The organism is Pseudomonas mosselii, assembly GCF_003205295.1.
Taxonomy (GTDB): Bacteria; Pseudomonadota; Gammaproteobacteria; order Pseudomonadales; family Pseudomonadaceae; genus Aquipseudomonas; species Aquipseudomonas mosselii_B.
Genome location: NZ_QJRP01000010.1, coordinates 115,344 through 159,979, shown reverse-complemented (window position 1 = coordinate 159,979; position 44,636 = coordinate 115,344). Strand labels below are relative to the sequence as shown.

Sequence of the window (44,636 nt, the reverse complement as noted above, 5' to 3'; positions counted from 1 at the left end):
CCGTTCTTGCTCCCGGGAGGACCGCGCTGAACGCCCCATCCTGGGGCGCAGCGCTTGACGGGCATCCATGCCCGTCACCTCCCTTCGCAAGAACTCCGCTCGGCCTCCTGAAGTCGCAATTGGTGTTACCTGATCTACCGCGCACCTAGAAGCAAGAGCGAAGAGCGAAGAGCGAAGAGCGAAGAAATTGGAGTTTAGGTTTTAGCCAGCAATTATAATTTATGGCCTCTGCCGACAAGCCGGTCCCGCAGGGTTAGTAAGTTCTGAAAACACTAACACCCCGCGGGAACTCACTTAGGCAATCCCGACTTGATTACGCCCGCTGTTCTTGGCCAGATACAACCCCTTGTCCGCCGCCGAGATCAGTTGCCGACAATGACTGCCGACACTCGGCGTCAAGGTCGCCAGACCGATACTTACAGTAAGGTGCGAGGCCGCCTCGGGCACGGTGTGGGCGATTTTCAGGCCCATGATGGTCTGGCGCAACTTCTCCGCTACCAGCCGCGCACCACCAGGGGAGGTGTTGGGCAGCACCAGGGCGAACTCCTCGCCGCCATAGCGCGCCGGCAGGTCGGTCGGCCGCGAGCAGCAGCCGCGAATGGCCTCGGCCACCTGACGCAGGGCCTCGTCGCCGGCCAGGTGGCCGAAGCTGTCGTTGAACGCCTTGAAGTAGTCGACGTCAACCATCAGCAGCGATAACTGCTGCTGTTCACGGATAGCCCGACGCCACTCCAATTCCAGGTATTCGTCGAAATGACGACGGTTGGACAGCCCGGTGAGACCGTCCGAGTTCATCAACCGCTGCAACATCAGGTTGGTGTCGAGCAACTGCTGCTGGCTCACCCGCAGTGCGCGATAGGCCTCGTCGCGCTGCAACAGCGTGAGGTACGAGCGCGAGTGATAGCGGATACGCGCCACCAGCTCGATGGTGTCCGGCAGCTTCACCAGGTAGTCGTTGGCCCCGGCAGCGAAGGCCGCGCTCTTGACCAGCGGGTCCTCCTTGGTCGACAGGACGATGATCGGGATGTCCTGGGTGGCCGGGTTGTTGCGGTACTCGCGCACCAGGGTCAGGCCATCGAGACCCGGCATGATCAGGTCCTGGAGGATCACCGTGGGCTTGATGCGCATGGCTTGGGCCACCGCCTGGTGCGGGTCGGCGCAGAAATGGAAGTCAATGTTCTCTTCGTGGGCCAGACCACGGCGCACCGCTTCGCCGATCATCGCCTGATCGTCGACCAGCAGGACCATCGCCGCGCTTTCATTGATGGTCGTGAAACCTTCGATCGGTAGATCATTCATCCGTAGTCACCCGTTGACCGCCGGCCACGCGGCGCGCCTCAATACATATCGTCATTTCGAAAAGATTTCCATCAGTCGCCCGGCGATTCGCTCCAGCGGACGGATTTCCACTGCCGCGTCGATCGCCGCGGCGGCCTTGGGCATGCCGTATACCGCACTGCTCTGCTGGTCCTGGGCGATGGTCAGGAAGCCCTGCTGGCGCATCAGCTTCAAGCCCTGAGCACCGTCGCGCCCCATGCCGGTAAGCAGCACGCCCACCGCATCGCCTGACCAGTAGCGCGCCACGCTCTCGAAGAACACATCGATCGAGGGCCGGTAGATTTCGTTGACAGGCTCGGCAGTGTAGGCCAGCTCGCCATTCTTCAGCAGGCGGATATGGTGGTTGGTGCCGGCCAGCAGCACCTGCCCAGGCTGCGGAGGCTCACCCTCGCGGGCCAGGCGCACCGGCAGACCGGAAGCGGTGCTGAGCCATTCGGCCATGCCGGCGGCGAACACCTGATCCACATGCTGGACCAGCACGATGGCCGCCGGGAAACTGCGCGGCAGGCCCTTGAGCAGCACTTCCAGCGCCGCCGGCCCACCGGCCGACGATCCGATGGCCACCAAGGCGCGGCGCTGCGAGGTCTCGCGCAGCGGCGCGGCCACCGTACGAGCGGCGCTGGGACGTTGCTGACCGATCAGCCAGCCAATATTCAGGATCTTGCGTAACAGCGGCGCGGCCGCCTCCCGGGCGTCACCCGCACCCAGCGCCGGGGTGTCGACCACATCCAGGGCGCCATGCCCCATGGCCTCGAACACCCGGTGCACGTTCTGCTTGCGGTCCACCGTGACGATGACGATAGCGCACGGAGTCTCGGCCATGATCCGCCGGGTAGCCTCGACACCATCCATCACCGGCATGATCAGGTCCATGAGGATCAGGTCCGGGGTCTGCTCGGCGCAAAGGCGCACCGCCTCGGCACCATTGCCCGCCACCCAGATCACCTGGTGCGCGGGCTCGAAGGCCAACGCACGGCGCAGGGCCTCCACGGCCATGGGCATGTCGTTGACGATGGCGATTCTCATCCCTGGGCACCTCCGATCAGCTCCACGACCGCCTCCAGCAACGCATCGTCATGGAAGCTGGCCTTGGCCAAATAATAGTCGGCGCCGGCATCCAGTCCACGACGCCGGTCTTCTTCGCGGTCCTTGTAGGACACCACCATCACCGGCAGCGATTGCAGGCGATTGTCGCGCCTTACCAAGGTGACCAGCTCGATACCGTCCATGCGCGGCATGTCGATGTCGGTGATCAGCAGGTCGAAATCATCACTGCGCAGGGCATTCCAGCCGTCCATGCCATCGACAGCCACCGCCACGTCATAGCCGCGGTTGCCCAGCAGCTTGCGCTGCAGCTCGCGTACGGTAAGCGAGTCGTCGACCACAAGGATGCGCTTGCGTGCCACGCCCTTGCCGCCCCGTCCGCCCCGTTCGATACGCTCCAGGCGGCCGGTGCTGAGCAGTTTGTCCACCGAGCGCAGCAGGTCCTCGACATCGACGATCAGCACCACCGAGCCATCATCGAGCAGGGCACCGGCGGAAATGTCCTGGACCTTGCCCAGGCGCGCGTCCAGCGGCATCACCACCAGCACCCGTTCGCCGATCAGCCGCTCGACCGCCACCCCATAGAGCTGATCGCGCTCGCGGATCACCACTACCCGAAGGCTCTGTTCATCCCCCTGGGCCGCCGGCCGGTTGAGCAACTGGCTGGCGGCCACCAGGCCGACATGTCGGCCCTCGTGCCAGAAGTGCTGACGGCCTTCGATCTGCACGATGGCCTCGGCCGGCACTTCGACGGTGCGCTCGATATGCGCCAGCGGGAAGGCATAAGCCTCGCCGCCCACCTCGACCACCAGGCTGCGCACCACCGACAGGGTCAACGGCACTTCCAGGTGGAAGCAGCAGCCCTGCCCGGCCACCTGGGTCAGCTCGATGGACCCGCGCAGTTCACGAACCATGTGCTGCACCGCGTCCAGCCCGACACCGCGACCAGACACCTCGGTAACCGTGTCGCGCAGGCTGAAGCCCGGCAGGAACAGGAACGTCAGCAGCTCGGCCTCGCTCATCTGCGCCACGGTCTCGGCCGGCGACAGGGCACGCTCGACAATGCTGTGACGCAGACGCTGCAGATCAATACCGGCACCATCATCGGACAATTCGAGGATCAGCAATCCTGCCTGGTGCGAGGCGCGCAGGCGTACCGTGCCCTCGCTTGGCTTGCCGGCCAGCAGGCGCTGCTCGGGCAGCTCGATTCCATGATCGACCGCGTTGCGCAGCAGGTGCGTCAGCGGAGCCTCGAGTTTCTCCAGCACATCGCGGTCGACCTGGGTCTTCTCGCCCTCGACCAGCAGGCGTACGGGCTTGTCCAGCGAGCGGCCAAGGTCGCGGACCATCCGGCTCTGCCCGGTCAGCACATCGGCGAATGGGCGCATGCGACAGGCCAAAGCCGTGTCGTAGAGCAACTGCGCGCGCTGGCTGGCCTGCCAGCCGAACTCGTCCAGGTCAGCCGCCTGTTGCAACAGGATTTGCTGGGTTTCGGCCAGCAACTGCTGGGTCTGGGCCAGGGCTTCGAGCACCTCCGGCCCCTGGCCGCTCTCCTCCAGCTGGGCCTTCAGTCCGTCGAGCCCCCGCATGCCCTGGCCATGCATGCGTTTCAGACGCTGCAGCGTGGCCAGGTAGGGCTTCAGGCGTTGGGTCTCGACCAATGACTTGCTCGACAAGTCCAGCAGGCTGTTCAGTCGGTCGGCAGTGACCCGCAATACCCGCTCGCCGCCCTCGCCACCACGTTTGCCGGCCTTGCGGGCAGGCACCAGCTCCGGGTCGGCTTCAGGCTCCGGCGGAGCTGTCGGCAAAGGCTCGGGCTCAGGCTGTACGGTCGGGACAACCGGCGGCAGGCTCGGTGTGCTCGGCTGCGCGTTGGCCAGCATTGGCGTCGAGGGGTCGAGCAAGGCCGCCAACTGCGCCAGGAACACCGCCACGGCGGCTTCGCCATCCTGGTCGCCCGGCGTGGCGATGCGCATCAGCAGGTCGGTGCCCTGCAACAGCGCATCGATATGCTCGGGGCGCAGCAACAGGCGGCCTTCCTGGGCTGCTACCAGACAGTCTTCCATGACGTGGGCGACACTGACCCCGGCGTCGATACCGACGATCCGTGCCGCCCCCTTGAGCGAATGGGCCGCACGCATGCAGGCCTCGAGCTGATCGGGTTGCGCAGGGTTGCGCTCCAGCGCCATCAGGCCCGCGCTGAGCACCTGGGTCTGGGCCTCGGCCTCCAGGCTGAACAGCTCGAGCAGCGACGCGTCGCGCATTTGCTCCGGGGTCATGACAGGCTCCGCTTCACGGCTGACATCAGGTGTTGTTCATCCAGTACTCGCACGCTGCGCCCGCGCCACTGCAGCACCGCCGCGGTGAAGTGCGCCGCATCGCGGCCATTGTCCAGGCTTGCCGGGTCGAGGCGATGAATACCGTCGATCTCGTCCACCGGCATCACCACCGGCCCGCCTTCGGCCGCCAGGATCAGCATGCGCGGCATGCTCCGCCCGCCGCGCTCGCCGCCCGCCTCGACCGGCACGCCCAGCAGGTCGGCCAGCGACAGGCAAGGCACCAGCGCGCCACGCACATTGGCGACCCCCTGCAGCACCCGCGAACGCTGATGAGGCAACGAGTGAACCGGTTGCAAAGGGGCAATCTCGGCCAAGCAGGCGGTGGCCAGAGCCAGCCATTCCTCGCCCAGGCGGAACAGCAGCATCGAGCGACCGACCGCCTCCTCCTGCTGGGCTGGCGTCTCGACCTGTTCATCCTGGATCAGCGCATAACGGTCGAGCAGGCGCGTGGCCGCCTCGGCATAGACCTCGCAATTGCGGCAGTGCACATGCCGTGGCAGCAAGGGACACTGCTTGTCGCCATGCACGCCGATGCGGTTCCAGCAGTCATCGATCTGCTCGTCATCGTGAGCGATCAATTGCAGATGATATCCACCGCTCATCGTTCAGACTCCCTGCCCGCCCGAGCGGCACGTTCCTGCAGGCGTCGCGCGCCCGCCTCGTCTCCTTGTGCGGCCAGCAGCATGGCCAGGTGCATCAGTGCTTCCGGGTGCTGCGGCTCAAGGTACAACGCCTTGCGGTAGTGGGTGATGGCCTGCGCGACATCGCCCTCGGTGTCGCTGAGCAGCCCCAGCCAGTAATAAACCTGCGCCTTGGGCGCGAACTTGCGCAGATAGCGTTCACATCCTTCCCTGGCCAGGGCGCTGTCGCCGGCATTGGCATGCTGGGCAATGCTGGCCAGCAGTTGCGCCTCGCCCTCGATCGACATCGCCTTGTCCGCTGGCGCGGCGTTCGGCCTGCCGACGCGCGGCGCCAGCGCCACAACCCGCGCAGGCACCGGTGGCGCGACTGGCGGGCGGACGACCGGGGCAGGCTTGGCGATGACGACCGGTGGTGCTTCCTCCTGACGCACATAGGCGAACGACTGGGCGATCCCCAGCGGCCGCATGCCCAGGCGCGCCAGCAGACTGCCCTCGGCCGGGCCGATGAACAGGACGCCCTGGGTATGGGTCAGGTGCTTGAGCACCTCGAACACCCGCTGCTGGGTCGGGACGTCGAAATAGATCAACAGGTTGCGGCAGAACACAAAATCGTAGAAACCCTCTCGCGCCCGCAGCACCGGATCGAGCACGTTGCCCACCTGCAGGCTGACCTGCTGGCGCACCCGCTCATCCAGGCGATGGGCCTCGCCGAGGGAGGTGAAATGCCGCTCGCGAAAGGCCAGCTCGCTGCCACGGAACGAGTTGCGTCCATAGACACCTTGCTCGCCCTTGGCCACCGAGCTGGGGCTGATGTCGATACCATCGATACGGAATGCCCCAGGGCTCAGCCCGCCGTCGAGCAATGCCATGGCGATCGAGTACGGCTCCTCGCCGGTGGAGCACGGCAGGCTGAGGATCCGCAGCGGCCGGGCGCCGGCCAGCTCCGCCACACGCTTGTGGGCCAGGCCCGCCAGCGCGGTGAAAGATTCAGGGTAGCGGAAGAACCAGGTCTCCGGAACGATGACTGCCTCGATCAGAGCCTGCTGCTCATCGGGCGACTGCTGCAGGCGCACCCAGTAGTCGTCCAGGTTCACCGCCTGCACGAGTGTGCAGCGCTGGCGCAAGGCACGCTCGACCATTGCCGCGCCGACCGACTCGACGTCCAGACCGATGCGCTCCTGCAGGAAGCGGAAGAAACGTTGCTCACTCATGCCTGCACCTGCCCTGGCTCCAGCGGATAGAGCAACTCACGCACCGTGTCCGACAGCAGGTCGTCCACTTCGATACGTTGCAGCAAGCCCCGGGCGTCCTGGCGTACAGGCCCGAGGTAACGTGCCTCGGCATTGTCCAGGCCGTAGGGTTGGAAGTCGTCGGGCGCACAGCGCAGGGTATCGGTGGCCTGCTCCAGGATCAGCCCCAGTTGCAGCAGCGGACGCTGTGGATCGGCGCGGTAATGCACCAGCACCAGGCGCGTGCTGCTGCGCGATTGAGCGGGCGAACCGAAACCGAGCGCCGACACATCGATCACTGGCACCAGCGCACCACGATGGGCAAGTACACCAGCCACCCAGGTCGGGGCCTGGGCGATGGGCTTGAGCGCACGATGCGGCAAGACCTCGATCACCTCACGCACATCCAGGGCGAAACGCTGGTCGGCGATGCGAAACTGCAGGTACAGCACGCCCTTGTCGGTGGTGGTGCGCGCCTCACGGGGGGACAAGTCGTTCATCGTCGTCAGACTTTGAACCGCGACACACCACCCCGCAGCCCGGCGGCCACCTGGCTCAGTTCGTCGATGGCGAAGCTGGCCTGGCGCAGCGACTCGACGGTCTGGGTGCTGGCATCGCTGAGCTGGGCCAGCGCCTGGTTGATCTGTTCGGCGCCGGTGGCCTGGGCCTGCATGCCTTCGTTGACCATCAGCACCCGCGGCGCCAGCGCCTGCACCTGGTGGATGATCTGGCTCAGTTGCTCGCCGACCTGCTGCACTTCGAACATGCCGCGACGCACTTCCTCGGAAAACTTGTCCATGCCCATCACCCCGGCCGACACCGCCGACTGGATCTCGCGCACCATCTGCTCGATGTCGTAGGTAGCTACGGCGGTCTGGTCAGCCAGGCGCCGCACCTCGGTGGCGACCACGGCGAAGCCACGGCCGTATTCGCCGGCCTTCTCCGCCTCGATGGCGGCGTTGAGCGACAGCAGGTTGGTCTGGTCGGCGACCTTGACGATGGTCACCACCATCTGCGTGATGTTGCTGGCCTTCTCGTTGAGGATCGCCAGCTTGGCGTTGACCAGGTCGGCGGCGCCCATCACCTGGTGCATGGTTTCTTCCATGCGCGCCAGGCCCTGCTGACCGGAGCCGGCGAGGCTCGAAGCCTGGTCGGCGGCGCTGGTAACTTCGGTCATGGTGCGCACCAGGTCCCGGGAGGTGGCGGCAATTTCCCGCGAGGTGGCACCGATCTCGGTGGTGGTGGCGGCAGTTTCGGTGGCAGTGGCCTGTTGCTGCTTGGAGGTGGCGGCAATCTCGGTGACCGAGGTGGTCACCTGCACCGACGAGCGCTGGGCCTGGGCCACCAGGTTGGCCAGCGACTCGGCCATCTCGTTGAAGCCCCCCTCGATCGCCCCGAACTCATCCTTGCGGTCCAGGTTCAGGCGCATGCTCAGGTCGCCGGAGCGCAGGCCGTCCAGACCATGGACGATACGCAGCATGGGTGCGGTGATGGTGCGCATGAGTAACAGACCGCAGACACCGGCGGCGATGATGGCCAGCAGCAACGAGACGATCATGCTGCCTTTGGCGGTGTTGACCGCGCTGACAATGTCGTTGGTGGCCTTGTCGGCGGACTCGCGGTTACGCTCGATCACTTCGTTCAGGTGCTGGCGCCCTTCCTTCCAGGCCGGCGTGAGCACATCCATGATCAGCCGCTGGGCTTCGGGATAGTTCTTCTGCCGATAAGTCTCCAGGACCTGGTCGACGATCTTGACGTACTCCTCCTCCAGACGGGTGAAGTCGTCGAACGCCGCCTGGTCGGACGCCTCGCGAATGGTGGCCTGGTAGCTGGCCATGTGTTTCTTGAGGCGATCGTCGAAGCTCTTGAACAGCTCAAGATCGGCCGTGGTGATCTCGCGGTGATTGGACAGCCCCACCAGTTGCTGGCTGGTGACGTAGCTGTCGACCCAGGCACTGCGGATCATCGAGCTGTAGTAGACGCCCGGGATGCTGTCGGACCCCACGGCTTCCTCGCTGGACTCGATCGCCACCAGCCGCGAGTAGGCGGCCACGATCATCAGCAGCATGATGGCGATGATCACGGCGAAACTTGCCAGGATCCGTTGGCGCAAGGTCCAGTTCTTCACATTCAGCCCTCAGGAATTCGATACGAGCGGGAAAAATCGCCGAAGTATAGCCCAGGCTTCCTGTTCAATTGCGGCTGAATGCAGCGGTATTCAGGCGTCCGTGCCCGTTCAGGTGGCCAAATGCCGGTTCATTGACCCCCGGCAAGCCTGACCTGGTTCTCCAGTTCCTGGCGCAGGTTCGGGTCGAGGCGCAGCTGACGGGCCAGCTCATCGAGATAGGCGCGCTCCATGAAGTTCTCCTGATCGACCATCATCACGCTGGCCAGGTACATCTCGGCGGCCATTTCCGGGGTCTGCGCGGCGCGGGCGACCTCGGCAGGGTCCAACGGCTTGTTCAGCTCGGCATGCAGCCAGTGCTGCAATTCGCGGTCGCTGTCCAGGCGGGTGAATTCACCTTCGATCAACGCCCGCTCGCGTTCGTCGATATGGCCGTCGGACTTGGCCGCTGCCACCAACGCCCGAAGCACGGCCTGGCTATGCTGCTCGGCCTGGGCCGGCGGCAGGCGGTCGAGGGTCTGCGGCTCGTGATTGCCCGCGCCCTGGCGCGCCTGCCAGTTGCCATAGGCCTTGTAGGCCAGCACGCCAAGCGCGGCCAATCCGCCGTAGGTGAGCGCCTTGCCGCCGTACTTGCGCGCCTTCTTGTTCCCCAGCAGCAGGCCCATGGCTCCCGCCGCCAATGCGCCGCCACCGGCACCGGACAGTAGGCTGCCGAGGCCTTCGGAGGCCTTGTGACTGGTGCCCTTGCCCTGTTGGTTCTGCAGCATGGATTGACCGGTTTTCAATAGCTGATCGAGCAGACCACGGGTGTTCATCTGGCAGACCTCGCAAGCATCCAAAGTAGGTAGGGCTCCAGAGTAGGCCGGCAAGCTGAAGCCACGCTTAACGCATTTGCATCCGGATGTTGCCCAGCTTGGTTTGTTGGCTTCGCCAGTTGCTTCCAGTCGGGAGCGTTACCATGGAGCAGGGGCGCTACCATGGAGCAGCGGTTTTTCCGCACAACCGCGCGACATTTCCCACGAATTGCCCCTGCGACGCCCTACCGTTGATCTATTGAGCTTTGTGGAGCTGGTATCACAGACTGATACCATGAATAATCATCAACGTGCGTTACTCGAACTCGTCTTCAAGAAGCCCGTTCCACGAACGCTGGACTGGTCGCGCCTGGAGTCCCTGCTGGTTTCGCTCGGTGCCCGGGTGATCGAAGGCAGGGGTTCACGCGTGCGGTTCGAGCTCAACGGCGAGGTCGCGACCTTCCATCGCCCTCACCCCGACCGGCACGCCAAGCCCTATCAGGTGCGCGATGCCCGCCAGTTCCTGGAGCAGGCAGGAGTTACCCCATGAATGTGATGAATTACCGCGGCTACTCGGCCCGCATCGAATACAGCGACGAAGACCAACTGCTGGTTGGTCATGTCGCCGGCATCCGCGATGTGATCGGCTTCCATGGCGAATCGATCAGCGAACTGCGCCAGGCGTTCGAGGAAGCCGTCGATGACTACCTCGAAACCTGCCAGCGCCTGGGGCGCGAACCGCAGAAGACCTACTCCGGAAAACTCAGCCTGCGCCTGGAGCCCACCCTCCACGCCAGCGTGGCGGCCAAGGCCGAGCTGGCGCAGAAGAGCATCAACCAGTGGGTCAGCGACATTCTCAGCCAGGCGGCCTGTCGCTGAATCAGTCGCGCAGGTCCGACTCGTGGATGGGATTGGCCCGGCTGGTGGCCCGCTGATACTGCGCCGGCCAGGTCGCCTTGTTGCCGCCCAGGTCGTCGTCGGCATGCAACGGCCAGTACGGGTCGCGTAGCAGCTCGCGGGCGAGGAAGATCACATCGGCCTGGCCGGTGCGCAGGATATGCTCGGCCTGGGCCGGTTCGGTGATCATGCCAACGGTGCCGGTGGCGATCTCCGACTCCTTGCGTACCCGTTCGGCGAAGCGGGTCTGATAACCGGGGCCGGTGGGGATCTCGGCATTGACCGAGGTGCCCCCTGACGACACATCGATCAGGTCGACACCAAGTTCACGCAGGCGACGGGCCAGCTCGACGGTCTCGTCCGGGTTCCAGCCGTCCTCGACCCAGTCGGTGGCCGAAACCCGTACGAACAGCGGCAGCTCCTGCGGCCAGGCCTTGCGTACCGCCTCGACAACCTGCAGGGTCAAACGGATGCGGTTCTCGAAACAGCTGCCGTATTCATCGCGACGCTGGTTGCTCAACGGCGAAAGGAACTGGTGCAGCAGGTAGCCGTGGGCGGCGTGGATCTCGACCACCTTGAAGCCGGCCTGCAATGCTCGTTCGGTCGCGGCGACGAACGCGGCGACCACGTCCTGTATCTCGTCCCTGGTCAATTCACGTGGCGCGGTGTGCTGCGGGTCGAAGGCGATCCTGGACGGCCCGACCGGTTGCCAGCCGCCCTCCTCGATCCTGACGCTGCCCTGCTTGCCGAGCCATGGCCTGTGGGTGCTGGCCTTGCGCCCGGCATGGGCCAGCTGGATACCAGGCACGGCGCCCTGGGCGGTGATGAAACGGGTGATACGTTGCAGGGGTTTGATCTGGTCGTCAGTCCACAAGCCGAGGTCCTCGGCGGTGATGCGTCCATCAGCGGTGACCGCGACGGCCTCGCTGATCACAAGACCTGCGCCACCGACCGCGCGGCTGCCCAGATGGACCAGGTGCCAGTCGTTGGCCAGGCCATCGACGGCGGAGTACTGGCACATGGGGGAAACGGCGATGCGATTGGGCAGGGTCAGCTGACGCAGGGTATATGGTTCGAGCAGCAGGCTCATGGGGCACCTCCCAGGGACTCCAATGGTTTCCGGGCCGGCGGTTGTAGTCGAGCGTGGCCGGTACCGGTAGTTTCAGACTAGACCATGGAGATGGGAGGCGAGCCTGGAGCCATGTTCCGATGACAGGTTGCACGAGGATCCGGACACACTTGCCTATGAACCCGTTACAGCCTCCCGCTCTTCCTCACGCAAGGTCAGCACCTCGAAGCCGCTCTCGGTCACGGCCACCGTATGCTCCCACTGCGCCGACAGCGCGTGATCGCGAGTGATCACCGTCCAGCCATCGCGCAACCCACGCGTGCCGCGCCCGCCCTGGTTGATCATCGGCTCGATGGTGAACACCATCCCTGGTTGCAGCTTCATGCCCATGCCACGCTGGCCGTAGTGCAGTACCTCCGGCGCCTCGTGCATCTGCCTGCCGATGCCATGCCCGCAGTATTCGCGCACCACGCTGTAGCCGGCGGCCTCGGCGTGGACCTGGATGGCATGACCGATATCGCCGAGCGTCGCGCCGGGGCGCACCTGCTCGATGCCCTTCCACAACGCGGCATAGGTGGTGTCGACCAGGCGCCGGGCCTCGTCGCCGATCTGGCCGATGCAGTACATCTTCGACGAGTCGGCAATGTAGCCACCCTGCTCCAGGGTGATGTCGACGTTGACGATCGAACCTTCCTTCAGCACCTCGTCTGCCTTGGGCATGCCATGGCAGACCACATGGTCCACCGAGGTGTTCAGCGAATAGGGGAAACCGTACTGGCCCTTGCTCGCCGGTCGGGCCTTGAGGGTTTCGACGATGAAGGCCTCGGCACGGTCGTTGATCTGCATCGTGGTCACCCCGGGGCGGATGAAACCGTCGAGGTGGGCAAACACCTGGGCCAGCAGTTGGCCAGCGCGACGCATCAGCTCGAGCTCGGCGGCGTCCTTGAGGATGACCTTGCTCATTGCAGAAGCTCCTTGAGGTTGGCCTGCTCCTGGCGCAGCAACTGGCGCAGCAGTTCCTGATAGGTGGCTTGCGGGTGCAGTTCGGCCAGCATGCCGATGCGGATCCAGTGCTCGGCCTGGGCGTTGATCGAACGCGACAGCGCGGCGCTGGCCACGCGCAGGTCTTCGTGGAGGTCGTCGGAGATCTTGACGATGCCCATGGTGCAGTTACTCGCATATATGAAACGTATGTGAATCATATATACATCCGTTTGCATGTGCCATCCGCTGGTGCGTGACTCCCCGTATCGGTGCACGCCCATCGCGGGGCAAGCCCACTCCCACGCGTGCTCACCTGCGGGGCGTGGGAGCGGGCTTGCCCCGCGATGAACTGGCCCGGGATTTGCTGCCCATTCGGCATCGAGACCATCAACGCCGATGGTCCCCTCCCATCACGACGAAGGCGCCGTGTTGCCCCGCTTGCCATTTGCAAGCCGGGCAGCCGGCGCCTTTGTCGTTTCGTCAGCAGGAGATCGCCGATGAGCGACAGCCAAGTGCGCAGTGTGTGCCCGTATTGCGGGGTCGGCTGCGGCATCGTCATGCACGTGAGCGAGGGCAAGGTGGTCAAGGTCAGTGGCGACAAGCAGCACCCAAGCAACTTCGGTCGCCTGTGCACCAAGGGCCAGAGCGCCCATGTACCGCTGCAGGCCGGGCGCATGGCCCATGCCTTCGTGCGCGACCAGCGCAGCCAGCAGCCGGCGCGCCGCAGCCTGGACACGGCCATCAGCGAAACCGCCGCACGGTTGCGTGCGATCATCGACACTTATGGCGCGGATGCCGTGGCCATGTACGTGTCCGGGCAGATGTCTTTGGAAGCCCAGTACCTGGCCAACAAACTGGCCAAGGGCTTCATCCGCACCCGCCATATCGAGTCCAATTCGCGGCTGTGCATGGCCAGTGCCGGCAGCGGCTACAAGCAGTCACTGGGGGCCGACGGACCGCCGGGCAGCTACCAGGACTTCGAACGCGCCGAGGTGTTCCTGGTGATCGGCGCGAACATGGCCGACTGCCACCCGATCCTGTTCCTGCGCCTGCTCGACCGGCTCAAGGCCGGGGCCAGGTTGATCGTCGTCGATCCCCGGCGCAGCGCCACCGCCGACAAGGCCGACCTGTTCCTGCAACTGCGCCCGGGCACCGACCTGGCGTTGCTCAATGGCCTTCTCTATCTGCTGCATGCCAACGGCCATACCGACACGGACTTCATCACCCGCCATACCGAGGGCTGGGAGGACCTGCCGGCGTTTCTTGCGCACTACACACCGGAGCGGGTCGCGGCCATCACCGGGTTGGACGAGGCCGACATCCGCGCAGCCGCCCGCCTGATCGGCGAGGCCGACGAATGGATGAGCTGCTGGACCATGGGCCTGAACCAGAGCATCCACGGCACCTGGCACAGCAATGCCCTATGCAACCTGCACCTGGCCACTGGCGCCATCTGTCGCCCTGGCAGCGGGCCGTTCTCGCTGACCGGCCAACCCAACGCCATGGGCGGTCGCGAGATGGGCTACATGGGGCCGGGCCTGCCGGGCCAGCGTTCGGCACAGGTGGCGGCGGACCGCGCCTTCGTCGAGCGACAATGGCAGCTGGCGCCCGGCACATTGCGCAGCGAGGGCGGCGAAGGCACGGTGGCGCTGTTCGAACAGCTAAAGAGCGGCGAGGTGAAGGCCTGCTGGATCATCTGCAGCAACCCGGTGGCCAGCGTCGCCAACCGCCAGCAGGTGATCGACGGCCTGAACCAGGCGCAACTGGTGATCAGCCAGGACGCCTTCCTCGACACCGAGACCAACCGCTACGCCGATATCCTCCTGCCGGCGGCGCTGTGGGCCGAGGGTGAAGGAGTGATGATCAACAGCGAGCGCAATCTGACCCTGATGCCCCGCGCCGTCGAGCCACCCGGCGAGAGCCTGGAGGACTGGCGCCTGATCGCACGTATCGCCTGTGCCCTGGGCTACGCGCATGCCTTCGACTACCCCGACGCCGAGGCGGTGTTCGATGAGATCCGCCGCTTCCATAACCCGGACACCGGCTACGACCTGCGTGGCATCAACTACGCCGGGCTACGCGCCAGCCCCCGGCAGTGGCCTTGCGCGCCAGGGCGCGAGGACGACCGCAGCCCGCTGCGCTATCGCAACGACGAACACGGCCAGCCAGCGGCGCTGGCCTTTCCGACCGCCAGCGGCAAGGCGCGTTTTCATGCGCGGCCCTGGCTGGCCCCCGCCGAGTTGCCGGACGACGCCTACCCCTTCGTCCTCAACACCGGCCGCGTGCAACACCAGTGGCACACCCTGACCAAGACCGGCAAGGTCCCGAGCCTGAACCGGCTCGAGCCCGGCCCCTTCGTCGAGATCCACCCCGACGATGCCCGGCGCCTGGGCATCCGCGACAAGGACCAGGTGGCGATCCGCTCGCGCCGTGGCCAGGCGCTGCTGCCGGCCCGCCTCAGCGACCGGGTGCTGCCCGGTGGCTGCTTCGCGCCGTTTCACTGGAACGACCTGTACGGCGAGCAACTGGCAATCAACGCACTGACCAGCGACGCCGTCGACCCCACCTCGCTGCAACCGGCCTTCAAGTACTGCGCCGTGACCCTCGAACGGGTCGCGAGCGAACGCATCGAGGCCCTCGAACTGAACGTCGCCACTCCTTCGGAGCCCGTCACCATGCCGACCGCCACCCTCGCCCGTCTGCTGGGCCTGGAGACACAGCCTGCCCCGGTGCTTGCCGAGGAGGAGCGGCATTATTTGCAAGGCTTCCTGCTTGGCCTGCAACAGACACGGACCGAGGGTGTGCCAAGCCTGCCGGCCACCGCACCATTGGCGCCGGCCCGGCGCCTGTTCGTCGATGGCCTGCTGGCAGGGCTGTTCGCCCAGCCCCAAGCACAGGCGGCAGTACCTTGCCATCGCGTGTTGTGGGCCTCGCAGACCGGCAACGGCGAGGCGCTGGCCGAGCGCTGCGCCAAACGACTGCGCGAAGCGGGGCTGACGGTGGAGCTCAGCAGCATGGAAAGTGTCAACCCGACACAACTGCGCGGCTGCGCCAGCGTACTGCTGATTGCCAGTACCTTCGGCGACGGCGACGCCCCGGACAGTGGCGCCGCGTTCTGGCAGGCCCTGCAGGGCGCGGGCGACGCCGACTGCGCCAAGCTGCCCTATGCCGTGCTGGCCCTGGGCGATTCCAGCTACGACCAGTTCTGCGGCTTCGGCCGCAAGCTCGACCAGCGCCTGACGGAACTGGGCGGCCAGCGCCTGCTGGAACGGGTCGATTGCGAGCCGGATTTCAATGCTGCATTCAGTAAGTGGCTTGAGGCCCTGCTGGCGGCCCTCGGCGCAAACAGCCCCGCTACATCGGCACCAGCCACCACCGAATCTCACGGCAGACACCGGCCTTGGCCTACGCGCCTGGTGCAGAACCGCCTGCTCAATGGCCCCGGCTCGACCAAGGAGACCCGCCAACTGGTGTTCGACCTCGCGGGTAGCGGCCTGGACTACCAGCCCGGCGACGCGCTGGGCGTATGGCCGCGCAACTGCCCGACACTGGTCGAGGAACTGCTGGGCCTGATGCAGCTCGATGGCCAGGCCGTGGTCGAGCTCGAAGGCCAGGCACCAATGCCCCTGAGACTGGCGCTGGAACGGCAGCTGGACATTACCCGTGTCACGCCACGACAGCTCGAGGCGTTCAGCGAAAACGCGCCCTCTCTGCAACAGCTGCTGCAGCCTGAATGCAAGACCGCGCTCAAGGACTGGCTGTGGGGCCGGCAACTGGCCGATGTACTGCGCGAATTTCCCCGGCAATGGCCACTGGCCCGCTGGCTGGAACTGCTCAAGCCTCTTCAGCCCCGACTGTACTCGATCAGCTCAAGCCCCAAGGCACACCCGGGCCAGGTACACCTGACGGTGTCCACGGTGCGCTACGGCGAACGCAAGGGGGTCTGCTCGGCCTTTCTCGCCGACCGTGCTACGGACGTTGAAGTGGCCATCTTTGCCCAACCGTCGAAACACTTCCGCCTGCCCGACGACGACGGCACGCCCATCGTCATGATCGGCCCCGGCACCGGCATCGCGCCCTTCCGGGCCTTCCTCGAAGAGCGCCGGGCACGTGCTGCGCGTGGCCGCAACTGGCTGTTCTTCGGCGAGCAGCACGCGGAGCACGATTTCTACTATCGCGAACAGTTGCTGGCCTGGGAGGCGGAGGGCCATGTGCGCCTGAGCACCGCATTCTCCCGTGACCAGCCGCAGAAGATCTATGTGCAGCAACGCTTGCTGGAGCAAGGGGCCGAGCTGTGGCGCTGGCTGCAGGACGGCGCGCATGTGTATGTCTGCGGCGATGCCCAGCGCATGGCCCGGGATGTGGATTCGGCCTTGCGTCAGGTGGTGGCACAGCACGGCGGCCTCGACGAGGCAGCGGCAGCGACCTATGTCGAGGGGCTGGGACGCGACAAACGCTATCGGCGGGATGTGTATTGATGCACCACGGTGGTGAGGGCTGCACCCTGCTTGTGCGACCGCACCACCTGGCCAGCTCATGCCCAAAGACACCGTGACACGCTGCAACCCTCGTGGGAGCGGGCTTGCCCCGCGATGACCGGGGGCCTGGCACAGTCCCTGCTTCAAGCAATGCACAACAGCCCCAACGACCAATGGCGGTCGACAGGGGCCTCACACTGATGAGTACAGGCAAAGGCGCCTGGAGCTTCGGCTCCAGGCGCCTTTTTCGTTTTCCGTGATCGAGGATCGGCTATGCAGGCAACAGCGAACGGGGCACAACGAGCACGACTGGTCATCGTCGGCAATGGCATGGTCGGCCATCACTGCGTCGAGCAGCTGATCGAACGGGGCGCCACGGCACACTTCGAGCTACATGTGTTCGGCGAGGAGCGCCAGCGCGCCTACGACCGGGTACACCTGTCGGAGTATTTCACCGGCAGCTGCGCCGAGACCCTGGCTCTGTGTGGCCCGGACTACTATGCCCACCACGGCGTGCACCTGCACTTGGGCGAGGCGGTGCTGGACATCGATCGAGAGCGCCGGGAACTGGTCACCACCGAGAGGCGCCTGAGCTACGACCAGTTGATCCTGGCCACCGGTTCCTACCCGTTCGTGCCGCCGATCGAAGGCTCCAGCGGCAATGCGCGGCTGGTCTATCGCACCCTCGAAGACCTCGACGCGATCCGCGCCGCCGCCGCAGATGCCAGGCGTGGCGTGGTGGTCGGTGGCGGCCTGCTCGGCCTCGAAGCGGCCAATGCCCTCAAGTCCCTGGGCCTGGAGGCGCATGTGGTGGAGTTCGCCCCACGCCTGATGCCGGTACAGCTGGACAGCGAAGGCGGCGCGGCGCTCAAGGCGCGGATCGAGGCCCTCGGGGTGGGCGTGCACCTGTCCCGCGCGACCCAGTCGATCAGCGCTGGCGAGCAGTACCGCTACCGGATGAACTTCGACGGTGGCGAACACCTGGAGACCGACCTGATCGTCTTTTCCGCCGGCATCCGCCCGCAGGACGCCCTGGGACGGGCCTGTGGCCTGGAGATCGCCCCGCGCGGAGGTGTTGTGATCGACGGCCAGTGCAAGACCTGCGATCCGCGGATCTTCGCCATCGGCGAGTGCGCGTCGTGGAACGGCAGCGTGTTCGGTCTGGTCGCCCCCGGCTACGCCATGGCGCGCAACCTGGCCACACGACTGCTGGGCGAGACGGCGGACGATTTCACCGGCGCCGACATGTCGACCAAGCTCAAGCTGCTGGGCGTGGATGTCGGCTCGATCGGTGATGCCCACGGCGCCACGCCCGGTTCACGCAGCTACCGCTTCATCGACGAGGCCAACAGCGCCTATCGCCGGCTGGTGGTGGATGCCAGCGGCAAGCACGTGCTCGGCGCGGTGCTGGTGGGCGACAACAGCTACTACGACACCCTGCTGCAGTACGCCCAGAACGGCATCGCCCTACCGGCCGACCCGGCAGCACTGATCCTGCCGCAAGGAGGTGGCGCGCCGGCCCTGGGTGCCGATGCGCTACCTGCCAGCGCGACCATCTGCTCCTGCCACAACGTCAGCAAGGGCGCGGTGTGCGCCGCCATCGACAGTGGTTGCGCCGACCTTGCCGCCGTCAAGGGCTGCACCAAGGCCGCCACCGGCTGTGGTGGCTGCGCGGCGCTGCTCAAGCAGGTGTTCGAGCACGAGCTTACCGCCCGTGGCGTGACGGTCGACAAGAGCCTGTGCGAGCACTTCGCCTACACCCGCCAGGAACTCTACGGGCTGGTGCGGGTGGAAGGTGTACGCACCTTTGGCGAACTGCTCGAACGCCATGGCAAAGGCCACGTGGGTTGCGACATCTGCAAACCGGCGGTGGGCAACATCCTCGCTTCATGCTGGAACCAGCCGATCATGGACCCGGCGCTGGTACCGTTGCAGGACACCAACGACACGTTCATGGCCAACATGCAGAAAAACGGCACCTACTCGGTGGTGCCGCGCATTCCCGGCGGCGAAATCACCCCACAAAAGCTGATCGTGATCGGCCAGGTGGCGCAGAAATACGACCTCTACACCAAGATCACCGGCGGCCAGCGCATCGACCTGTTCGGCGCCCAGCTGCATGAGCTGCCGCTGATCTGGGGCGAGTTGATCGCTGCCGGCTTCGAGACCGGGCACGCCTACGGCAAGTCGACGCGCACGGTGAAATCCTGCGTCGGCAGCACCTGGTGCCGCTATGGCGTGCAGGACAGCGTGGCCATGGCGCTGCGCCTGGAGGACCGCTACAAGGGCCTGCGCGCGCCGCACAAACTCAAGTTCGCGGTATCCGGCTGCACCCGCGAGTGCGCCGAGGCGCAAAGCAAGGACATCGGCGTGATCGCCACCGACAAGGGCTGGAACCTGTACGTGTGCGGCAACGGCGGCATGCGCCCGCGCCACGCCGAACTGTTCGCAACCGACCTGGACGACGAGACCCTGGTGCGCCTGATCGACCGCGTGCTGATGTTCTACATCCGCACCGCCGACAAGCTGCAGCGCACCTCGGTGTGGCGCGAGGGCCTGGAAGGCGGGCTCGACTACCTCAAGCAAGTGGTGATCGATGACAGCCTGGGCCTGGCCGCCGAACTCGAGGCACAGATGCAGCAGGTGGCCGACCGCTACGAATGCGAATGGGCCAACGCCCTGGGCGATCCGGAAAAGCTCAAGCGCTTTCGCACCTTCGTTAACGACCAACGCGCCGATCCGGATGTGCACTTCGTGCGCGAGCGTGGCCAGCGCCGGCCGGCTGCGCCACTGCAACTGATACCCACCCAGGAGGAACTCGTGTGATGGACCTGTCGAATGCTGTGCAAACCCGTGAAATTACCTGGCAGAGGGTGTGCGGCACCCACGATCTGGTTGCCGACTCCGGCGTGGTGGTGTGGCACGAGGGTGAGCAGGTAGCGCTGTTCTATCTTCCCGGGCAGACGCAAACGCTCTATGCGATTGCCAATCGCGATCCTCGCTCCAGCGCCAACATCATCGGCCGGGGGCTGCTGGGCGAGATGCAAGGCACACTGGTGGTAGCTGCGCCGTTGTACAAACAGCACTTCTGCCTGGCCAACGGCAAATGCCTGGAGGACCCACAGCAGTCGTTGCAGGTCTGGCAGGCGCGCCTGAGCGGGGATGCGGTTGAACTGGCGCTGACCTGATACCCTCAGGCGCAGTCCAGGCCATGATCGGGCAAGCCATCGAGCTGGTGCGCGAGCAGCTGCGCCTCGACCACCTGACGCAAGTGATCGGGGTGCCGGGCCTGCTCGAACTGGGCGAGAAACGCCTGCTCGTCACCCATCTGTTCCTTGATGTCGGCTGGCCAGGCAGCGATCGTTGCGGCATGGGCCTCGGCCTGGTGACGCGCATCGTCGTCGCGACCGCACCAGGCGAACAGCAGGGCATGGTTGAGCATGTCCTGGAAGGGGTAGTTGAAGGGATTACTGTCGATATACAAGGCCATCTGCCGGTCCAGGGTCGAACAACTCAGTACATCCTCGAAAGCTTGCGGGCATTGCTGGCGAAAGCCGTCGACAATGTCGGCGAACTGCTCGGTGTGTCGCTTCAGGCTGACGTTTTCTTCCATGCCATGCGGGTCCCGCAACGCGACATCACAGCCAACGGTCACGATGGGAAAGGCTGTCAGGAGCGCATGCACATAGTAGTGGACGGTAAAGCCCGAGCTGCTCGGGTCGAGGTACAGTCCCGAGACTACCGGCCCATTACGCTTGACCAGTTGCATCGATTTCAGTGGCGACATGGACGGCAGGACGCTGGCCCAATCCTTGATGACGCGTTTCTTGTCGCTGGCGGAGAGTTTTTTCATGGGGCTCCTATGGGTGAATGGCCGTCTGCGGGGTCGAGGACGTCACACCAGGCACATGCTTGATGTTGTGGTTCTGCTGCCGTGTGCTGATTGGGCTGTTGGCGTTCTTGGTGAACTTGAAATCATAAATCTCATTGGTGTTCGTGTCGCGAATATCCGGGCGTGCCGAGCCTTTGTCGCTGTAGTTGGCCTTGCGTTTCTGGTACCAGCTCTTTTCGCTCTCCAGGTGCTGACGTTGCTTGTATCGCCTCTGGTAGCGCTCGATCAGATCGTGGGCATACTTGTGCTTGCGTGAACCCTGCGCGCCACCGGTACCGGCCGCGCCCCATCCTTTGCGCACGCCGTGGCGCTCCGCCCGCCTGGCGATCTCCTTGAGGAAATCGAGGTCGGATAGCGTCGAGATCCGAGGTTTCTTGATCCGGCAGGGGTTCAGCCCAAGGGGGTCGATCCAGTCGCTGGCGTTCGGACTGTACAGGTACAGGTTGAAGCCACCGGCCAGGCCCAGCGGGTCGGGCTGGGTGAAACGACCGATGTCCGGGTCGTAGTAGCGCAGCGTGTTGTAGTGCAGGCCCGTCTCACGATCGAGATACTGGCCCTGCATGCGCAGGTTCTGCCGAACGGGTTCGTGGCCATCATGCCACTCGTCCTCGCTGAGCCCCCAGGCCCTGTAGTCGCTGCGCCACAGGCTCAGGCCCTGCTCGTCGGTCAGTTGCTCCGGCAGCCCCGACAGGTTGTTATGGAAGTAGCGCACCCGTTCAGCCCCTGGCGCACCGTCGATGCGGGCCAGCGGCTCGTGGCTGTCGCTATCCTCGTAAAGATAAAGGCTCGGCTGGCCGTTCTGGATTTCCTGCAGCAGGCGCATGCCCTGCCAGCTGAAGAAGGTCTGGCTGATCGGCCCGGCATGATCGTCACGGTACAGGTACTTGGCGGTTCGACGGCCCAGCGGATCGTAGCTGAAACGAACGGTCTCACGCAGATTCCCGCGCTGCTGGCGAACCTGCACGAGCCGGTCCTCGGCATCGTAATCGAAGTGTTGTACCAGATAGCGACCACTGCGCTTCTCGAGCAAGCGCCCGTAGGCGTCGTAACGGAAGCGTTTGTCCTCATGGACACGCACTCGGTCGTGGCGCACCAGGCCATTGACCGGATAGCCATCGAGCAGATTGCCGGCCTTGTCGTAGGCGTACGTCTCGACCGCAACGGCCTCCCGTTCGCTCGAACGCCGGCTGAGCCCATGGATACGGGCGCTGGGCCCCAGTTCGCGGTGAACATGGGCCTGGCAGCTATGGCTACCGGGCCCCGAGTGGCCGCCAGTGAAACGCCCGATGACTTCGAGGTGCTCGCGCCCAGGCTGACGCGACTGAGTCTGGGTGAAGCGCTCACCGACGAGATTGTCGAGTGCGTTGTAGTGGTAATCCTTCTGCAGCAGCGGCATGGCGCCTGCGCTGTCCAGCTGCAGCAGCGCCCGCTGGCTGATCCGCCCGTTGCCATCGCGGCGGGTGCGTGTTTGCAGTCGCCCCTGGGTCCGCAGGATTTCGTCGTGCACCTGATCGCGCTCGAAGTCGCAGATGACCCGCCCATCCAGATTGACCTGGTGCAGATGACCGTTACCGTAGTACAGGTGGTTGATCTTGCGCTGATCCGCCAGGGTCAGGGTCTGCAGGTTACCGAGGGCGTCGTAGCGGTACTCGAGCACGCCGTTGGCGCTGTGCTCCTCGACCAACTGGTCCAGCGCGTCATAGGCAAATCCCAGTTGCTGTTGCGCCCCCTCATGATCGGTGAAGCTGAGCGCAATCAGGTTGTCGGCGGCGTCGTAACGATAGTCGGTGACGCCATCATCGGTGTGCTTGCGGACCAGGCGACCGACGGCATCGTACTCGAAGCGCCGCTCGCGCACCGTGACTGGCACCTGCTCAAGGCTGTCGGGCCAATCGGGGTCGGTGTCACGGGCCGGGTACTGACGGATGCCTGCAAGGTCGCCAGCCGGACTGTAGTGGTAGCTGAAACCGCCGCCGTCCAGATTCTGCTGGCGGCTGATGCGGTCGAGCGCATCCCATTCGAAGCGATAGTGCTCGCCATTGGGGTTTTCCAGTTGCCGCAGTCGACCGTAGCAGTCCCACTCCAGGCGCAGGGTATGACCCAGGCTGTCGGTGCGCTGCAACAACCGGCCAGCCTGGTCGTAGTGCCAACGGGTCAGCTGACTGGCTGGGTCGCGGTGCTGCACGACCAGGCCGGCGCCATCAACCTGATACTGATCCACCCGGCCGTCGGGAGCCTTGCTTTCGATCAGGTAGCCGCGCGCATCGTGACGATAGCGACTGCGCTCGCCGCGGGCGTTGACCACTTCACTGGGGTTGCCACGTTCATCGTAGCAGTAGCGGGTCTCCTGCCCGGAGCAGTCGCGGTAGGCAAGCACCTGGCTCTGTTCGCTCCAGCTCAGCCGCCGACTCTTGCCATCGGCATCGATAACTTGCTCGACACGCCCTTGGCTGTCGTGGACAAAACGGGTCTCATGGCCAAGCGGATCGACTTCACGGACCAGATTGCCATGGCGGTCGTAGCTGAAGCGGCGGACGCGCCCGGCGCCATCGCTGATGGTCAGCGGCAACGCCCAGTGCGCCATGTACTGTACGCTTTCAGTCCGTCCCAGCGGATCGGTGGTGGCGATGCATCGACCAAACGGGTCATAGGCAAAGCGCCATTCCCGGCCCTCGACATCGACACTGCGCCGTAACAGGCCGCCGATGTACTCGTGCGTCGAGCTCAAGCCCTGGGCATCGATGTAGGTATGCACCTCACCGTAGGGCCCCCAGTAATAGTGCTCCTCGCGACCCAGACCATCGATGACGCGGGCATGGCGCTGACCCAGGTCATAGACGAAGCTGTAGCGCTCTCCCCCACTGCCCTGCTGCCCGACGACACGCCAATGGTGCTCGGGCTGCGGCTCGAGTAGCGGCGGAATGTCGTGACTACTGCCGCCTACCGCTTGCCCGCTGGTGCTCGCAAGGGGCGTAGTGAAACGCTGCCACTGGTAATGCCGCACCACACCACTGGGCTGCATGTGGCTGGCCATCAGGCCATGGTCGGTATAGGTGAAGCGCCGCACCACCTGCCCCAGCGCGTCACAGACAGCCTCCAGCTGCCCGTGGGTGTCGTAACGGTAGCTGACCAGACATTCTCGGCGATCAAACACCAGGTTTTCACCGGGCCCCATGAACAAACGCTGCACATCGCTGACCCGGCCGGGATGCACCGGGTCATAGCGCAGCTCGGCAAAGCTGCGGCTGCCCGTGTCCCCCAGATACTGCAAACGCCCTTGCGGGTCGTAGAACAGCTCCAGGGTATTGAGATTGCGGTCGCCCAGCTTGACCAGGCGCGAGCGATGCGCAGCCAGGGGGTCGACCTGGAAGGTCTGGTAAAGGCCCTGATGGATGTCTTCGACGACCGTCACCCCACCTTCCTGGTGGTAGAACGCCAGCCCATCCAGCACACTGACGAAGGCACTGCCGACCTGCAGGCGACCCAGTTCGATACGTGACCCTTGGGGATCGACGTAGATCCACAACTCGCCACCCTGGGGATGCGCGACACGCTCCAGGCGCGATTCATAGGCGACGCTCCACCCCAGGCCAAACAGACCATCGCGACGCTGGTCGCTGCTGTCGTACTGGCGCTGCCACTCCAGCGCCACCATGCCGGGCAGGCTGAAATCAAGGTCGTCCGGTCCATCCAGCACCTTGCTGCCACTGGGCACCTCCACCGGGCTGCCGACACGGCCACAGCGCATGCCCTTGAGTCCCTTGCGAGCCAACAGCATGCCGACGACCAGGCCAGTGATCTTGGCCAACGCGCTCTTGCCGTCGGTGATGTCGCGTACCGTCAGCGTGCCACCACCGATCCTGACGTTGGGCGACACCTGCAGGCCGATCTTGCCGTCACAGGTACTCTTGTCCCCTTCGCGGGCAGCCGGTTGGCCATTGATGAACACCTTGTCCGACCCCTGGGCGACAAACTGCTCGGGCATGGGGGGATGCTTGGTGCAGGTCACCGTGTCCAGTGGCGTGGGCTGGGTGTTGGGGTCCGCAGGCGTGGTGACCGGCGGGTTGAAGATGTCGTTGATCTCCTGGGCCAGGCCGATGATTGGCAACATCATCGAGGCACCGATCATGGCGTAGGAGCCAACGGTCTCCAGCACCGAAGGTTCTTGCGCGGGTTCCGGCGGTGCAACCGGTGCCCCCAGGCTGATACCTGCGGCACGGGCGGCCTGCTTGCCATTGATATAGGTATCTTCGGAGCCGCTGCTGACCTTGCCGAAGGGCTCGGCAGGAAACAGCTTGTCGGCCAGGCCTTCGGAGAAACCGGTGATGGCATCGCCGATGCTCTTGCCCTCTTCCACCGGAATCATGCTCGCCGCGGCGACCAGGGCGCCGGCAACGATGGGAATCAGTGGCCCGGCCGCACCACAGGTACCGATGGTGGCACCGACGGCGAAACCGATGGCGGCACCCACTGCGGCCGTGGCGGCGGCATAGATCACCGCCTCCGTGGCCATCGCGAACAGTTCGGCGGCCAGCGGTGGATGCAGCAGCAGGTCGTCCTTGCGGGCTGCGTACATGACCTCGTCCTTGTGTCAGCTCGTCAGTTCAATCGCAGGCCGCCCTTGATGGCATCCCAATGGGCGAGATCGGCGGGCTCCAACGGTGCATCCTTGCTGTAGCTGACCGCCACGAAACGGTTGAGATGCGGGTGCAGGTAAGCCAGTTGCCGCTGGTAGGAAAGCACCTCGCCGCGCTTGAACTGCAGGCTGATCTCCAGGCCGTGAATATCCTGGGCGGCGCCGGCACTGGCCGGTTGGGGTTCGCTGATCAAGGCGCCCAGGCGCTCACGCAGTTGTGCGAGTTGCTGCTGGTAGATGCTGTCCAGCGTCTGCCCGGCGGGCAACGGGCTGCGGGCGATCACCAGGGTGGTGCCGCGCTGACGGAAGGTCAGCATGTTCATGGTGGTGTCTTCGGGCGTTTCATCGCCCAGTTCAAGGACCAGGTCCTGGGTCAGGTAGGCGGCCATAGCGCTGCTCCATGCATCGAGGTGGCACACGCTAAAGGTTCACGGCTTCGCCTGCAAGGGAGGAACCGCCGCCCAGTGACGAAGATCACCCAGACGTTGCAGGTCTGGCCCGCACGGATACACTGCCGGGCATGAACCTCGATACCCGCATCAAGTTCCGTCACCTGCTGTGCTTCCTGGAGATTGCCCGACAGGGCAGCCTGGCCAGGGCCGCCGACGTGCTTGCGATCAGCCAGCCTGCGATCTCCAAGACCCTCAAGGAACTGGAAGAGCTGCTCGAGGCACGCCTGTTCGAGCGTGGCCACAACGGCGTTACCCTGACCCCGGCCGGCACGCGCTTCATGCGCTACGCCGGCCCCAGCGTGCAGGCCTTGCGCGACGGGGTCGGCAGTGTGCGCGGCGAGGCGCGGGCACCGTCGCAGGTGCGCATCGGCGTGCTGTCGACGGTCGAAGGGCTGCTGATGCCCGAGGTGCTGTGCCGCCTGCACCAACGCCACCAGGCGTTGCTGATCAGCGTGGTGACCGGGGCCAGTGCCCAGTTGCTCGGCCAGTTGCACCTGGGGGAACTGGAACTGGTGGTCGGGCGGATGACCGACAGCCCGCAGATCCAGGGGTTGTCGTTCGAGCACCTGTACAGCGAGTCGATGACCCTGGTGGTGCGGCCGGGGCATCCGCTGCTGGCGCAACGGCCCGTCGAGCGCAGGCAGGTCGGTGATTACCCGCTGGTGCTGCCACCGCCGGGGACAACCATTCGCCAGCATGCCGACAGCCTGTTCGTGCAATGCGCGATCCCGCTGCCGGCGCAGCGCCTGGAAACCCTGTCGCTGGCCCTGAGCAGGCGCTACGTGCTGGGCAGCGAGGCGGTCTGGGTGGCGCCGCGGGACGCCGTGCTGATCGACCTCAGGCGTGGCGAGCTGGCCGAGCTCGACCTGGGCGTGCTCGAGCCGGGCGGGTCGGTGGGCATCTGCCGCAATGCGGCGCTGCCCCAGAGCCTGCCGGCACAGTGGGTGTGCGAGGTGCTCCGCGAGGTGGCCGAGGCCTATCGACTCGGGACCTATCCCTGAGAACCCGACGGGAAACTTCCTATACAATCCCCGCCAGTTCCCAGCGCCTTCAGGACCCCTTTCATGGACGAAACCGCGCAGCACTGGCTGCATGCCCTCTCCGCCCCCATGGCCGCCCTCAACGGTGCCAGCTACACAGCCCCTGACTATTTCGAGGGCGAGGACCAGACCGACCTTGAGCGCTGGTGGGGCATCAGCAATCGCGCCCAGTTGCTGGACATGCTGAGCATGGCCGACAACGGCCACGCCACCGAGATGAGCGAGGCCTACTGGCAGTACCAGCGCTGCCTGCCCAGCCAGTGGCAAGCCCTGCTCGACACCCTGTCTCCACGCGAGCGCATCCGCCACGAATACGCCGCCCGCACCTTTCCCGACTGTGGCCCGGGCGGCACCCGGGCCTGGGACCTGGGGCGCATGGGTTTCCTGCTGCGTGCCGGGGTCAAGAAGGGCCTGATCGATCGCGACGAGAGCCTCTACCTGCACTACCGCCTGGCCCTGCGTGCCCGCCATTACTACAACCGCTGGGACGGCTACCTGGCCGGCTACCTGTTCGGCAAGGCGCTGTGGAATGCCAGCGACAGCAGCGACGAGACCCTGGCCGCCAACCTCGAGCGCCAGGGCTGCGAACACTGGAACCGCTGCATCGTGCTCAACCTGCGCCTCGGCGCCCATGACCTGCTGGCCGGGCTGCCCTGGGACATGCCCCTCCCCGAGCCTGTACGGCCCACCACGCTGGAAGAGGACTGCTGGTCATGAGTTGCTGGATTCGCCTGGGGATCGAACCGACCCAGGACCTGGACACCATCCGCCTGGCCTATCGCGGCCGCCTGCCCTCGCACCACCCGGAAACCGACCCCGAAGGTTTCCAGGCACTGCGGGCGGCCTACGAAGAAGCACTGCGCCTGGCCCGCGAGCAGGCGCCCCACGAGGCCGAGCCAACACTCGAAGAAAATGCCCCCCATCCAGCACTCAAGCAGTTCCACACCCTGCTCGAGGAGCCGTCCCAGCGCTTCGACCCACAAGCCTGGCAACGCTTTATCGCCGAACTGGACGAGCTGCCGCTGGACGAACTGGACGACCTTGGCTGGCAGCTGTTGCACACCCTGCGCGACTGCGGACCGCTGTCCCACCACTGCGCGGGCCTGCTGGCCCGGCGCCTGGGCTGGGCCGAACAGCTGCTGCGCCTGGACGACCGCCACGAAGTGGAGGCCTTCCTCGACCGTCTGGAAGAACCCGATCCCTTCGACACCGCCTGCATGCGCGACTGGCCGGCCAGCGCGCAGATGGAAAGCCTGTGGTATTTCCGCAGCCTCGAGTACTGCTACCAGCAGCGTCCACTGTTCGAGTACGAGCAGTTCGCTGGCGTGCATACCTGCCTGGCCATTCCGGATGACCCGGCCTTGGTGCAACGCCTGCTGGTGCAGTTCAGCCAGGCCGGTATCCCCAGCCGGACCTTCCACGACCTGCTCCAGGCGCGCCAGCAGCAGGCCCCGGACGATGCCGACCTGCTCTACCTGCTGGCCCGCCAGGCCGATGCCCTGGGCGCCGAGCAACAGGCCCTGGACTGCTGGTTGCGGCTGTATCGCGAACACCAGCACCCACAGGCCGAACGCTGGCTGATCGACCTCTGTGCCCGCCACCAGCCCCAGCGCCTGCCGTTGCTGATCCAAGCCTTCGACCGCCTGCACACCCCAGCCGGCTGGCCCGCCGAGCTGGACGACCCCGCGCAGAACTGGGGCAGCCCCGGGCAGTCCCCGCAGACCCTGGCGCGCTGGTCCGAAGCCTCGCGTCTGGAACTGCAAGGCATCGCCGCGACCTTCGTCGACTGGCGGCTGGACGGTGACGACGAACTGCCGCTGCTCGCCTGGCTGCTGCAGGACCCGCAGGACCACGACCTGCACCGCCTCTACTGGCAAGCCTGGGCGCTGCAACGCGGGGAAGCCGGCTTGCTGCGCCAGGTTCTCGCCCAGCCGCTCGCCGAAGATGCCCTCGACGCGCTGATCCTCGAAGGCTTCCAGCGCCAGGCCCGCCAGCAACTGCACTGGCTTGAACAGGCCCCGGTGGTCAAGGCGCTGGTGGATTTCTGTGCCAGCGACGACCCGGTGGCGGCCCTGCCCGAGGCCTTGACCGAGGACGCCATTCGCCCGGTCTGTCGCGAATGGTTGCGGCGCATGCGGGTCTACCCGGCCCACGCCCTGCATGCCCTGAATGTGCGGTTCGACATGCGCCGCCTGTTCACCACGCCGTTCGCCCTGCAGCTGCAGGGCAACCTCGCCGAGACCGGTGTGCTGCTGCCGGCGATGCCCGAAGGTGAGGCGCTGTGGAACTGGCACCGCCAGCAATTGTTCATGCTCGCCCTGCTGGAGCAGCCGTCACGCTGGCTGACGCTGATCGATCCGGCCCTGCCCGGCCAGCTGCACTACCCGGCCGGCCATTCGTTCGCCCCATTGCACGCCCTGCTCTGCCAAGTGCTGCCCAGCCCCGACGGCAGCAGCGGCCTGCTCGGCAGCCTGGACACCCGCGACCCTGTACAGGCGGTGGTTTCAGCGCGTCTGCTGACCCTGCACCAAGCCCTGAACAGCACGCGCCTGCCCGATGCCGCGCAACTGCTGGCCTGCCTGGAGCATGACGATGGCAGCCTGGGCAACGAGCATCCCTTGGGTTACCTGCTGTTCTGCGCCGTGCTGCACCATGACCGCTCCCTGGACACCGAGCAGCGTGAACGCCTGCGCCAGCGCCTGGAAGCGCTGGCCCCGCAGGATGAATGGTTCGAGGCGCTACGCAACGGCCTGCTGCAAGGCAAGACCAAGCATCCACCGGCCGAACTTGCCCATGCCCACGGCGTCGACAGCCGTGCGCTCAATGATGTGCTCGACGCCCTGGACAGCCTGTACAACGATTGCGCGCCGCCGAAGATCCGCGCCCTGCGCGCCTTGCAGAAGATCAAGGACGACCCGCAGCAGGACCTGGGCTTGCGCTGTGCAATCATGGCCGTGCTGTCGTGGAGCGAGCGCATGCTGCGCAATGCCCTGCAGCACCCTCCCGCGAAATTCTGGGCCGTGTGGAAACTCAACAGCCGCCTGAACCGCTCAGGGTTCGCCTTGAACCTGGCGGCTGCCGCCCTCTGCGCCAGCATGATGCTCACGCTGCCGGTATTGATGCTGGTCACGGCGCTGCTGCTGATCAGCGCCTTTCTCAGGCGCCTGCGCGACCTTGGCCAGGGCATCCCGGCGCTGATCCTGCTGCTCGTGCTGAGCAGGGTATTGCCGGTATTGCCGCTGTTGCTGCTGGGGCTGCCCGGTGACCGGCTGCCGAACCGCTACGGCTCGCAGCCGGGCCAGCAAGCGCTGCTCGATGACAGCTTGCAGGCTACCCTGCGGCGCCTGAACGGTCAGTAGCGCAGTTCGTCGAGCGCCTGGCTCAACGCCTGGCGCTCACGGCTGATCTCACCGGCCTGCTGCCCGGCGAGCACGGCGTTGAAGGCGTCCATCCAACTGCCGATCAGCTCGCGCTCGTCACCCAGGCTCTGCATCCAGGCCCGCTCCAGGCGGGCCAGCAAGGTTCGGTTGGGCAGCGTGTCACGCGGGTGGATCTTCAGCCGCGCCAGGCGCTCCTCGCTGGCCAGGCGCGCCTCGGCATCCAGCCCGGTGGGGCTGCGGTCGATGCTGTGGCTGTGCTTCTGGCCACTTTCGAGGAAGGTCACGTCCACTTCCAGCAGACCGTTGATGTCGTAGCTGAAACGCACGTCCAGCGACTGGATCTCGCCGGTCGACTGCAAGGGGATCTCGAAACTGTCCACCAGGATGTTGTCGCGCACCCACGGTCGCTCGCCCTGATACACGGCGATGCGCACGAACTTCTGTTCCGGGTGGCTGCTGTAGAAGCGCTGCACCTTCGAGGTGGGGATCACCGTGTTGCGCTCGATGATCGGCGAGAACGCACCGGTGACGTCCTCGCCCCGGGACGAGGCCACGCCGAGGGTGTAGGGGCAGACATCAGTCAGGATCAGTTCGTCGATGGCCGCGTCGCGGGCCTTGCACGCGGCCTGGCTGGCGGCGCCGAGGGCGACGATGGTGTCCGGGTCCAGGTGCCGGTACGGCAGGCGGCCGAACAGCTTGGCCACCAGTTGCTGCACCTGCGGCATGCGCGTGGCGCCGCCGACCAGCACCAGGCTGTCCAGCTCGCGTGGGCTCAACCGGGCATCGCGCAGGGCCTGCTCGATGGGCGCACGCACCCGGGTCAGCAAGGGCGCCCAGATCGCCTGCAGCTTGAGGTCGTCCAGCCGCCACTCGCGGGGCTGCACGCCATCGTGCCAGTCCAGCACGCGGCTGCCCTCGCCCGCCTCGCGCTTGAGCTGTTCGATGGCGTCATGCAAGCTTGCCAGGGCCTGGGGGGCCAGGTCCTCGACCTTGAGGTTCCAGTCGCGCAGGCAGGCCTGCAACAGCGCCTCGGTGAAATCCTCGCCGCCCAGGTAGTTGTCGCCGGTGGAGGCATGCACCTCGATCAGCGGCAAGGCGTACTCCAGCACGGTGACATCGAAGGTGCCGCCGCCCAGGTCGAACACCAGGGTGCGCTCGAACTTCTGCTCATGCAGGCCATAGGCCATGGCTGCGGCAGTCGGCTCGTTGATCAGCCGCTGGACCTTCAGACCAGCCAATTCAGCCGCGAAGACCGTGCGCTTGCGCTGCTCGTCGCTGAAATACGCCGGTACCGAAATCACCGCCTCGTTGACCGCGCAACCCAGGTACGCCTCGGCATCCTGCTTCAACGCGCCCAGCACCAGTGCCGACAACTCTTCGGGGGTGAAGCGGTGCTCGCCGAGCTCGAAACGCTTGTCACTGCCCATGAAACGCTTGAACGCCGCGGCGGTGCGCTGCGGGTGCGTGGTCAGGCGCGCCCGGGCGGCCTGACCGATCAGGATCGAGCCGTCGTCGTCGACACTGACCGCCGAGGGCGTAAGCACTTCACCCACGGCATTGGGGATCAGCCGAGCTTCACCGCCCTGCCAGACGGCAATCAGGCTGTTGGTGGTGCCGAGGTCGATACCGAGCAGTGGCGTGGAATGGCTAGGGGCGTTGGAGAGGCTGGCATCCTGCATGATCGGTCTCTGGCTTGCGATAAGAACCGACGCGGGGCCTGCTGGCCACGTGCGGCGGACAGGGGCATTCTGGCGCAATGCCAGAAACAAAAAAAGCGACCCTAAGGTCGCTTTCTCTGTTGCTTCCGGGTGTTCAGTGGGCCCTGGAAGCTAAATATGGCGCGGCGGACGGGACTCGAACCCGCGACCCCCGGCGTGACAGGCCGGTATTCTAACCGACTGAACTACCGCCGCGCTATACATCGAGTGGTGGGTGATGACGGGATCGAACCGCCGACCCTCTGCTTGTAAGGCAGATGCTCTCCCGGCTGAGCTAATCACCCTTCGTCTCGGTGTGGCGCGCATTCTACGGAGGACCTCCTACCCTGGCAAGCACTTTTTTCAAAAACTTTGAAAAAAATTTCCAGGTCTTTCAACGACCTAGCCGCGCCGCGATTTTCTTCCTCTATATAAGACTGCTGGCCCTCTGACAGGGCTGGCCTGGAACCGCCGCTCGGAGAATAATGCCCGCCTTATGTATTAAGGAGAGATTCCCCCTCATGTGGTTCAAGAACCTGCTGTCCTATCGCCTGACCCAGGAAGTACCGTTCGAGGCCGAGGCCCTGGAGGCCGCCCTGGCCAGCAAGCCGGCCCGCCCCTGCGCCAGCCAGGAACTGACCACCTACGGTTTCGTCGCGCCGTTCGGCAAGGGCGAGGATGCCCCCCTGGTCCACGTCAGTGGCGAGTTCATGCTGATCGCCGCACGTAAAGAAGAACGCATCCTGCCCAGCAGCGTGGTCAACGACGCGGTCAAGGAAAAGGTCGAGGAGATCGAGACCGAGCAGATGCGCAAGGTCTATAAAAAGGAACGCGACCAGATCAAGGACGAGATCATCCAGGCCTTCCTGCCGCGCGCCTTCATCCGCCGCTCGATGATCTTCGCCGCCATCGCCCCGCGCCTGGGCATGATCCTGGTCAACTCGGCCAGCGCCAAGCGCGCCGAAGACCTGCTGTCGACCCTGCGTGAAGTGATCGGTTCGCTGCCGGTACGCCCGGCCACCGTGAAGATCGCGCCGAGTGCGACCATGACCGACTGGGTCAAGTCGCAGCAGGCCGCCGAGGGCTTCTTCGTGCTCGACGAGTGCGAGCTGCGTGACACCGCCGAGGACGGCGGCATCGTGCGCTGCAAACGCCAGGACCTGACCAGCGAGGAAATCCAGCTGCACCTGAGCACCGGCAAGGTGGTCACCCAGCTGGCCCTGGCCTGGCAGGACAAGCTGTCGTTCGTGCTCGACGACAAGATGGTGATCAAGCGCCTGAAGTTCGAGGAACTGCTGCAGGAGCAGGCCGAGCAGGATGGCGGCGACGAGGCCCAGCAACAGTTCGATGCCAGCTTCCTGCTGATGATGATGACATTCACCGAGTTCCTGCCGGTGCTGTTCGAAGCCCTGGGCGGCGAAGAGATCCCGCAGGGGGTCTGAGGGTCAGGCCGGCGCGGCCCAGCGGCGCCGGCTGAATTTCAGGCGCACCCGCAATCGCCGGTGCGCCTCACGATCCAGTGCATCCCTGGGGATGCACTGGCTCTGGCTGAACCTGCGCCCCTTGCACACGAACCGCAATACCACCAGGGCAGGCAGTGCGACGCTGTCCCGGCACAGGCGTGCCGGCTGCCAGCCCCGGGCACGGCTATATAATTGCCAACCACACGGGGCACGGCGCAGGCCGGTGATGGCCTCGGGGTGGATCAGCAGGATTCGCCGGGGAATGGCCCAGCAGGCGTGGGCAAGACAGACGACGGCCAGCAGGCCGCGCAGCCATCCGGGCAGCGCCATCAGCGCAAGGGCGAGCAGTGCCAGCGCCAGGCTGGAGAGGTAGGCCGTCAGCAGCAGGCGCGAGCCTTGCCAACGGCACTCGAAGCCTTCACTTGGGCTGGACACGGTCCAGGATGATGCGGACCATGCGCTGCAGTTCCGGATCTTCAGACTCGCTGCGCTCCATGAACCAGCCGAACATGTCCTGATCCTCACAGGTCAGCAGGCGACGGTACAGCTCGCGGTCGGCTTCGCTCAGGCTCGGGTAGACCTCCTGGGTGAAAGGTACCAGCAGCACGTCCAGTTCCAGCATGCCGCGGCGGCTGTGCCAGAAAAGCCGATTGAGTTCAGTTTGTTCGACCATGGGGCCCTCCTCGAGTGGTCGCGCAGTATACCGCGCAGCGAACCAAGCGGCACAAGGCGTTGGTCTAGTCACCTACCTATTTTGTTACCGGCGTTCTATGATGGCCGCCAGTCTCTAGCTACCGCGATGACCCATGGCCGATTCCGCTTTCTTCTGTACCCTCTCCCATGAGGGCATCCTCGCCGTCCGCGGCTCCGACGCCGGCAAGTTCCTGCAAGGTCAGCTGACCTGCAACATCAGTTACCTCAGCGACGAGCACGCGAGCCTCGGCGCCCGCTGCATGGTCAAGGGCCGCATGCAGTCGAGCTTCCGTATCCTGCCCGAGGGCAATGGCTACCTGCTGGCCATGGCCCGCGAGCTGCTCGAGGCGCAGTTGGCCGACCTGAAGAAGTACGCGGTGTTCTCCAAGGCCACGCTGAGCGACGACACCGCCGCCTGGACGCGCTTTGGCCTGCAGCAGGGCGACGCCGTCCTGCAGGCCCTGGGCCTGTCCGTGGCGGACGAGGCCGGTGCGACCGCCCGTCATGATGGTCTGATTGCCGTCCGCGCCTCGGCCGGCCGGGTCGAACTGTGGGTGCCTGCCGACCAGGCTGGCGCCGTTGCCGGGAAACTGGCCGCCACGCTGCCCGAGGGCAAACTCAACGACTGGCTGCTGGGCCAGGTCCGCGCCGGCATCGGCCAGGTAATGGGCCCGACCCGCGAACTGTTCATCCCGCAGATGATCAACCTGCAGGCCGTCGATGGCGTGAGCTTCAAGAAAGGCTGCTACACCGGCCAGGAAATCGTCGCCCGCATGCAATACCTGGGCAAGCTCAAACGTCGCCAGTATCGCCTGGCGCTGGCCGAGACAGCGGTACCCGAGCCGGGTACCGAGATCTTCTCGCCAACCCACGGCTCGTCGGTCGGCGAGGTGGTGATCGGTGCCAGCACCAGCAGTGCCGTCGAACTGCTGGCCGTACTCAGCGCCGAGGCGGTGGCGGACGACAACCTGCACCTGGGCAGCCTCGAAGGCCCGCGCCTGTCGCTGCTCGACCTGCCTTACGAACTGGACCGCGACCGGGAAATCCAGCGCTGACCAGCCCGCCCCGGCGTCATGCCGGGGCTGCACCACCTTTGCCGTAGAGAAGTCCATGAACAAGCTGGCCGAGAAGGTCCAAGCGCAACTGCTCGCCGCCATCGACCGGGACGACCTGGTGCTGCCGACGCTGCCGGAAGTCGCCCTGAGCATCCGCGAAGCCGCCGAAGACAGCGAGATCAGCGTTTCCGCCCTGAGCAAGGTGATCGGCCGCGACGCCGCGCTGTCGGCCCGCCTGATCAAGGTGGTCAACAGCCCGCTGATGCGCGCCGCCGTCGAAGTTACCGACCTGCACACCGCCATCACCCGCCTGGGCATCAACTACAGCTGCAACCTGGCCATCGGCCTGGTGATCGAGCAGATCTTCCATGCCCGCGCCCCGGCGGTGGAGCACAAGCTGCGGGATATCTGGGCCAACAGCCTGGAAGTCGCGGGCATCAGCTATGAACTGTGCCGGCGCTACACCCAGCTCAAGCCCGACCAGGCCACCCTCGGCGGCCTGGTGCACCAGATCGGCGCCCTGCCGGTGCTGATCTATGCCGAGGAGCACAACGAGCTGCTGTCCGACCCGATCTGCCTGCACTTCGTCATCGAGCAGATCCAGCCGGTGCTGGGCGACAAGATCCTCAGCGCCTGGGAATTCCCCGAACAGCTGGTCAACGTGCCCAGCCAGGTGCAGGACCTGGACCGGCGCACCGACCAGATCGACTACATCGACATCGTGCAGATCGCCCGCTGCATCAGCCAGCGCGAGCGCAGCCGGCCCCTGGCCGCCCTGCCCGCCTACCGCCACCTGGGGCTGCCCTACGGCACCGAGCTGGATATCGCCGAGTTGCTGGATGCGCGCAGCATGCTGCGCTGATCGAGCCCCGTCTGCGCCGCCCCCTTCGCGGGTAAACCCGCTCCCACAGTCACCAGCCTCCCTGTGGGAGCGGGTTTACCCGCGAATAGGGCTGTAGGGACAACACATCAATCCGCGATAAAACTCACCCGCACCTTCAGCCCGCCACGCTCGCCGTCGTGCAGGCTGATCTGCGCCAGGTGCGCCCGGCATATCTCGCCGACGATGGCCAACCCCAGCCCGCTACCCTGCGCGCTGCGCCGATAGAAGCGCTCGAACACCCGCTCACGCTCATCCTCGGGAATCCCCGGCCCGTCGTCCTCGACTTCGAGCACGGCAGGCTCCAGCACCCGCAGGACCACGTCGCCACCGGGCGGGGTGTGGGCCAGGGCGTTGTCCACCAGGTTGCTGAGCAGTTCGTTGAGCAGGGTCGGCTCGCCCTTGAGCCATACCGGCGCCTCGGCCTCCAGCGCCAGGGCGACACCGCGGGCATGGGCCAGGGGCGCCATGGCCATGCCTAGTTCACGGGCCAGCTGGCTCAGGTCCAGGCGCTGGGCGCCGCCCTCGGCGATGGCCCGGGCGCCGTTCTCCACCCGTGCCAATGACAGCAGCTGGTTGGCCAGGTGGGTGAGTCGGTCGGTGCCCTGGGCAGCCGCTTCCAGGGTCTTGCGCCATTCATCGGGCTCCCGTGAGCGCAGCCCCAGTTCGACCCGCGCCTTGAGCGCCGCCAGCGGCGTGCGCAGCTCGTGGGCGGCGTCGGCGATGAACTGCGCCTGGCGCTCGAACTGGCCGCGCAAGCGCTCGGTGAAGTGATTGAGCCCGCGCACCAGCGGCCCCAGCTCGCGCTGTACCTGGACCACCGGCAAGGCGCGCAGGTCGTCCGGTTGGCGCTCCTCCACAGCCGTGCGCAAGCGCTCCAGCGGGCGCAGCGCGGCACTTACCGCGAACCACACCATCACCAGCGCGCCGAAGGCCAGCATGCCCAGGCGCAGCAGGGTGTCGGCCATCAGCCCGCGGGCCATGCGCACCCGTGCCTCCTCGGTCTCGGCCACGCGGATCTCGGCCATGCCGTTCATGTTCGGCTCGCTCACCGCCTTGAGCAGGCTGACCACGCGCACGTCCTGGCCCAGGTAGGTGGCGTTGTAGAAGCGCGCCAGCGCCGGATAGTCGTCGGTACGCGGCGTGCCCGGTGGCGGGGGCGGCAGGTTCTCGTAGCCGGAAATCAGCTTCTGGTGGATGTCCAGCACCTGGTAGTAGATGCGCCCGGCGCTGTCGTAGGCGAAGGTGTCCAGGGCCACGTAGGGCACGTCAGCGCTAAGGGTGCCGTCGCGCTGCGACAGGCCGGCGGCAATGGTCCGCGCCGATGCCAGCAGGGTCCGGTCATAGGCGGTGTCGGCGGCTTCGCGGCCGTTCCAGTAGGCGCTCAGGCCGCTGGCCAGCATCAGCACCACCAGCAGCAGCGCCAGGTTGCCCAGCAAGCGCCCGCGCAGGCTGCCGTTGTCACGCATCGCGGTGCTCGAGCAGGTAGCCCAGGCCACGGAAGGTGACGATGGCCACCGGGTGGCCGTCGAGCTTCTTGCGCAGGCGGTGGATGTAGATCTCGATGGCGTCGGGGCTGGCCTCCTCGTCGAGGCCGAACACCTGGGCCGCCAGCTGTTCCTTGCTCATCACCCGACCAGGGCGGGCGATCAGCGCCTCGAGCACGCTCTGCTCACGCTGGGTCAGGGTCAGCGGCTCGCTGCCCAGGCTGAAGCGCCGGGTATCCAGGTCATAGACCAGCGGGCCGCAGCGCTGCTGGCGCTCGCCACCAAGCACGCTGCGGCGCAGCAGGGCCTTGACCCGCGCTTCCAGCTCGGTCAGCTCGAAGGGCTTGGCCAGGTAGTCGTCGGCGCCCAGGTTCAGGCCGTGCACACGGTCCTTCACATCGCTGCGGGCGGTGAGCATCAACACTGGCAGGGTCTTGCCGCGCCCGCGCAGGCGCGCCAGCACCTCGAAGCCGTCCAGGCGCGGCAGGCCGACATCCAGCACCGCCACGGCGTAGTCCTCGCTGGCCAAGGCCAGGTCGGCGGCCACGCCGTCATGCAGCACATCCACGGTCAGGCCCTGGCTCTTGAGGGCCTGGGCCACGCTTTCGGCCAGTTGCAGATGGTCTTCGACCAGCAGCACACGCATCGGATTCTCCCTGTTTGGCTGGGCTTTTTGCGCGGAGTGTAACCCCGTGGCGGGTGCTGTGAAGCCCTCGCCGGAAACCTTTCACGCTGAAAGGTTAGCGAAAGGTTGGTTGCCTAGCATCGCACCACGGTCGCCCCGCGCGCCGCAAAAAGCACCAGCAAGGTGCAACACATAAGAACAATAAATGGAGTCACCGACGATGCTGTCCATGCAGCCGCAGGCGTTCGCGCCTATCCGTTCATTCGCCGCCCGACCTTCCGCCCTCGCCAGCGCCGTCGCCCTTGCCGGTGTCGCGCCTATCAGCCAGGCCGCCTTCTTCGAAGACAGCACGGCCACCTTCGAAACCCGCAACATGTACTTCAACCGCGACTTCCGCGATGGCACCAGCGCGCAGCAATCCAAGCGCGACGAATGGGCCCAGGGGTTCATGCTCAATTTCGAGTCCGGCTACACCGAGGGCACCGTGGGCTTCGGCCTGGACGCGCTGGGCATGGTCGGGGTCAAGCTCGACTCCAGCAAGGACCGCACAGGCACCGGCCTGTTGCCGACACACGACAACGGCAAGGCAGCCGACGAGTACTCCAAGCTGGGCCTCACCGGCAAGGTCAAGGTCTCGCAGACCGAGCTGAAGATCGGCACGCTGATCCCCGAGCTGCCGACCCTGCAGCCCAACGACGGGCGCATCCTGCCGCAGACCTTCGAAGGCGGTCTGGTCACCTCGAAGGAGATAAAGGGCCTGACCTTCACCGGCGGGCGCCTGGAAAAGGCCAAGGACCGCGACGACAGCAACTGGGAAGACCTGGCCCTGAACAACAAGAACGGCCGGTTCGGCGGCACCTTCAGCGCCGACAACTTCGACATGGGCGGCCTGGACTACCAGTTCACCGACCGCATCACCGGCAGCTACCACTTCGCCCAGCTCGACGATATCTACCGCCAGCACTTCATCGGCCTGCTCGCCACCCAGCCCTGGGGCCCGGGCACCTTCGGCGCCGACCTGCGCCTGGCGATCAGCGACGACGCCGGAGCGGCCAAGGCCGGCAAGATCGACAACACCACCGTCAACGGCATGCTCAGCTACACCCTGGGCGGGCACAAGCTCAGCGGCGCCTGGCAGCAGCTGTCCGGCGACAGCGCCTTCCCCTACGTCGATGGCGCCGACCCGTACCTGGTCAACTTCGTCCAGATCAACGACTTCGCCGGCAGAGACGAACGCTCCTGGCAGGCGCGCTACGACTACAACTTCGCAGCCCTCGGCATCCCCGGCCTGACCTTCATGACCCGCTACATCAGCGGCGACAACGTCAGCCGCGCCGCCGGTGGCGAGGGCAAGGAGTGGGAACGCAACACCGAACTGAAGTACGTGGTACAAAGCGGCCCGTTGAAGAACGTCGCCGTGCGCCTGCGCAACGCCACCTTCCGCTCCAACTTCACCCGCGAAGCGGACGAAGTGCGGCTGCTGGTGAGCTACAGCGTGGCTCTGTGGTAACCCATAACAACAACGCTCACGGAGATAGACGATGACCTTTTCACTGCGCCGCCTCGTCCTGGCCACCGGTTGCCTGCTGCTGGCCGGCAACGCCCTGGCCGCCGAACCGAAACGCCCCGAATGCATCGCCCCGGCCTCGCCCGGCGGCGGTTTCGACCTGACCTGCAAGCTGGTGCAGAGCGCCCTGGTCAACGAGAAGATCCTCAGCAAGCCCATGCGCGTGACCTACATGCCCGGCGGCGTCGGCGCGGTGGCCTACAACGCCGTGGTCGCACAGCGCCCGGCCGACGCCGGCACGCTGGTGGCCTGGTCCAGTGGTTCGCTGCTGAACCTGGCCCAGGGCAAGTTCGGCCGTTTCGACGAGAACGCGGTGAAGTGGCTGGCGGCAGTGGGTACCAGCTATGGCGCCATTGCGGTGAAGAGCGACTCGCCCTACAAGACCCTCGACGACCTGGTCGCGGCCCTGAAGAAGGACCCGAGCAAGGTGGTGATCGGCTCCGGCGGCACCGTCGGCAGCCAGGACTGGATGCAGACCGCGCTGATCGCCAAGGCCGCCGGGATCAACCCGCGCGACCTGCGCTACGTGGCCCTGGAAGGCGGCGGCGAAATCGCCACCGCGCTGCTGGGCGGGCATATCCAGGTCGGCTCCACCGACATTTCCGACTCCATGCCGCATATCCAGAGCGGCAACATGCGCATCCTCGCGGTCTTCTCCGACAAGCGCCTGGACGAGCCGGAAATGAAGGACATCCCCACCGCCAAGGAACAGGGCTACGACATCGTCTGGCCGGTGGTGCGCGGCTTCTACCTGGGGCCGAAGGTCAGCGACGAGGACTATGCCTGGTGGAAGGCTTCGTTCGACAAGCTGCTGGCCTCCGAGGACTTCGCCAAGCTGCGTGACCAGCGTGAGCTGTTCCCGTTCGCCATGACCGGCGAGGAGCTGGACGGCTATGTGAAGAAGCAGGTGGCGGACTACAAGGCGCTGGCCCGTGAGTTCGGGCTGATCCAGTAAGCCACTCACAACGCGCGCGCTGTAGGAGCGGCCTTGTGCCGCGACAGGGCTGCGCAGCGGCCCCAGGATTTCAGCTTCGCAGCTTGAATTGCCGGGGCTGCTGTGCAGCCCTGTCGCGGCACAAGGCCGCTCCTACAGGGGCCGCGCCGTGTCGAACATTACCGAGGATTCTTCCATGATCCTGCAACGCCTCTTCGCCCTGGCCCTGCTGGCGCTGTGCGCCGTGCTGGCCGTGATGGCCTGGCCCTACCAGGCCGCCTTCTCGTATGAACCGGTGGGCCCGCGCGCCTACCCGCTGCTGATGCTCGGCCTGATGAGCCTGGGCCTTTTGTACCTGGCGATCCGCCCCACGCCCATCGTGCGCAAGGATGACGAGCCGGAACTGGACCGCGAAACCCTGATCAAGATCGCCGCCTGCGTCGGCCTGCTGATCGTCTTCGCCAGCACCTTCGAAGCCCTGGGCTTCATCCTCAGCGCCATCCTGGTCGGCGTGCCCATGGCCCGCCTGTACGGTGGCCGCTGGCTGCACAGCACCCTCGTGGTGGTGGGTATGAGCCTGTTCCTCTACTGGCTGTTCGACCGGGTGATGGACGTCCCCCTGCCCCTCGGCCTGCTCGACGTACTGGAGAACTGACACATGGATACCTTGAGCTACCTGGGCCAGGGCTTCGGCGTCGCCCTGAGCCCGTACAACCTGGTCACCGCCCTGACCGGCACCCTGATCGGCACAGTGGTCGGCCTGCTGCCGGGCCTCGGCCCGATCAACGGCGTGGCCCTGCTGATCCCCATCGCCTTCGCCCTAGGCCTGCCGCCGGAGTCGGCGCTGATCCTGCTGGCCGCCGTGTACCTGGGCTGTGAATACGGCGGGCGGATCAGTTCGATCCTGCTGAACATCCCCGGTGAGGCCTCCACCGTGATGACCACCCTGGACGGCTACCCCATGGCCCGCCAGGGCCTTGCCGGCGTGGCGCTGTCGCTGTCGGCCTGGAGTTCTTTCATCGGCGCCTTCATCGCCACCTGCGGCATGGTGCTGTTCGCCCCGCTGCTGGCGAAGTGGGCGATCGCCTTCGGGCCGGCGGAGTACTTCGTGCTGATGGTGTTCGCCATCGTCGCCCTCGGCGGCATGGCAGGCGACAAGCCACTGAAGACCTTCATTGCCGCGCTGATCGGCCTGTTCCTCTCGGCGGTGGGCATTGACGCCAACAGCGGCGTGTACCGCTTCACCGGCGACAGCGTGCACCTGGCCGACGGCATCCAGTTCGTGGTGCTGGTGCTGGGCCTGTTCTCCATCAGCGAGATCCTCCTGCTGCTGGAAAAGACCCACCACGGCCATGTGGCGGTCAAGGCCACCGGGCGCATGCTGTTCAACCTCAAGGAAGCGGCCTCGGTCTTCTTCGTCAACATCCGTTGCGGCCTGCTGGGCTTCTTCATGGGCGTGTTGCCAGGTGCCGGCGCGACCCTGGCCAGTGCCGTGGCCTACATGACCGAAAAACGCATCGCTGGCGACAAAGGCAAGTTCGGCAAGGGCGACGCCCGTGGCCTGGCCGCGCCGGAAACCGCCATCGGCGCTTCCTGCTGCGGCGCCCTGGTGCCGATGCTGACCCTCGGCGTACCCGGTTCGGGCACCACCGCAGTGATGATCGGCGCGCTGACCCTGTACAACATCACCCCCGGGCCGCTGCTGTTCGAACAACAGCCAGACATCGTCTGGGGCCTGATCGCCTCGCTGTTCATCGCCAACCTCATGCTGATCATCCTCAACGTGCCGATGATCCGCGTGTTCACCCGCATCCTCGCCGTGCCGAACTGGGCACTGGTGCCGGTGATCGCGATCATCACCGCGATCGGCGTATACGCGGTGCATGCCACCACCTTCGACCTGTTCCTGATGGTCGGCATCGGCATCATGGGCTACATCCTGCGCAAGCTGGACTTCCCGCTGTCGCCGATCCTGCTGGGCTTCATCCTCGGCGGGCTGATGGAGCAGAACCTGCGCCGCGCGCTGTCGATCTCCAACGGTGAACTGGGCATCCTCTGGTCGAGCCCGATCAGCATGGGCGTGTGGGTGCTGGTGGTGTGCATGCTGAGCCTGCCGCTGCTGCGCATCTGGCGCAAACGTGCCCTGCAGCGGCGGGCCATGGCCGATGCCTGACCGGTCGTTGCCACTGTTCTGGGCCACCGGGCTGGTCGGCCTTGCTGGCGGATTCCTCGCCAGCAAGGTCGGCTGGCCCTTGCCATGGATGGTCGGCTCGTTGCTGGCGATCATCCTGGTGCGCTGCCTGACCCCCTGGCAGCTCAGCGAAATTCCCAACGGCCGCAAATGCGGGCAATGGATCATCGGCATCGGCATCGGCCTGCACTTCACCCCGGCGGTGATCGAGCAGGTGGCCAGCCACTTTGCGCTGATCTTCTTCGGTGCGTTGTTCACCACCCTCTCCAGCGTGATCAGCGTGTGGCTGCTGCGACGCACCGGTGAAGACCGCGCCACGGCGTTCTTCGCCAGCATGCCGGGCGGTTCGGGCGAGATGGTCAACCTCGGCGCGCGCAACGGCGCGGTGCTCAGCCAGGTGGCCGCGGCGCAGAGCCTGCGGGTGCTGGCCGTGGTGCTGTGCGTGCCGGCGCTGTTCAAGTTCTTGCTCGGCGATGGCGTGCCGCTGAACCATGCCGGCAGCGTGAGCTGGGGCTGGCTGGCATTAATTGCACCGCTGGGGGTACTGGTGGCGTTGCTCTGGCAGCGTCTGCGCCAGCCCAACCCCTGGTTGTTCGGGCCGTTGCTGGTGGCAGCCAGCGTGAGCCTGGCGGGCAACCTGCAGATCGGCCTGCCCAACGGCGCCAGCCAGATCGGCCAGTGGCTGATCGGCAGCGGCCTGGCCTGTCATTTCAATCGCGCGTTCTTCCGCCGGGCGCCGTCGTTCCTTGGCCGCACCCTGCTGGCCACGGCGCTGTGCATGCTGATCGCCGCAGGCGCGGCCTGGGCGTTGAGCCTGCTGACGCACCTGGACCTGCGCTCGCTGACGCTGGGGATGATGCCCGGGGGCATCGCCGAGATGAGCCTGACGGCGGAGACCCTGCAACTGTCCGTACCGCTGGTGACGGCGCTGCAGGTGATGCGGCTGTTGTTCGTGCTGTTCCTGGCCGAGCCGTTGTTCCGGCGCTGGAATGCCAGCCAGTAGAGATGTGCTGGCTTCTTCGCGGGTAAACCCGCTCCCACAGGTACTGTGCAGACCCTGAAAGGCAGCACATTTTCTGTGGGAGCGGGTTTACCCGCGAAGAGGCCCTCAGCCAATCACAGCGGCGGCAACGCCCAATCGATCGGCGCCATCCCGCGTTGTTCCAGGAAGCTGTTGGTACGGCTGAAATGCCCGCAGCCAAAGAACCCACGGTAAGCCGACAGCGGTGACGGATGCACCGACTTGAGCACCAGGTGCTTGCTGGCATCGATCAGCTTCTGCTTGCTCTGGGCATGGGCGCCCCAGAGCAGGAATACCACGTTCGGGCACTGCTCGCTGACCACCTGGATGATCCGGTCGGTGAAGAACTCCCAACCTTTTTTCGCGTGGGACGCGGCGTTGGCACGCTCCACGGTCATGGTGGTGTTGAGCAGCAGCACCCCCTGCTCGGCCCAACTCTGCAGGTAACCATGAGCGGGGATCGGCAGGTTCAGATCACGCTGCAACTCTTTATAGATATTCACCAGCGATGGTGGCGTGGGGATGCCCGGCTGCACCGAAAAGCACAGACCATGGGCCTGGCCTGGGCCGTGGTACGGGTCCTGACCGAGGATGACCACCTTGACCTGCTCCAGCGGCGTGGAATTCAGGGCGTTGAAGATCAGCGGCCCAGGCGGGTAGATCTCCTTGCCGGCGGCATACTCCG

General features: G+C 65.8%; 36 protein-coding genes and 2 tRNA genes (1 of these 38 only partly in view). 16 read left to right on the top strand and 22 right to left on the bottom strand.

Annotated elements, in window-relative coordinates; all coding sequences use genetic code 11:
- Positions 1–294: 294 nt before the first annotated feature.
- From DMX06_RS12725 to DMX06_RS12690, 8 genes are all read right to left on the bottom strand, one after another.
- Positions 295–1,299 carry a response regulator gene (locus DMX06_RS12725; RefSeq protein ID WP_050704372.1) on the bottom strand — a complete coding sequence of 335 codons (1,005 nt, stop codon included), beginning with the start codon at positions 1,297–1,299 and terminating at the stop codon, positions 295–297.
- A 51-nt stretch (positions 1,300–1,350) separates the two neighbouring features.
- Positions 1,351–2,364, bottom strand: a complete 1,014-nt coding sequence (gene cheB, locus DMX06_RS12720; protein WP_110737540.1) for a chemotaxis response regulator protein-glutamate methylesterase — start codon at positions 2,362–2,364, stop codon at positions 1,351–1,353.
- Complete coding sequence (locus DMX06_RS12715; protein WP_110737538.1) at positions 2,361–4,661, bottom strand: hybrid sensor histidine kinase/response regulator; 2,301 nt, start codon at positions 4,659–4,661, stop codon at positions 2,361–2,363. Before DMX06_RS12715 ends, cheB begins: the two co-directional genes overlap by 4 nt.
- On the bottom strand, positions 4,658–5,323 hold the full coding sequence (locus tag DMX06_RS12710) for a chemotaxis protein CheW (protein WP_110737536.1): 666 nt from the start codon (positions 5,321–5,323) through the stop codon (positions 4,658–4,660). Before DMX06_RS12710 ends, DMX06_RS12715 begins: the two co-directional genes overlap by 4 nt.
- Positions 5,320–6,573, bottom strand: a complete 1,254-nt coding sequence (locus DMX06_RS12705; protein WP_110737534.1) for a CheR family methyltransferase — start codon at positions 6,571–6,573, stop codon at positions 5,320–5,322. The genes DMX06_RS12710 and DMX06_RS12705 overlap by 4 nt, the downstream gene beginning before the upstream one ends.
- Positions 6,570–7,091 carry a chemotaxis protein CheW gene (locus DMX06_RS12700; protein ID WP_110737532.1) on the bottom strand — a complete coding sequence of 174 codons (522 nt, stop codon included), beginning with the start codon at positions 7,089–7,091 and terminating at the stop codon, positions 6,570–6,572. The genes DMX06_RS12705 and DMX06_RS12700 overlap by 4 nt, the downstream gene beginning before the upstream one ends.
- 5 nt (positions 7,092–7,096) lie before the next feature.
- Positions 7,097–8,719, bottom strand: coding sequence for a methyl-accepting chemotaxis protein (locus DMX06_RS12695; RefSeq protein ID WP_110737530.1), 1,623 nt, complete (start codon positions 8,717–8,719; stop codon positions 7,097–7,099).
- A gap of 128 nt (positions 8,720–8,847) precedes the next feature.
- Entirely contained in the window at positions 8,848–9,531 is a 684-nt protein-coding gene (locus DMX06_RS12690) for a tellurite resistance TerB family protein (RefSeq protein ID WP_110737528.1), read from the bottom strand.
- Between the two features lie 274 nt (positions 9,532–9,805).
- Between DMX06_RS12690 and DMX06_RS12685 the strand changes: the two genes are divergently transcribed.
- Both DMX06_RS12685 and DMX06_RS12680 read left to right on the top strand, forming a co-directional pair.
- Positions 9,806–10,060: a type II toxin-antitoxin system HicA family toxin gene (locus DMX06_RS12685; protein ID WP_050704364.1), complete on the top strand. Its 255-nt coding sequence runs from the start codon at positions 9,806–9,808 to the stop codon at positions 10,058–10,060.
- Positions 10,057–10,389, top strand: coding sequence for a type II toxin-antitoxin system HicB family antitoxin (locus DMX06_RS12680; RefSeq protein WP_050704363.1), 333 nt, complete (start codon positions 10,057–10,059; stop codon positions 10,387–10,389). The genes DMX06_RS12685 and DMX06_RS12680 overlap by 4 nt, the downstream gene beginning before the upstream one ends.
- Position 10,390: 1 nt before the next feature.
- On the opposite strand, the gene DMX06_RS12675 is transcribed toward DMX06_RS12680, so the two are convergent.
- The 3 genes from DMX06_RS12675 to DMX06_RS12665 form a co-directional block, all read right to left on the bottom strand.
- A complete protein-coding gene (locus DMX06_RS12675) occupies positions 10,391–11,497 on the bottom strand; it encodes an NADH:flavin oxidoreductase/NADH oxidase (RefSeq protein WP_110737526.1) in 1,107 nt (368 codons plus the stop codon).
- Positions 11,498–11,650: 153 nt separating this feature from the next.
- Positions 11,651–12,439: a type I methionyl aminopeptidase gene (map, locus tag DMX06_RS12670; RefSeq protein ID WP_110737524.1), complete on the bottom strand. Its 789-nt coding sequence runs from the start codon at positions 12,437–12,439 to the stop codon at positions 11,651–11,653.
- Complete coding sequence (locus DMX06_RS12665; protein WP_050703975.1) at positions 12,436–12,639, bottom strand: ParD-like family protein; 204 nt, start codon at positions 12,637–12,639, stop codon at positions 12,436–12,438. Before DMX06_RS12665 ends, map begins: the two co-directional genes overlap by 4 nt.
- 318 nt (positions 12,640–12,957) lie before the next feature.
- On the opposite strand from DMX06_RS12665, the gene DMX06_RS12660 reads away from it, so the two are divergent.
- The 3 genes from DMX06_RS12660 (at position 12,958) to nirD (ending at position 20,126) form a co-directional block, all read left to right on the top strand.
- Positions 12,958–16,938 (top strand): bifunctional nitrate reductase/sulfite reductase flavoprotein subunit alpha, encoded by a 3,981-nt coding sequence (locus tag DMX06_RS12660; RefSeq protein ID WP_110737522.1) that lies wholly within the window; start codon positions 12,958–12,960, stop codon positions 16,936–16,938.
- Between the two features lie 273 nt (positions 16,939–17,211).
- Positions 17,212–19,764, top strand: coding sequence for a nitrite reductase large subunit NirB (gene nirB, locus DMX06_RS12655; RefSeq protein ID WP_110737520.1), 2,553 nt, complete (start codon positions 17,212–17,214; stop codon positions 19,762–19,764).
- Positions 19,764–20,126: a nitrite reductase small subunit NirD gene (gene nirD / locus DMX06_RS12650; RefSeq protein WP_110737518.1), complete on the top strand. Its 363-nt coding sequence runs from the start codon at positions 19,764–19,766 to the stop codon at positions 20,124–20,126. Before nirB ends, nirD begins: the two co-directional genes overlap by 1 nt.
- Before the next feature lie 5 nt (positions 20,127–20,131).
- Here nirD and DMX06_RS12645 read toward each other — a convergent pair whose 3' ends face one another.
- Genes DMX06_RS12645 through DMX06_RS12635 form a run of 3 tightly spaced genes read right to left on the bottom strand, consistent with a single transcriptional unit; the run spans position 20,132 to position 25,855 of the window.
- Complete coding sequence (locus DMX06_RS12645; protein ID WP_110737516.1) at positions 20,132–20,791, bottom strand: hypothetical protein; 660 nt, start codon at positions 20,789–20,791, stop codon at positions 20,132–20,134.
- Between the two features lie 7 nt (positions 20,792–20,798).
- A complete protein-coding gene (locus DMX06_RS12640) occupies positions 20,799–25,406 on the bottom strand; it encodes an RHS repeat-associated core domain-containing protein (protein WP_110737514.1) in 4,608 nt (1,535 codons plus the stop codon).
- Between the two features lie 23 nt (positions 25,407–25,429).
- Positions 25,430–25,855: a DcrB-related protein gene (locus DMX06_RS12635; RefSeq protein ID WP_110737511.1), complete on the bottom strand. Its 426-nt coding sequence runs from the start codon at positions 25,853–25,855 to the stop codon at positions 25,430–25,432.
- Between the two features lie 131 nt (positions 25,856–25,986).
- Between DMX06_RS12635 and pcaQ the strand changes: the two genes are divergently transcribed.
- The 3 genes from pcaQ (at position 25,987) to DMX06_RS12620 (ending at position 30,317) form a co-directional block, all read left to right on the top strand.
- A complete protein-coding gene (gene pcaQ / locus DMX06_RS12630) occupies positions 25,987–26,919 on the top strand; it encodes a pca operon transcription factor PcaQ (protein WP_110737509.1) in 933 nt (310 codons plus the stop codon).
- Between the two features lie 63 nt (positions 26,920–26,982).
- Positions 26,983–27,675, top strand: a complete 693-nt coding sequence (locus DMX06_RS12625; protein ID WP_110737507.1) for a DUF1266 domain-containing protein — start codon at positions 26,983–26,985, stop codon at positions 27,673–27,675.
- A complete protein-coding gene (locus DMX06_RS12620) occupies positions 27,672–30,317 on the top strand; it encodes a J domain-containing protein (protein WP_110737505.1) in 2,646 nt (881 codons plus the stop codon). The genes DMX06_RS12625 and DMX06_RS12620 overlap by 4 nt, the downstream gene beginning before the upstream one ends.
- Here the strand turns inward: DMX06_RS12620 and DMX06_RS12615 are convergent.
- From DMX06_RS12615 to DMX06_RS12605, 3 genes are all read right to left on the bottom strand, one after another.
- Positions 30,311–32,017, bottom strand: a complete 1,707-nt coding sequence (locus DMX06_RS12615; protein ID WP_110737503.1) for a molecular chaperone HscC — start codon at positions 32,015–32,017, stop codon at positions 30,311–30,313. The two genes, DMX06_RS12620 and DMX06_RS12615, sit on opposite strands and share 7 nt — an antisense overlap.
- A 157-nt stretch (positions 32,018–32,174) precedes the next feature.
- Positions 32,175–32,251: transfer RNA gene (locus DMX06_RS12610), tRNA-Asp, on the bottom strand.
- A 13-nt stretch (positions 32,252–32,264) separates the two neighbouring features.
- A tRNA-Val gene (locus tag DMX06_RS12605) sits at positions 32,265–32,340 on the bottom strand.
- Positions 32,341–32,556: 216 nt separating this feature from the next.
- On the opposite strand from DMX06_RS12605, the gene rdgC reads away from it, so the two are divergent.
- A complete protein-coding gene (rdgC, locus tag DMX06_RS12600) occupies positions 32,557–33,477 on the top strand; it encodes a recombination-associated protein RdgC (RefSeq protein WP_110737501.1) in 921 nt (306 codons plus the stop codon).
- Positions 33,478–33,480: 3 nt separating this feature from the next.
- Here the strand turns inward: rdgC and DMX06_RS12595 are convergent, their stop codons facing one another.
- Both DMX06_RS12595 and DMX06_RS12590 read right to left on the bottom strand, forming a co-directional pair.
- Positions 33,481–33,933, bottom strand: a complete 453-nt coding sequence (locus tag DMX06_RS12595; protein WP_110737499.1) for a protein YgfX — start codon at positions 33,931–33,933, stop codon at positions 33,481–33,483.
- Positions 33,917–34,171, bottom strand: a complete 255-nt coding sequence (locus DMX06_RS12590; protein ID WP_028690159.1) for an FAD assembly factor SdhE — start codon at positions 34,169–34,171, stop codon at positions 33,917–33,919. The genes DMX06_RS12595 and DMX06_RS12590 overlap by 17 nt, the downstream gene beginning before the upstream one ends.
- A 133-nt stretch (positions 34,172–34,304) precedes the next feature.
- Between DMX06_RS12590 and ygfZ the strand changes: the two genes are divergently transcribed.
- Both ygfZ and DMX06_RS12580 read left to right on the top strand, forming a co-directional pair.
- Positions 34,305–35,246 (top strand): CAF17-like 4Fe-4S cluster assembly/insertion protein YgfZ, encoded by a 942-nt coding sequence (gene ygfZ / locus DMX06_RS12585; protein ID WP_110737497.1) that lies wholly within the window; start codon positions 34,305–34,307, stop codon positions 35,244–35,246.
- A gap of 55 nt (positions 35,247–35,301) precedes the next feature.
- Positions 35,302–36,108 carry an HDOD domain-containing protein gene (locus tag DMX06_RS12580; protein WP_050703963.1) on the top strand — a complete coding sequence of 269 codons (807 nt, stop codon included), beginning with the start codon at positions 35,302–35,304 and terminating at the stop codon, positions 36,106–36,108.
- A gap of 107 nt (positions 36,109–36,215) precedes the next feature.
- On the opposite strand, the gene DMX06_RS12575 is transcribed toward DMX06_RS12580, so the two are convergent.
- Positions 36,216–37,595 carry a sensor histidine kinase gene (locus DMX06_RS12575; protein WP_110737495.1) on the bottom strand — a complete coding sequence of 460 codons (1,380 nt, stop codon included), beginning with the start codon at positions 37,593–37,595 and terminating at the stop codon, positions 36,216–36,218.
- The gene (locus tag DMX06_RS12570; protein ID WP_028690163.1) at positions 37,588–38,259 is read right to left on the bottom strand and encodes a response regulator; all 672 of its coding nucleotides are present in this window, start codon (positions 38,257–38,259) and stop codon (positions 37,588–37,590) included. Before DMX06_RS12570 ends, DMX06_RS12575 begins: the two co-directional genes overlap by 8 nt.
- 199 nt (positions 38,260–38,458) lie before the next feature.
- Between DMX06_RS12570 and DMX06_RS12565 the strand changes: the two genes are divergently transcribed.
- The 5 genes from DMX06_RS12565 (at position 38,459) to DMX06_RS12545 (ending at position 43,933) form a co-directional block, all read left to right on the top strand.
- A complete protein-coding gene (locus DMX06_RS12565; RefSeq protein ID WP_110737493.1) occupies positions 38,459–39,748 on the top strand; it encodes an OprD family porin in 1,290 nt (429 codons plus the stop codon).
- Positions 39,749–39,779: 31 nt separating this feature from the next.
- On the top strand, positions 39,780–40,760 hold the full coding sequence (locus DMX06_RS12560) for a Bug family tripartite tricarboxylate transporter substrate binding protein (protein WP_028690165.1): 981 nt from the start codon (positions 39,780–39,782) through the stop codon (positions 40,758–40,760).
- Positions 40,761–40,935: 175 nt separating this feature from the next.
- Positions 40,936–41,394: a tripartite tricarboxylate transporter TctB family protein gene (locus DMX06_RS12555; RefSeq protein ID WP_110737491.1), complete on the top strand. Its 459-nt coding sequence runs from the start codon at positions 40,936–40,938 to the stop codon at positions 41,392–41,394.
- A gap of 3 nt (positions 41,395–41,397) precedes the next feature.
- On the top strand, positions 41,398–42,912 hold the full coding sequence (locus tag DMX06_RS12550) for a tripartite tricarboxylate transporter permease (protein WP_050703959.1): 1,515 nt from the start codon (positions 41,398–41,400) through the stop codon (positions 42,910–42,912).
- On the top strand, positions 42,905–43,933 hold the full coding sequence (locus DMX06_RS12545) for an AbrB family transcriptional regulator (protein ID WP_110737488.1): 1,029 nt from the start codon (positions 42,905–42,907) through the stop codon (positions 43,931–43,933). Before DMX06_RS12550 ends, DMX06_RS12545 begins: the two co-directional genes overlap by 8 nt.
- A gap of 113 nt (positions 43,934–44,046) precedes the next feature.
- On the opposite strand, the gene ung is transcribed toward DMX06_RS12545, so the two are convergent.
- Positions 44,047–44,636: the 3' portion of a uracil-DNA glycosylase gene (gene ung, locus DMX06_RS12540; RefSeq protein ID WP_110737486.1), read on the bottom strand. The gene runs 103 nt beyond the window's last position; the window shows 590 of its 693 coding nt (coding positions 104–693); its start codon lies beyond the right edge, outside the window; the stop codon is at positions 44,047–44,049.

Coding starts and splice junctions, on each gene's coding strand:
- map (WP_110737524.1), bottom strand. CDS start 12,439: ATGAGCAAGGTCATCCTCAAGGACGCCGCCGAGCTCGAGCTGATGCGT.
- DMX06_RS12700 (WP_110737532.1), bottom strand. CDS start 7,091: ATGAACGACTTGTCCCCCCGTGAGGCGCGCACCACCACCGACAAGGGC.
- DMX06_RS12580 (WP_050703963.1), top strand. CDS start 35,302: ATGAACAAGCTGGCCGAGAAGGTCCAAGCGCAACTGCTCGCCGCCATC.
- DMX06_RS12550 (WP_050703959.1), top strand. CDS start 41,398: ATGGATACCTTGAGCTACCTGGGCCAGGGCTTCGGCGTCGCCCTGAGC.
- DMX06_RS12680 (WP_050704363.1), top strand. CDS start 10,057: ATGAATGTGATGAATTACCGCGGCTACTCGGCCCGCATCGAATACAGC.
- DMX06_RS12675 (WP_110737526.1), bottom strand. CDS start 11,497: ATGAGCCTGCTGCTCGAACCATATACCCTGCGTCAGCTGACCCTGCCC.
- DMX06_RS12635 (WP_110737511.1), bottom strand. CDS start 25,855: ATGGCCGCCTACCTGACCCAGGACCTGGTCCTTGAACTGGGCGATGAA.
- DMX06_RS12620 (WP_110737505.1), top strand. CDS start 27,672: ATGAGTTGCTGGATTCGCCTGGGGATCGAACCGACCCAGGACCTGGAC.
- DMX06_RS12725 (WP_050704372.1), bottom strand. CDS start 1,299: ATGAATGATCTACCGATCGAAGGTTTCACGACCATCAATGAAAGCGCG.
- cheB (WP_110737540.1), bottom strand. CDS start 2,364: ATGAGAATCGCCATCGTCAACGACATGCCCATGGCCGTGGAGGCCCTG.
- nirB (WP_110737520.1), top strand. CDS start 17,212: ATGCAGGCAACAGCGAACGGGGCACAACGAGCACGACTGGTCATCGTC.
- DMX06_RS12665 (WP_050703975.1), bottom strand. CDS start 12,639: ATGGGCATCGTCAAGATCTCCGACGACCTCCACGAAGACCTGCGCGTG.
- DMX06_RS12625 (WP_110737507.1), top strand. CDS start 26,983: ATGGACGAAACCGCGCAGCACTGGCTGCATGCCCTCTCCGCCCCCATG.
- DMX06_RS12705 (WP_110737534.1), bottom strand. CDS start 6,573: ATGAGTGAGCAACGTTTCTTCCGCTTCCTGCAGGAGCGCATCGGTCTG.
- DMX06_RS12640 (WP_110737514.1), bottom strand. CDS start 25,406: ATGTACGCAGCCCGCAAGGACGACCTGCTGCTGCATCCACCGCTGGCC.
- DMX06_RS12590 (WP_028690159.1), bottom strand. CDS start 34,171: ATGGTCGAACAAACTGAACTCAATCGGCTTTTCTGGCACAGCCGCCGC.
- DMX06_RS12570 (WP_028690163.1), bottom strand. CDS start 38,259: ATGCGTGTGCTGCTGGTCGAAGACCATCTGCAACTGGCCGAAAGCGTG.
- DMX06_RS12715 (WP_110737538.1), bottom strand. CDS start 4,661: ATGACCCCGGAGCAAATGCGCGACGCGTCGCTGCTCGAGCTGTTCAGC.
- DMX06_RS12615 (WP_110737503.1), bottom strand. CDS start 32,017: ATGCAGGATGCCAGCCTCTCCAACGCCCCTAGCCATTCCACGCCACTG.
- DMX06_RS12710 (WP_110737536.1), bottom strand. CDS start 5,323: ATGAGCGGTGGATATCATCTGCAATTGATCGCTCACGATGACGAGCAG.
- rdgC (WP_110737501.1), top strand. CDS start 32,557: ATGTGGTTCAAGAACCTGCTGTCCTATCGCCTGACCCAGGAAGTACCG.
- DMX06_RS12660 (WP_110737522.1), top strand. CDS start 12,958: ATGAGCGACAGCCAAGTGCGCAGTGTGTGCCCGTATTGCGGGGTCGGC.
- DMX06_RS12575 (WP_110737495.1), bottom strand. CDS start 37,595: ATGCGTGACAACGGCAGCCTGCGCGGGCGCTTGCTGGGCAACCTGGCG.
- DMX06_RS12685 (WP_050704364.1), top strand. CDS start 9,806: ATGAATAATCATCAACGTGCGTTACTCGAACTCGTCTTCAAGAAGCCC.
- pcaQ (WP_110737509.1), top strand. CDS start 25,987: ATGAACCTCGATACCCGCATCAAGTTCCGTCACCTGCTGTGCTTCCTG.
- DMX06_RS12565 (WP_110737493.1), top strand. CDS start 38,459: ATGCTGTCCATGCAGCCGCAGGCGTTCGCGCCTATCCGTTCATTCGCC.
- DMX06_RS12645 (WP_110737516.1), bottom strand. CDS start 20,791: ATGAAAAAACTCTCCGCCAGCGACAAGAAACGCGTCATCAAGGATTGG.
- DMX06_RS12560 (WP_028690165.1), top strand. CDS start 39,780: ATGACCTTTTCACTGCGCCGCCTCGTCCTGGCCACCGGTTGCCTGCTG.
- nirD (WP_110737518.1), top strand. CDS start 19,764: ATGGACCTGTCGAATGCTGTGCAAACCCGTGAAATTACCTGGCAGAGG.
- ygfZ (WP_110737497.1), top strand. CDS start 34,305: ATGGCCGATTCCGCTTTCTTCTGTACCCTCTCCCATGAGGGCATCCTC.
- DMX06_RS12545 (WP_110737488.1), top strand. CDS start 42,905: ATGCCTGACCGGTCGTTGCCACTGTTCTGGGCCACCGGGCTGGTCGGC.
- DMX06_RS12555 (WP_110737491.1), top strand. CDS start 40,936: ATGATCCTGCAACGCCTCTTCGCCCTGGCCCTGCTGGCGCTGTGCGCC.
- DMX06_RS12690 (WP_110737528.1), bottom strand. CDS start 9,531: ATGAACACCCGTGGTCTGCTCGATCAGCTATTGAAAACCGGTCAATCC.